Here is a 41,022-nt window from a genome sequence, read left to right as displayed (position 1 = left end):
AGATGGTTGGGTGGCTCCCCGAGGAATTTGGGGGAGAACACACCTAGAGGCCCGGGGCGTTCGTCCGCCGATCCCGCCGCCGAGCCCACAGGGGCCGGAGGACCCCGTCAGGACGCCGCCCGCACCAGCCCCCGCATCACCCGCGTGTCCTCGCCCATCTCCGGGTGCCACTGGACACCCACCACCCAGGCGGGGTCGGGCAGTTCGACCGCCTCGACCGTGCCGTCCTCCGCGCGGGCCGACACCACGAGCCCCGTGCCGAGGAGGTCGACCGCCTGGTGGTGGTACGTCGGCACGGAGGACTCCTCGGGCACGAGCGCGGCGTACCGCGTCCCCGGCACCGGCGTCACCGGGTGCCGCCCGAAGACGCCCACCTCTTTCGCATGGCCTTCCATGTGCTGGACGAGCGTCCCGCCCAGCGCCACGTTCAGCAGCTGCATCCCCCGGCAGATCCCGAGCAGTGGCGTCCCCGACGCCAGCGCCGCCTCGATCAGCGCGAGCTCCCACGTGTCCCGCTCCCGCGCGGGCGGCCCCGTGCGGGGGTCGGGCTCGGCGCCGTAGCGGACCGGCTCGACGTCCGGGCCGCCCGCGACGACGAGCCCGTCCAGCCGGGCCACGACGGACGCCGCGCGCCCCGGATCGTCCGGCGGGAGCATCGCCGCGATGCCCCCCGCCGACTGGACGAGCCGCGGATAGCCCTCCGGCAGCAGCGCGGCGGGCAGCTGCCACACGCCCCACGAGGCCTGCTCCAGGTACGTGCTGACGCCGATGAGCGGCTGGGTCACTGTTCTTCTCCGGTCAGTCGCGTGCGAGTTCGGCCTCGGCCGCGGCCAGCGCCGCGAACTCCTCCTCCGGCGCCCGCGCCACCAGCCGGTGCCGACTGTAGAAGGCGAAGTAGGCGAGGGCGACGCCGTAGACGGCGAGTGCGATGAACGCCGCGTCCTTGTCCACCAGGAAGGTGGCCACCAGGGCGGACAGGGCCAGGACGAAGGCCACCGAGGAGGTCAGGATGCCGCCCGGGGTGCGGTACGGCCGGGGGAGTTCCGGCTCGCGGCGCCGCAGCACGATGTGCGACAGCGCCATCAGTGCGTACGAGATCGTCGCGCCGAACACCGCGATGTTCAGCATCCGCGCCCCGTCGCCCGTGCCGGCGGCGAGCGCGAAGCCGACCGCGCCGGGGATCAGCAGGCCGAGGTACGGGGACTTGCGGCGGCTCGTCAGGGACAGGAAGCGGGGCAGGTACCCGGCCCGGGACAGGGCGAAGAGCTGGCGTGAGCCGGCGTAGATGAGGGAGAAGAACGAGGCCACCAGGCCCGCGAGGCCCGCGTAGTTGACGAAGCGGCTGAGCGCGGTGGGGTCGCCGTCGCCCTGGAGCGCCACCACCAGCGGGTTTCCGGCCTCCTGGATGGCGGCCGAGCCGCGCGCCCCGGTGGAGGCGAAGAACGTCAGCACGGCGAGCAGGACGAGGATGCCCATCGAGACGGCGAGGGCCCTCGGCATCGACCGCACCGGATCCTTGGCCTCCTCCGCGGCGAGCGGCACGCCCTCGACCCCGAGGAAGAACCACATGCCGAAGGGGAACGCCGCCCAGATGCCGAGCAGCCCGAACGGCAGCCAGGAACTGGCGCCGAGCGCCTCCTTGTCGACGGGGATGTCGTCGAGCCCGGCGGTCTGGAAGTCGGTGAACGCGCCGATGGCGAAGACCAGCAGTGCGGCGACCGCGATCGCCGTCACGACGAGGCTGAACCGCAGGGCCTCGCCGACGCCCCACAGATGGATCCCGATGAAGATCGCGAAGCAGGCGAGGTAGACCGGCCATCCCGAGGTGAGCCCGAACAGCCCGAGCGATTCGACGTAGTCGCCGATGAAGATGACGATCGCGGCGGGCGCGAGGATGTACTCGATGAGGATCGCCGTGCCGGTGAGGAAGCCGCCCCACGTGCCGAGCGCCCTGCGGGCGAAGCCGTAGCCGCCGCCCGCGGTCGGCAGGATCGCGGAAAGCTCGGCGAGCGCGAAGACGAGGCACGCGTACATCAGCCCCATCAGCACGGTGGCTGCGGCGAGCCCGCCGAAGCCGCCCTTGGACAGGCCGATGTTCCAGCCGGAGAAGTCCCCGGAGACGACATAGGCGACACCGAGCCCCGTCAGGAGCAGCCAGCCCGCGCTGCCGCGCCGCAGTGTGCGGCGCTCCAGATAGTCGTCCGGTGGTGGTGTGCTGCTCCCGGTGGTGTCTTCCAGTGTCATGGCAGAGCTCCCGCGTCGGGCCCAATGGAATGGAGCCATACCTTTGCGGTGGGCGTGGGGGAAGCGCAAGACCCGTGCGTTACTTTCGGGTTACGCCGCGGACTACGTGAGGAAGCCGCGCAGCAGTGCCGCCGTGCCCGCGCAGTGCTCCCGCATCACGTCGTGCGCCGCGTCGGTGTCCCCGTCCAGCACCGCTTCGACCAGCGCGGAGTGCTGCTGCTGGGAGTGCTCCAGGTTCCGCACGAGCAGCGGAATGCAGTCCAGCAGATCGTTCACCGTGGCCCGTACGGCCGCGTACTGGGCGGTCAGGCTGGGAGAGCCGGACAGTTCGGCGAGGGTGAGGTGGAACAGGGTGTCGCGGCGGCGGTAGTCGTCGAGGGGGGCGTCGTGGGTCGCCGCGAGCGCCGCGCGCAGCCGCTCGGCGCCCTCGTCGGTGAGGCCGTGGGCCGCGCACAGCGCCGCGGCGCCGGTCTCCAGCACCTCCCGGAAGCGGAGAGTGTCCTCCATGTCGACGGCGGCGATGCGCCGGCGCAGCTCCTCCCCGCCCATGGTCGGCGTCCGCTGCCGCACGAACGTTCCGCCGTACCGCCCGCGCCGGCTCTCGACCAGGCCCTGCTCCTGGAGGACCTTGAGCACCTCGCGGAGGGTGACACGGCTGATTCCCATGCGCTCGGCCAATTCGCGTTCGGCGGGCAGCCTTTCGCCGCCCGGCACCAGTCCGAGCCGTATGACCTGGAGGATCTGCTCCAGCGCCTCCTCGAAGCCGTTGCCCCCACGCACCGGCCGCAACACGGACGTGAGCCGGTCCGCCGGCTCGCTCTTCCTCACCTGGATGCACCTCGCGATCGCATTCCGTCCAGCCCTGCTGACGTGCTTTTCTGCCGGGGTCCCGGGGGTTGCCCCCCGGTGGGACACAGCGCCACGTCGCGGTTTCCCCTTCCCAAGCAAAGGTCTTCGGCAATACCTTATGGTCTTCCGGCGCTGACCGAAGGAGCGTAATCCCGTGGCAGACCGCACACCCCCACTGACCGTCGAGGAGCTCAGGGTCCTCGTCGCGAGCGGTGAGATCGACACCGTCGTCCTGGCCTTCCCCGATATGCAGGGCAGGCTCCAGGGAAAGCGGTTCGCCGCGCGCTTCTTCCTCGACGAGGTACTGGAGCACGGCACCGAGGGCTGCAACTACCTTCTCGCCGTCGACACCGAGATGAACACGGTGGACGGCTACGAGATGTCCTCGTGGGAGAAGGGATACGGCGACTTCGCCATGCACCCCGACCTCGCGACCTTGCGCCGAGTGCCGTGGAACGAGGGAACGGCGATGCTCGTCGCGGACCTCGCCTGGAACGACGGCACCCCCGTCGTCGCCGCCCCCCGCCAGGTCCTCCGCCACCAGCTGGAGCGCCTCGCCGAGCTCGGGTACACGGCGCAGGTCGGCACGGAGCTCGAGTTCATCGTCTTCAAGGACTCGTACGAGCAGGCCTGGGACGCCAACTACCGCGGACTCACCCCCGCCAACCAGTACAACATCGACTACTCCGTCCTCGGCACGGGCCGGATCGAGCCGCTGCTGCGCCGCATCCGCAACGAGATGGCCGCCGCCGGACTGACCGTCGAGTCCGCCAAGGGTGAGTGCAACCCCGGCCAGCACGAGATCGCCTTCCGCTACGACGAGGCCCTCGTCACCTGCGACCAGCACGCCATCTACAAGACGGGCGCCAAGGAGATCGCCGCCCAGGAGGGCGTCTCGCTCACGTTCATGGCGAAGTACAACGAGCGTGAGGGCAACTCCTGTCACATCCACCTGTCCCTGCAGGACGCCGACGGGCGCAATGTGATGGCAGGGGCGGGGAACGGCGAGGACCACGGCATGTCGCAGGTCATGCGGCACTTCCTCGCCGGGCAGCTCGCCGCGCTGCGGGACTTCTCGCTGCTGTACGCCCCGAACATCAACTCCTACAAGCGTTTCCAGCCGGGCTCGTTCGCCCCCACCGCCGTCGCCTGGGGCCACGACAACCGCACCTGCGCGCTGCGCGTCGTCGGCCACGGCCGCTCGATGCGCTTCGAGAACCGGCTCCCCGGCGGTGACGTCAACCCGCATCTCGCCGTCGCCGGACTCGTCGCTGCCGGTCTGTACGGCATCGAGCAGCAGCTGGAGCTCCCCCAGGTCTGCGCCGGCAACGCCTACACCGCCGACTACGCGCACGTCCCCACGACCCTGCGGGAAGCCGCCGAGCTCTGGGAGAACAGCCCCATCGCCAAGGCCGCCTTCGGCGACGAGGTCGTCGCCCACTACCGCAACATGGCGCGGGTCGAACTGGAAGCCTTCGACGCCGCGGTGACCGACTGGGAGCTCCGCCGCTCCTTCGAACGTATGTGAGGCACCACTTGTCGCAACCGTACGCACTCGATGTGGTGAACCCGGCCACCGAGGAAGTCATCGCCACCGTCCCCGGCGCCGTCGAAGCGGACGTCGACGCCGCCGTCGTCCGGGCCGCACACGCCCAGCGCGCCTGGGCGGCCGCGGCCCCCGCCGACCGCGCCCGGCTGCTGCGCCGCTTCGCGGGCGTCGTCGACGACCACATCGAGGAACTGGCACGGCTGGAGGTGCGCGAGGCCGGCCACACCATCGGCAACGCCCGCTGGGAGGCCGGGAACGTCCGCGACCTCCTCGACTACGCGGCCGGGGGAGTGGAGCGTCTCACCGGCCGCCAGATCCCGGTCCCCGGCGGACTCGACATCACGATCCTCGAACCCCTCGGCGTCATCGGCGTCATCGCGCCCTGGAACTTCCCCATGCCGATCGCCGCCTGGGGCTCCGCCCCGGCACTCGCGGCGGGGAACGCGGTCGTCCTCAAGCCCGCCGAGACCACACCGCTCACCGCGCTGCGCCTCGCCGAACTCGCCCTGGAGGCGGGCCTGCCGGAGGGGCTGTTCCAGGTGCTGCCCGGCCGTGGCGACATCGCGGGCGACGCGCTCGTACGCCATGACGGCGTCGCCAAGATCGTGTTCACGGGATCGACCCGGATCGGCAAGCAGATCATGTCGCTGTGCGCCGACCGCGTGAAGCGGGTGACCCTCGAACTCGGCGGCAAGAGCCCCAACATCGTCTTCGCCGACGCGGACATCGAGGCCGCGGCGACGAGCGCGCCCATGTCGTTCCTCGACAACAGCGGCCAGGACTGCTGCGCCCGCACCCGTATCCTCGTCCAGCGCTCCGTGTACGACCGGTTCCTCGAACTGCTCGCCCCGGCCGTCGAGTCGGTCGTCGTCGGTGACCCGTCGGACGAGAGCACCCAGATGGGTCCGCTGATCTCCAAGACCCAGCTGGAGCGGGTGCGTTCGTACGTCCCCGACGGCCTGCCCGGCATCCGCGGCACCGCCCCCACGGGCCCGGGCTTCTGGTTCCCGCCGACCGTCCTCACCGAACTGGCCCCCGACGCCCCCGCGGCCGTCGAGGAGGTCTTCGGCCCGGTTGCCGTCGTCCTCCCCTTCGACGACGAGGACGACGCCGTACGGCTGGCCAACGCCACCGAGTACGGACTCTCCGGCTCCATCTGGACCAGGGACGTCGGCCGTGCGCTGCGCGTGTCCGGGGCCGTCGCCGCGGGGAACCTGTCCGTCAACTCCCACTCCAGCGTCCGCTACTGGACCCCGTTCGGCGGCTACAAGCAGTCCGGCCTCGGCCGTGAACTCGGCCCCGACGCCCTCACCGCCTTCACCGAAACCAAGAACGTCTTCCTGAGCACGGAGGCCTGAACCACATGACCACCGAAACCCCTGTGTGCCGTCGCCTCGTCGGCCGTACCGCCGTCGTCACGGGCGCCGGCAGCGGCATCGGCCTGGCCACGGCGCGCCGCCTCGCCTCCGAGGGCGCCCACGTCGTCTGCGGCGACATCGACGAGACCGCCGGCAAGGCGGCGGCCGACGAGGTCGGCGGGACCTTCGTGAAGGTCGACGTCACCGACGCCGAGCAGGTCGAGGCGCTGTTCAGGACCGCCTTCGACACCTACGGCAGCGTGGACATCGCCTTCAACAACGCGGGGATCTCGCCACCCGACGACGACTCGATCCTGGAGACCGGACTCGACGCCTGGAGGCGGGTCCAGGAGGTCAACCTCACCTCCGTGTACCTGTGCTGCAAGGCCGCCATCCCCTACATGCGGCGGCAGGGCAAGGGCTCCATCATCAACACCGCGTCGTTCGTGGCCCGTATGGGCGCCGCGACCTCGCAGATCTCGTACACGGCTTCCAAGGGCGGCGTGCTCGCCATGTCCCGTGAGCTCGGGGTGCAGTTCGCCCGCGAGGGAATCCGGGTCAACGCCCTGTGCCCGGGACCGGTCAACACCCCGCTGCTGCAGGAGCTGTTCGCCAAGGACCCCGAGCGGGCCGCGCGGCGGCTCGTGCACATCCCGGTGGGGCGCTTCGCGGAAGCGGACGAGATCGCGGCGGCCGTGGCCTTCCTCGCCAGTGACGACTCGTCGTTCGTCAACGCGACGGACTTCCTCGTCGACGGAGGCATCTCCGGGGCGTACGTCACGCCTCTGTAGGGTGACCGGGTGAGCATGACGACCCCGCCCGGCTGGTACCCGGACCCAGGCATCCCGGCCACCGAACGCTGGTGGGACGGCACCGCCTGGACCGGGCACACCCGGCCCGTGGCCGCCCCGACGGCCGCGCTCGTGCCTGGGCCGGGCGGCGGTCCCGGCGCGGGCGGTCAGGGCGTGGGCAGGGGCGGGATCGTCGCTCTCGTCCTCGCCGGAGCGGTGCTCGTGGGCGCGATCGTCACCGGCGCCGTCGTGCTCGGCCGGGACGACGAGGGCACCGCCCCGCGGTCCCGGAGCACCTCCACCCCGCTGCCGTCGGCGAGCCCCGACGCGAAGAACACCACGCCCGCCGCCCCGGCCGACGACCCCGCCCTCCTCGTGGACCAGCTCAACGGCATCACACTGCCGGTCCCCGACGGCTGGGAGAAGCCCGAATCGACCCTCGACGACGCACCGACGATGGTCACCGAGGTCGCCTACCGATGCCCCGGCGACACCGGCCAGTTCTGCCACCACGGCACGGTGTCGTCCCGCACGGCGACCCGTACGGACGTCACCTCGCCCGAGAAGCTCGCCGCCCAGGACATCTCCGTCGCCGCCGACCGGGCCTACGGGGAGGACGCGCTCGGCAACCGTATCCACGGCGGCATCAAGAGCCATGAGCAGCTCGCGTCGAAGTCCGTCGTGGTGGCCGGACGGACCGGGCACCTCGTCCGCTGGCGCGTGACGACGGGCACAGGCCCCGGCGGCTGCGTCCAGTCGCTGGTCTTCCCCTCGGCGGTCGGCTCCGAGTCGCTGATCATCGTGCGGCTCGCGTTCGACGCGGGCCCCGACGGGCCGCCGCTCGCGGACATGGACCGCATCGTCGAGGGCATCCGCCCGATCGGCGACGTGAGCGGAGGCGTCGGGTCGACGGTCGGCCCGTAACGGCACTCGTCAGGGGCCACGAGTCAGGGTGCCGAGTCCGGGGCGTCCTGTCAGGGGTGCCTCAGAGGAACGTACGGCCCTCGCCCCGGTACGTCGGTGCGGACGCCACCACGCGGTCGCCCTCGATCAACTGCAGCTCCTCGAACCGCTCGCACAGCTCCCCGGCCTTCGCGTGCCGGAACCACACCTTGTCGCCGATGAGGAGATCGTCGGCCGGCGCGCCCAGCAGCGGGGTCTGCACCTCGCCCGGCCCCTCCTGCGGGTCGTAGCGCAGCCCCTCCGGGAGATACGGGACCGGCAGCCGGTCCCGTCCCGCGGCCCCGGACGCCGGGTAGCCGCCGCCGAGGACCGTCACCACGCCCACGCCCGGGCGGCGCACCACCGGCTGGGCGAACAGCGCCGCGGGCCGGCCGCTGAAGGACGTGTAGTTGTCGAACAGCCTCGGCACGTAGAGCCCCGAGCCCGCGGCGATCTCCGTGACCGCGTCCTCGGCCGCCGTGTGCTGCACGCTGCCCGTGCCCCCGCCGTTCACGAACTCCAGGTCCGGGGCCTCGGCCCGGACCGCGCGCACGACGGCCGCGCGGCGCTGTGCCAGCTCGCGGCGGGCCGCCGACTGCATCAGCCGGACCGCCCGCGACCGCAACGGGCTCCCCGACACCGCGTCACCGACGCCCGCGACATGCCCCTCGTACGCCATGAGGCCCACCAGCCGGAAGCCCGGGCGGCGGACGACGGCCCGGGCCAGCTCGGCCAGCTGGGCCGGCTCGCGCAGCGGCGAACGGCGTGCCCCGATCCGTACCCGCCCGCCGAGGAGATGCAGCGCGGTGTCGAGCTCCAGACAGACCCGGATCTCCTCCGTGCCGCCGTCCCGCGCCCGGTCGATCAGCTCCAGCTGCGCCGGGTCGTCGACCATCACGGTGACGGCGGCGGCGAGCTTGGCGTCCCCGGCCAGCTCGGCGAACGAGCCCCGGTCCGCGGACGGGTAGGCGAGGAGCACGTCGTCGAAGCCCGCCCTGGCCAGCCAGAGCGACTCGTCCAGCGTGAACGACATGATCCCGGCGAAGCCGTCCATGGCCAGCACACGCTCCAGCAGGGCACGGCACCGGACGGACTTGCTCGCCACCCGGACCGGCTTCCCGCCCGCGCGGCGGACCAGATCCGCCGCGTTCGCGTCGAACGCCTCGAGATCGACGACGGCGAGGGGCGCGTCGAGATGGGCGGTGGCCCGGTCGTACCGGGTCCGGTCTGCGGCACGGGGAGTCATGGGCCGAGCTTGCCAGACCCGATTACCGGAGGGTAGGGGGACGTTCTGGGCAGATGCCCCGGGCCTGCGGTCCCGTTCCCCCGGTCCCCGCATCAGCCCTTAGAGTGAGCACACGCGGTGACGAACGGGCGTGCCCCGAAAGGCGATCCGGCGGGCCACGACACGAGGGAAACGGGGGGCGGATGAGCACCGAGGCACCACGCTCGTCGCGCATCACCGACGCCCTCCTTCCTGCGGCACCTGCGGCCGAGCCCCCCGCCACCCCCGCCGAGACCACCACCCGCCTCCGCCCGATCACCGATTCGACGCCCCCACCGCGCGCCGCTGCAGGCGGTGCTGCCGCGGACGCGTCGTCCGGTGCCGTGCCCCCGCGCCCCTCCGGGCCGCCGCCCGGGAGCAGGCCCGGCGCCCCCGTCCCCTCGCACGCCCCCGTCCCGGCACAAGGTGACGGCTCGTCGGGGCCGGGCGGGCAGGGAGGAGCCGGGCCGCGGCAGTACGCCGAGCAGGCACGCACCGCAGGTCCGGCACGCCCGACGGGTCCGGCCCCCTCCGCGCCGGTGCCGGCAAGCAGCCCGGCCGTGCCCCCGCAGCCCTCGCGGCCGCCGTGGGCGCCCCCGGTCCGTCCGTACGCGAGCGCGCTCCCCGAGACACCCACGGAGATCACGACCCGGCTGCGGCCCATCCGGACCCGGCATCCCGCGCGGGCCGCCGGCGCGGTCGCCTGCCTGGTCCTCGGGCTCGGGCTGGTCGGCGGCGCCGTCACCGGGAGCTGGCTCGCCGGGAACTCGTCCGCGTCGCCCACCGCCCGGGGCGGCTACACCGAGGCACGCACGCTCTGGCACAGCGTCCCGGTCGACAGTCTCTTCCCGCGCACGCTCAACGGCGCCGGCGCGGGCCCCGGAGGCGCCGACCGGACGTGGACGCGGATCGGTGTCGCACCCGACGGCCCCTGCGCGGGAGCGCTCGACCCGCTGCTGGTGAAGGTGGTGCAGCCGGTCGGCTGCCTCCGCGTCCTGCGGGCGACCTACACCGACGCCACCGCCACCAGCGTCACCACCGTCGGCATGATCTTCACCGAGGCGGACCAGGACGCGATGGCCGCCCTGCGCACCCGCTTCTCCTCCGAGGGCCTCGACGAACGCGCGGACCTCATGCCCCGGACGTACGCCGCCCCCGGCACCGCCGCTGCGGGCTTCGGCGACAAGCAGCGGGCCAGCTGGACGGTCGGCGTCCTGCGGGACGCGCCGGTCGTCGTGTACGCCGTCTCGGGCTTCGCGGACGGCCGCACCGTCGCCGACCCCCAGCCCGCCGGCGAGGCGATGGCCGACGGCGCCACCTCCGCCCCCGCCCAGGCGGGCCTCGGCCACGAGGCCAAGGGCATCGCGGACCGTATCGAACGCGCCCTCCGCAAGACCGCAGCCCCGGCCACGGAGCGCCCCGAATGACCACGAAGCCCGCCGTCCGCACCGCCACGCCCGCGCGCCGCCTCAGCGGTGCCGTCGCCGCCGCCCTCGCCTTCGTCCTGGTGTCCGCCGCCCCCGCCCAGGCCGACGGCATCCGCGCCCGCCAGTGGGCCCTGGACGCCATGCACACCGACGAGGCGTGGCGGACCACCAAGGGCGAGGGAATCACTGTCGCCGTCCTCGACACCGGCGTCGACGACAGCCACCCCGACCTGGCGGGCCAGGTGCTCCCGACCAAGGACCTCATCGGCTTCGGGGCCGAGCGCGGTGACCCCGCCTGGGCCCAGCACGGGACCGCCATGGCCGGGATCATCGCGGGGCACGGCCACGGGCCCGGCCGCGAGGACGGGGTCCTCGGGATCGCCCCAGAAGCGAAGATCCAGCCGGTCCGCGTGATCCTCGAAGGCAAGGACCCCGCCCGCAAGAGGGCCCGCAGCACCCGCGGCTCCGCCCTCGCCGACGGCATCCGCTGGGCCGCAGACCACGGCGCGGACGTCATCAACCTCTCCCTCGGCGACGACAGCGAGTCCGCGCACCCGGAGAAGAGCGAGGACGCCGCCGTCCAGTACGCCCTCGCCAAGGGCGCCGTGGTGGTCGCGTCGGCCGGCAACGGCGGCGAGAAGGGCGACCACATCTCCTACCCCGCCGCCTACCCCGGCGTCATAGCCGTCGCCGCCGTCGACCGCTTCGGCACCCGCGCCTCCTTCTCCACCCGCCGCTGGTACGCCACCGTCAGCGCCCCCGGCGTCGATGTCGTCATCGCCCACCCCGACCGCCGCTACTACGAGGGCTGGGGCACCAGCGCCGCATCGGCGTTCGTCTCCGGAGCCGTCGCACTCGTACGCTCCGCCCACCCCGGCCTGACCCCGGCGCAGATCAAGAAACTCCTCGCCGACACCGCACGGAACGGCCCCAGGAACGGGCGCGACGACGCCAAGGGCTACGGAATCGTCGACCCGGCCGCGGCGCTCGAGGCGGCCGACAAGACGGCCCCGGCCGATGCCAGGGCCGCATCCACGTCCGGTTACGGCAAGCGCTACTTCGGCAGCGGCCCGGCCGCCCCGTCCGCCGCCGACGAGCCGGGCGGTCTGCTCGTCCCGGTCGCCGGAGGCATCGGAGCCCTGCTGCTCGCCGGCGCGGTCGTCCTGTGGCGCGGCGGCCGTCGGCGCAGCTGAAGCGCGGCGACCGGGACACCGTCACCCACCGTGGGAGGTTAGGCTCCTCGCGTGGCGCTCAAGAACATTCCCGACCCCGGTTTCTCCGACGACGACGGCACCGCCGACCCCGCCCTGACGGCGGCGCTCGCGGCCTGGGCCGAGGACAGGAGCGCCGAGCGGCCGGTCCTCGAAGCGCTCAAGGGCGCCCGGCTGCTCGTCCCGGTCGTGGCCGTGCTCGGTGAGGTCGAGGAGGACGAGAACGGACTGCGCCGCGAGAAGACGAGCGATATGGCCGTGCCCACGCTGACGGCGGGCGGCCGCCGGGCCCTGCCCGCCTTCACCTCGACCGCGTCGCTGGCCCGCTGGGACCCGGCGGCCCGGCCCGTCGCCGTACCCCTGCACCAGGCGCTGCAGGCCGCCGCGCACGAGAAGGCGGACACGCTCGTCCTGGATCTCGCGGGCCCGGTGCCGTACCAGCTCACCGGCCCCGCGCTGCTCGCCCTCGCCGAGGGGCGCACGAGCACCGATCCGCTGGCCGACCCCTCGGTGACGGCGGCGGTACGGGCGGCGGTCGCCGCCGAGCCCGCGGTGCTCCGCGCCCACCTCGGCCCCGGCAGCGCCGACGGCACCCTCGCGCTCGTCCTGGCACCGGACGCGGTCCCGGCCGATGCAGCCCGCCGTGTCGCCCGCGCGCTGGCGGCCGACGCGACGCTGCGGGCCCGCCTGGTGCGGGGACTCGACCTGGCGCTGCTCCCGGCGGAGGCATCGCCTCCGGGGGAGCCCCTCTACGTACGGCCCTGAGCGGCACCGCATATCGTGTGGCGCATGAGTGACGCGACCCCCAGCAATGCGACCCCCGGCAACGCGACCCCGGGTGAGGAGTCTCCCGACTTCGACGCCATGACCCGCGACATCGCGGAGGTCCCCGCGGTCGAGGTGATCGTCACGGTCGCGGTGAACCTGATGAGCGCGGCCGCGGTGAAGCTCGGGCTGACCGAGGACGGCGAGAAGCACAAGGACCTGGACGAGGCCCGCAAGCTGGTCCACGCGCTGGCCGGGCTGCTCGACGCCGGTGCGACGGAGATCAGCTCCTTCCACGCGGCGCCGCTGCGCGACGGCCTGAAGTCGCTCCAGCTGGCCTTCCGCGAGGCGTCGGTCGTGCCCGACGAGCCGGGCCAGGGCCCGGGCGAGAAGTACACGGGCCCGGTCTTCGGCTGAGCCCGTGAGGCGCGGGCGGCGACCTGCCGCCCGCCGGTTAGCCCCTTCCGCCCGGAGCTGCTAACCTTGTGTAACGACCGGTCGGACGCGCATGTGTCCGACCCACAAGTGGAGGCTCCGATCTCCCACCTGGCCACCCTCAAGGGCGGCGGGTCACCGGTCAGACGGCGACCATCGTTCCGTACGGACGATGGAGCCGTCCGAGTAGCGCCCCGCGGTTGACCGCGGCGGTGTTCCGGTAGTTCAAGGAGCCCCGCCTGTGTCCCGTCGGGGCATTTTTCATGAACCGGCGCGGTGGTCCAACGAAACAGACGTTGCGCGGCTGTCCGCCAGACTGCCGCGTGGTGCTACCGAGGAGGATCCATCAGCACCGAGCCCCGCATCAACGACCGAATTCGCGTTCCCGAGGTGCGACTTGTCGGTCCCAGCGGCGAGCAGGTCGGGATTGTTCCGCTTGCCAAGGCCCTGGAGCTTGCGCAGGAGTACGACCTGGACTTGGTCGAGGTCGCGGCTTCCGCGCGGCCGCCGGTCTGCAAGCTCATGGACTACGGCAAGTTCAAGTACGAGTCGGCCATGAAGGCCCGTGAGGCGCGCAAGAACCAGGCGCACACGGTCATCAAGGAAATGAAGCTCCGGCCGAAGATCGACCCGCACGACTATGACACCAAGAAGGGTCACGTCGTCCGGTTCCTCAAGCAGGGCGACAAGGTCAAGATCACGATCATGTTCCGTGGTCGCGAGCAGTCCCGGCCCGAACTCGGCTACCGGCTGCTGCAGCGACTCGCGGAGGACGTCCAGGACCTCGGCTTCGTGGAGTCGAACCCGAAGCAGGACGGCCGCAACATGATCATGGTTCTCGGTCCGCACAAGAAGAAGACCGAGGCGATGGCCGAGGCCCGCGAGGCCCAGGCCGCCCGCAAGGCGGAGCGCCAGGGGCAGTCCGCCCAGGCGTCGGACTCCGCCGAGGAGCCCGCCGAGGCCTGATTCCAGGACAACCGTCCCGGACATCAACCGATACATCTGACGCTTTCGCCTGCCGGTTTACGGACCGGCGACGAAAGCGCACTGACGAGGAGAGAACGGCGCTATGCCGAAGAACAAGACGCACAGCGGTGCCAAGAAGCGCTTCAAGATCACCGGCTCCGGCAAGGTGCTCCGTGAGCGCGCCGGCAAGCGCCACCTGCTCGAGCGCAAGTCGTCCAAGCTGACGCGTCGCCTCACCGGCAACGCCGAGATGGCCCCGGGTGACGCCGCCAAGATCAAGAAGATGCTGGGCATCTGACTGATTCCCTGCCCTCGGTGACGGGGGCTTCCGGGCAAAGACCGGGACCAATTCGTTTCCGGGTCGTGTGAGTCCAACCACGGCCCCGCTACAAGGAGTTAACAAGTGGCACGCGTCAAGCGGGCAGTCAACGCCCACAAGAAGCGCCGGGCGATCCTCGAGCAGGCCAGCGGTTACCGCGGTCAGCGTTCCCGCCTGTACCGCAAGGCGAAGGAGCAGGTCACCCACTCCCTCGTCTACAACTACAACGACCGCAAGAAGCGCAAGGGCGACTTCCGTCAGCTGTGGATCCAGCGCATCAACGCCGCTGCCCGCGCGAACGGCATCACCTACAACCGCTTCATCCAGGGTCTGAAGGCCGCCAACGTCGAGGTGGACCGCAAGATCCTTGCCGAGCTCGCGGTCAACGACGCCGGCGCGTTCGCCGCGCTCGTCGAGGTCGCCCAGAAGGCGCTCCCGGCGGACGTCAACGCCCCGAAGGCCGCGTCGGCGGCCTGACGCCGTCCTTTCGCGTCCCTCCGGACTGCCCCGGACCCGCAGGCCCCTGGCCTGCGGGTCCGCGTGCGTCGGGCCTGCGCCGGGCGTACTGCGGGCAAGCCCCGGAGCCCCCGGACCGCCTCCGGGGCTCAACCCGTACGGCGTTCGATGGCGGACACTCCGCGGCAATCCGCGGTGCGGGGTGGACATCGGGCCCGTCCGGCGTTCGAGGACGGCGGGCCAACGCCTCGGCACCGGCCACGAATGCGAGCCCGTCCGGCGTTCGAGGACGGCGGGCCGGCCACCTCGGTAATACGGGGCCACCCGAAGCCCTGTCCGGCGCTCGAGGACGGACACACCGCCGCACCCCTCGGCGCCGGCCACGTATCCCAGCCCGTCCGGGGGTCCCCCCACGCCGCAGGGCGTAGGGGGAGCTTGAGGACGGACACACCGGGACCCACCCGGTACCGGCACCCCCGGAGCCCGTTCGCAGGGCGCACCGGGCCCCGGGCCAGGGGCCCGGCCACGAAGGAGCACCCCCATGCGCACCCCCGAGCTGATCTCCCCCCGATCCCCGCGCGTCGTCGCCGCGCGACGCCTGGCCCGGCGGAACTTCCGGTCGAAGGACCGGCGGTTCATCGCCGAGGGGCCGCAGGCCGTGCGGGAGGCCGTGGAGCACCGGGGCGGGGACGGTGAGCCGACGCTGACCGAGCTGTTCACCACCGTCGAGGCGGCGGAGCGCTACGCGGACATTGTCGACGCCGCCCGCGCCGCCGGCGCCCGGATCCACTACGCCGCCGACACCGTGCTGGCCGAGGTCTCGCAGACCGTCACGCCGCAGGGGCTCGTCGGCGTCTGCCGCTTCCTCGACTCGCCGTTCGAGGAGATCCTCGCCGGCAAGCCCAGGCTCGTCGCCGTCCTCGCCCACGTACGCGACCCCGGGAACGCCGGTACGGTCCTGCGCTGCGCGGACGCCGCCGGCGCCGACGCCGTCGTGCTCACCGACGCATCCGTGGACCTGTACAACCCCAAGTCGGTGCGGGCGTCGGTCGGTTCGCTGTTCCATCTGCCCGTCGCCGTCGGCGTACCCGTCGAGCAGGCCGTCAGCGGGCTGCGGGGCGCCGGAGTGCGGATCCTCGCCGCAGACGGGGCCGGGGACGACGACCTGGACGACGAGCTCGACGCCGGCACCATGAGCGGGCCGACCGCGTGGATCTTCGGCAACGAGGCCTGGGGACTGCCCGAGGAGACCCGCGCGCTCGCGGACGCCGTCGTGCGCGTACCCATCCACGGCAAGGCCGAGAGCCTCAACCTCGCGACCGCCGCCGCGGTGTGCCTGTACGCCTCCGCCCGCGCCCAGCGCACTCCCGGCGGCTGCCGGGCACGATGACCGCGGTGCCCTCGCGACCCGCAGGGTGTCGCTCCGTCACCGGCGAATAGTAAGGTGACGAACTCGGGGGCCCACTGCACCGGTTCGAGAGGTGGGGTACGGGGATGGCTGTCGGCACGAGCGGCCCGTCGGAGGCGCATCTCGCCTTCGTGTGTCCCCCCACGGGCGCCGCAGGCCTGGAGATCGACCCCGACGACCTCCCCGACGGATGCGTCGTCGCCGACGAGACCGGCCGGGTGATCTGCTTCAACGCCGCGGCCGTACGGATCACCGCGACCCCCCGCGCCGAGGCGCTCGGCCGCCCGCTCGAGGAGGCCCTGCCCCTGGAGGACCTCAAGGGGCGCCGCTGGTGGACCCTGACCGACCCGTACGGCGGTCTCACCATCCGCGCCGGCCAGCCCGAGCGCAATCTCCTGCTGCCCGGCGGCCGCGAGGTCCTCGTCTCCGCGCGGTACGTGCGCGAGGCCCCCACCGGGCCGGTGCGCCGCGTCGTGGTCAGCCTGCGCGGCACCGAGGCCCGGCGCCGCACCGAGCGCAGCCACGCCGAGCTGATCGCCACCGTCGCCCACGAGCTGCGCTCGCCGCTGACCTCCGTCAAGGGCTTCACGGCCACCCTGCTCGCCAAGTGGGAGCGCTTCACCGACGACCAGAAGCGGCTGATGCTGGAGACCGTCGACGCCGACGCCAACCGCGTCACCCGGCTCATCGCCGAGCTCCTCGACATCTCCCGTATCGACTCCGGACGCCTCGAGGTGCGCCGCCAGCCCGTCGACATCGCCGCCGCCGTCGGCCGCCACATCCAGGCCCACACCGCGGCCGGCCAGTCACCGGACCGCTTCTTCGTCCGCATCCAGCGCAGGCTCCCCGACCTCTGGGCCGATCCCGACAAGATCGACCAGATCCTCGGCAACCTGCTGGAAAATGCGGTGCGCCACGGCGAGGGAACCGTCACCATCGAGGTGGCACCCGCGCCCGCAGTGCCCGGAAAGACCGACGAGAAGGGAACGGCCGTCACCGTGAGCGACGAAGGCCCCGGCATTCCCGAGGAGTCGATGGGCCGCGTCTTCACCCGCTTCTGGCGGGGGAGCAAGCGTGGCGGCACCGGACTCGGTCTGTACATCGTCAAGGGAATCGTCGAGGCGCACGGCGGCACGATCACCGTCGGCCGCGGACCCGGCGGCGGCGCCGAGTTCCGATTTATCCTGCCCGTCGGCGCCCCGGCGTACCTCAGCTGACACACGCGAGGTCTCGCCCTTCGGCCCACGGGCTCTTACGCACACCTCACCCCGTTAGACTCGACCTTTGGCACCTTTGCGTCCTCGGTCGTCGAGCGGGGGCCCCAGCCACCCCATCGGAAGTACGGGAAGACATGTCGGCACCCAATAAGTCGTACGACCCAGTCGAGGTCGAGGCACTGAAACCGGATGAGATCGAGCGCATGCGGGACGAGGCGCTCGCCGCCTTCGCCGCCGCCGGCGACCTCGACGCGCTGCACGAGGCGAAGATCGCGCACACCGGCCCCACGTCTCCGCTGGCGCTCGCCAACCGGGAGATCGGCGCCCTGCCGCCGCACGCGAAGGCCGACGCGGGCAAGCGCGTGGGCCAGGCCCGCGGTGCCGTGAACAAGGCCCTCGCCACCCGCCAGGCCGAGCTCGAGGCGGAGCGCGACGCCCGCGTGCTGGTCGAGGAGGCGGTGGACGTCACCCTGCCCTACGACCGCACTCCGGCCGGCGCCCGGCACCCGCTGACCACGCTCTCCGAGCGCATCGAGGACATCTTCGTGGCCATGGGCTACGAGGTCGCCGAGGGCCCCGAGGTCGAGTCCGAATGGCTCAACTTCGACGCGCTGAACATCGCCGCCGACCATCCGGCCCGCGGTGAGCACGACACCTTCTTCGTCGAGGGCCCGCGCGGCGCCCAGAGCTCGGGCGTCGTCCTGCGCACGCACACCTCGCCCGTGCAGGTCCGCTCGCTGCTGGACCGCGAGCCGCCGGTGTACGTGATCTGCCCCGGCCGCGTGTACCGCACCGACGACCTGGACGCCACCCACACCCCGGTCTTCCACCAGGTCGAACTCCTCGCCGTGGACGAGGGCCTGACCATGGCCGACCTCAAGGGCACGCTCGACCACATGGTGCGGGCGCTCTTCGGCGGTGAGGGCATGAAGACCCGGCTGCGGCCGAACTTCTTCCCGTTCACCGAGCCGTCCGCCGAGATGGACATGGTCTGTTACGTGTGCCGCGGCGAGTCCGTCGGCAACCCGGACCGGCCCTGCCGCACCTGCTCCAGCGAGGGCTGGATCGAGCTCGGCGGCTGCGGGATGGTCAACCCGAAGGTGCTCGTCGCCTGCGGTGTGGACCCGGAGAAGTACAGCGGATTCGCCTTCGGGTTCGGCATCGAGCGGATGCTGATGTTCCGCCACAACGTCGAGGACATGCGAGACATGGTCGAGGGTGACGTCCGGTTCACCCGGCCGTTCGGGATGGAGATCTGATGCGGGTCCCGCTTTCATGGCTGCGGGAGTACGTCGACCTGCCGGCGACGGAGACCGGCCGTGACGTACAGACCAAGCTCATCGCCGCCGGCCTCGAGGTCGAGACGGTCGAGCAGCTCGGCGCCGGGCTCAAGGGCCCGCTCGTCGTGGGTCAGGTGCTCACCATCGAGGAGCTGACCGAGTTCAAGAAGCCGATCCGCTTCTGCACCGTCGACGTCGGCCAGGCCAACGGCACGGGCGAACCACAGGAGATCATCTGCGGCGCCCGGAACTTCGCCGTCGGCGACAAGGTCGTCGTGGCCCTGCCCGGTGCGGTCCTGCCCGGCGACTTCCAGATCGCCGAGCGCAAGACGTACGGCCGGGTGTCCCGCGGCATGATCTGCTCCGGCGACGAGCTCGGCATGGGCGACGACGGCTCGCACGGCATCATCGTGCTGCCGCCGGAGCACGAGGCCGGCATCGACGCCACCGAGCTCCTGCAGCTGTTCGACGAGGTCCTCGACATCGCCGTCACGCCCGACCGCGGCTACTGCCTGTCGATGCGCGGCGTCGCCCGCGAGACCGCCATCGCGTACGGCCTGCCGCTGCGCGACCCGGCGCTGCTCGACGTCCCGGGCCCGAACTCGTTCGGCCACCCGGTGAAGATCGCCGACCCCATCGGCTGCGACCGCTTCGTCGCCCGTACCGTCGTCGGTCTCGACCCCGAGGCGCGCTCGCCGATCTGGATGCAGCGCCGCCTGCAGAAGGCCGGCATGCGCCCGGTCTCGCTCGCCGTGGACATCACCAACTACGTGATGCTCGAGCTCGGCCAGCCGCTGCACGCCTACGACCGGTCCCTCGTCGACGGACCGATCGGGGTGCGCCGCGCCGAGCCCGGCGAGAAGTTCACCACCCTCGACGGGGCCAAGCGCGTCCTGGACGCCGAGGACCTCGTCATCACCGACAACCGCGGGCCGATCGGCCTCGCGGGCGTCATGGGCGGAGCGAACACCGAGATCGCCGACTCGGTCCGCGACCCCGAGACCGGCGAGGTCACGGGCACCACCGAGGTCGTCATCGAGGCGGCGCACTTCGACGCCGTCTCGATCGCCCGCACCGCGCGCCGGCACAAGCTCTCCTCCGAGGCGTCCAGGCGCTTCGAGCGCGGCGTCGATCCGCAGGCCGCGGCCGCCGCCGCGCAGCGCACGGTCGACCTGCTGGTGCTGCTCGCGGGCGGCACCGCCGAGGCCGGCGTCACCGAGATCGTGGCGCCCTCCGCGCCGCGCACGGTCACGATGCGCGCCGACCACCCCGACCGCGTCGCGGGTGTCCACTACGGCCGCGAGACCGTCGTGCGCCGCCTCCAGCAGGTCGGCTGCGACGTCTACGGCCAGGACGAGCTCGTGGTCACCGTTCCGTCGTGGCGCCCCGACCTGCACGCGCCGAACGACCTGGCCGAGGAGGTCATCCGGCTGGAGGGCTACGAGAACCTGCCCTCCACGCTGCCCACGCCGCCGTCGGGCCGCGGGCTCACCGGCCGGCAGCGGCTGCACCGGCGCATCGGCCGCGCGCTGGCGGGCGCCGGATACGTCGAGGCGCTGAACTACCCGTTCGTCAGCGAGCAGATCTTCGACCAGCTCGGCCTGGACGCGGAGGACACCTGCCGCCGCGTGGTCAAGCTCGTCAACCCGATTTCCGACGAGGAGCCGGCGCTGCGTACGGCGCTGGTGCCGGGGCTGCTCGCCGCGCTGCGCCGCAACCACGGGCGGGGCAGCCACGACCTGGCCCTCTTCGAGACCGGGCTGGTCTTCCGGCCCGGTCTCGAGGCCGGGGTCGCGGCGACGCAGCTGCCCGTCGACCGGCGGCCCACCGACGAGCAGATCGCCGCACTGAACGCCGCGCTGCCCGCCCAGCCGCGGCACGTCGCGGTCGTCCTGGCCGGTGCCCGCGAGCAGGCCGGCTGGTGGGGCAAGGGCCGCCCGGCGGACTGGGCGGACGCGGTCGAGGCGGCGCGTGCCGTCGCCCGTGAGGCGGGCACGGAGCTGATCGTCCGCCCGGACCAGTACGGACCGTGGCACCCGGGCCGCTGCGCCGGCCTCTTCGTGGTGATCGACGGCGAGGAGCAGCCGGCCGGCTTCGCCGGTGAGCTGCACCCGCGCGTGCTCAACGCGCTGGGTCTGCCGGCGCGCACCTGCGCGATGGAGCTCGACCTGGACCGCGTGGAGCGGGCGTCCGCCGGTGTCGTACAGGCGCCGCGGATCTCCACCTTCCCGGTGGCCACGCAGGACGTCGCGCTGGTCGTCTCCTCCGACGTCCCGGCCGAAGAGGTCGGGCGGGTCCTGCGCGAGGGCGCGGGCGAACTGCTGGAGTCCATCCGGCTGTTCGACGTCTTCACCGGTGAGCAGATCGGCGAGGGCAAGAAGTCGCTGGCGTACGCGCTGCGCTTCCGCGCCCCCGACCGCACGCTGACCGTCGAGGAGGCCTCGGCCGCCCGTGACGCCGCGGTCGCGCTCGCCGCCGAGCGCGTGGGCGCGGTGCTGCGCGGCGCCTGACGTCCGACGCCCGGCAGAACTGCCTGGCAGAGCCGAGGGGCGTACCCGGATGTGTTCCGGGTACGCCCCTCGGCCTTTGCGGGCATGGGAGACCTACTCACTCAGTCGGGTGAGACGCCCGGGCGGCGTTCCCGCGCCCCCACCGGCGATCGACAGATTCGATCCGGCCGTACGGGCGGCCTGCGCGCCGGACTGGCCTACGAGGGGGCCAGCGGCATGCTGCGAATCAGGTCACGGGATCCCTTCCCCCAGGGCTCCACCGGCGTACGAGGCGATGGCTGCCGCCTCCGCCGCACGGGGCGCGGCGGCGCGGGCGGTCCGGCGGCACGGGGCGGCCGGTCCGGCCCGGCCAGAAGGGCGTTGCCGTTCCTGCTCCCCGGGGCGCGGGGGCCGCGGCCATGGCGTGGCGGCTCTGGTGCCCGCCGGCGGCTCAGGACGGCCTCGGGGCACGGATCAGCACCAGCGTCGTCTTCCTGACCGTATGGGGCGGGCTGCTGTGCTGGGTGCGGCGGGGCCCGCGGGAGCTCGAGCGGGTGCGGAAGATCGCGCACGCGGCACAGCAGGTGCTGCTGCGGCCCCTGCCACCGCGGATCGACGGTCTCGCCGTCGCCGCCGGACAGCTGTCCGCGTACCGGGGCGCGTCCGTCGGCGGGGACCTGTACGAGGCCGTGGCCACCCCGCACGGGGTGCGGGTCGTCATCGGGGACGTACGTGGGCACGGGCTCGCCGCCGTCGGGGCCGTCGCCGCGGTGCTCGGCAGCTTCCGGGAGGCGGCGCACGACGAGGCGGAACTCCCGGGCGTGCTGCGGAGACTGGACCGTGCGCTGGAACGCCATCCGCGGGAGCGGGCCGGGGACGAGCAGCCCGAGGAGTTCATCACCGTGCTGCTCATGGAGATCCGTGCCGATGGTGACGTCCACGCCGTGAACTGCGGCCATCCGTGGCCGTACCGTCTGCGGCACGGCGCCGTGCCGCTTGCCGCAGGCCCCCGCTGCCGCCGCTCGGGCCCTTCCCGCTGCCGGACCTCATTCCCGTCCACCGGTGTGCCCGACTCCTGCCCGGCGAGGCGCTGTTCCTGCACACGGACGGCGCGGAGGATGCGCGCGACGCCGCCGGGCGGTTCTTCCGGCTGGAGGAGGTGCTCGCCGGGACCAGCGCCGCCGGCCCGCCCGCGGCCCCCGCCGCGGTGATCCACCGGGTGCACTCGGCACTGCTGCGGCACACGGGCGGACGGCTCACCGACGACGTGGCGCTCCTGGTGCTCCGCAACGACCGCATGCGGGTCCCGGCGCAGTCCGCAGAACCAGGGCTGCGCCGTACCCGCCCGGAACCCTCCCATCGATAGAGAGCTGCTTTCGCGGCCGGCGCCGTCCGCCCTGCCGCGGAGTGTCGGGCAGATCGGCAGAACGGACGACGCGGGTGCGGGCCGCCGCACTGTACGAGGGGGAGCCGGCGGCCCGGCCGCCTCCATGAGAGGCAGCTCAGTCAACCGGCGCCCACGGCACGGCGGCAGAGCGCGCGCGGCATGGATATATGCACTTGTTTCACACCCCGTGCGAACCGCGCTCCACTACGCTGGGCCGCACCGAGCCAATGGAGGGGCCCATGCAGCCCAACACCCTGCTCGACGCCCTGCTCGACGAGGCGGGCATCTCCCATGCCGGCCTGGCCGCCCACGTCAACCAGGCGGGCCGGGCGAGAGGCCTCGCACTCCGGTACGAACACACGGCCGTGGCCCGCTGGTTGAAGGGCCAGCGGCCCCGTGGCCGGGTGCCCGACCTGATCTGCGAGGTGCTGGCGGCCCGGCTGCACCGCGCGGTCACGCTCGACGACATCGGTCTCGGCGTCCCCGGGGACTCCGCGACCCCGCACGGCTCACCGCTCTCCGGATTCGTCGAGCGTGCCACCGCCCTGTGGCGCTCCGACGAACAGCAACGCCCCCACATCATCGGCGCGGCGGCGGTCACGGGCACGCCCGCGGTGATGCCCGTCTGGGAGTGGGAGAACCCCCCGGAGGACGCCGACGTCTCCCGCAACGGCCGGACCCGGGTCAGCATGGCCGACATCAAGATGCTGCGCGCCGCCCGGGCACACTACGAGCTGATGTACCGGAAGGCCGGCGGCATCGCCACCCGCTCCCGGATCGTCGGGTTCCTCAACGCCGAGACCGCCCCGCTGCTCCGCGGCGCCTACAGCGACACCCTCGGCCGCCAACTGCACCGCGCCACCGGCGGACTGGTGGCCGTCGCGGGTATCTGCGCGTACGACTCCGACGCGCACGGACTCGCCCAGCGGTACTTCCACCAGGCGCTGCGCCTGGCGAAGGCGAGCGGTGACCGGGGCCTCGGTGCCTATGTCATCGCGCTCCTGGTCAACCAGTCGCTGTTCATGGGGGAGTTCCGGCAGGCGGTCGCCTTCGCGGAGGCCGCGCTGCGGGCGGCCGGGCGTCAGATCACTCCCGCGCTGGCGGCCGATCTGTACGCGATGCAGGCGAAGGCGTACGCACATCTCGGCGACGGCAGCAGCGCGCTCGGCTGCATCCGGCGCGCCGAGGCGGAGGCGGAGCGGATCCGTCCGGGCCATGAGCCGGACGAGACGGGCTATGTGCAGCCCGGGCTCGTGAACGTCCAGGTCGCGGAGGCCCTGCTGAGCCTGGGCGATCTGACCGCGGCCCGCGAGCACGCGGCGGCGGCCGCGGCGACCCCGGCGCACGACCGGGGCCGGGTCCACCGGCTGGCCATGCTCAGCCAGATCGAGCTCCGGCAGGGTGAGGCGGACCGGGCCGCGCGGACCGCGACCGAAATGGCGGAGCGGGCACGGGGGATGGAGTCCCAGCGGCTGAGGGACCGGCTGCGGGAGGTCCGCCGGCACCTCGTGGAGAACGGATCCCCGACCGCCGCCGAGGCGGCCGAACTCATCGACGGGGCCCTGCGCGTCCCTCTGTGACGGAGCGGGTTGCCGGGTGAGCGTTCCCCTGTGAGCGCACTCCTGCTGCGATGTTGCCATCTACTTGTCGGAAGGTGGCAGAGAAGTGCAGTGGACGAATTTAAGCGAACGCACTGTGTATGAGAACCGCTGGTTCCGGGTCAACCTCGCGGACGTGGAACTGCCCGACGGCAGGCACTTGGACCACTTCCTCATCCGCCTGCGCCCGGTCGCGGTCGCGACCGCCGTCAACGAGGCCAACGAAGTCCTCATGCTCTGGCGGCATCGCTTCATCACCGACAGCTGGGGCTGGGAACTCGCCGCGGGTGTCGTCGAGGACGGCGAGGACATCGAGGCCGCGGCGGCGCGGGAGATGGAGGAGGAGACCGGCTGGCGACCGGGGCCCCTCCAGCATCTGCTGACCGTCGAGCCGTCCAACGGCCTCACCGACGCCCGCCACCACCTCTACTGGTCGGACGCGGCGACGTACATCGGCCATCCCGAGGACGACTTCGAGTCCTCGCGCCGCGAGTGGATACCGCTGAAGCTGGTCCCCGACATGATCGCCCGTGGCGAGGTCCCGGCCGCCAACATGGCGGCCGGGCTGCTGATGCTGCACCATCTGCGGCTGGGCTGACCTCGCGGCCGGCAGGGCCGTCGCCCCTGCCGCCGTCGTGCGTGCGGCGGCTTCCGCTACGGTCCGAGCGCCTGCCAGACCGCCACCGCCAGCGCGCCCACCGCGGTGAGCGCGGCGACGGCGGGCAGCGGCCATTTCGTGTGCTCGAGTGCCACCACGCGCGTGGCCAGATCGGTGAGGTCCCGGTCGATCTGGTCATGGCGCTGGGCGAGCAGGGCGAGATGCCCGTCGATCCGGGCGAGGCCGACGTCGAGCGTGCGGCGCAGCTCCGCGAACTCCTCGACGGCCGCTAAGTGGTCGGGGTCGGTGGTCACCTGAGTGCTCCTCCTCGGAAAGTTGTCCCACGGGTCCCTCTGCTGAGCGGATCCGAGTCAACTCTGCCTGGTGGGAGCAGGGGAGCGTGTGCGCACGGCATATGCGGACACGCTCCACACACCCCGTGTGAAACACCTGTGCGAATTCATGCGCCTCGGAAGGTGCGAGCACTCAGGAGTGCGAGCCTCAGGAGTACGAGTAGAAGCCCGACCCCGTCTTACGGCCCAGCCGTCCCGCGTCCACCATGCGCTGCAGCAGCGGCGGGGCGGCGTACAGCGGCTCCTTGAACTCCGCGTACATCGAGTCGGCGACCGAGGCCACCGTGTCGAGGCCGATCAGGTCCGACAGCTTGAGCGGGCCCATGGGGTGGGCGCAGCCGAGCTCCATGCCGTTGTCGATGTCCTCACGGCTCGCGATGCCCGACTCGAACATCCGGATCGCGGAGAGCAGATACGGGATGAGGAGCGCGTTCACGACGAAGCCCGAGCGGTCCTGCGCACGGATCGCGTGCTTGCCCAGCGCCTGCTGGACCACGGCCTCGGAGCGCTTGATGGTCTCCTCGGAGGTGGTGAGCGCGGGGATCAGCTCGACGAGCTTCTGCACCGGCGCCGGGTTGAAGAAGTGGATGCCGATGACCTGGTCGGGACGGGAGGTCGCGACGGCGAGCTTCACCAGCGGGATGGAGGAGGTGTTCGACGCGAGGATCGCGTCCGGCCGGGTCACCACCTGGTCGAGCACCTGGAAGATCTCGGTCTTGACCTGCTCGTTCTCGACGACGGCCTCGATGACGAGATCGCGGTCCGCGAACTCTCCGAGATCGGTCGTGAAGCTGAGCCGGGCCAGCGTCGCGTCGCGCTCCTCCTCGGTGATCTTGCCGCGCTCGGCGGCCTTCGAGAGGGAGTTGTACAGACGCGTACGGCCGATCTCGAGGGCCTCGCCGGTGGTCTCGGCGACCTTGACCTCGAGTCCGCTGCGGGCGCACACCTCGGCGATACCGGCGCCCATCTGGCCACAGCCCACCACTCCGACGCGGGATACGTCGGCCACAGTCTCGGTCACATCGTGCCTTTCGCTGATCTTGCGTGGTCTTCAGTGCGGCAGGTCCCCCGTTTGGTTCCGGCGCCCGCCTCGACCCCACGACGTTACTCCGAGGGTGCGTGTGCTCCGAGGGCCGGGGCGGCATGCTTCGCCCTATGACGCAGATCACCAGAAGAGGATTCGTGACGGCGGCCGGCTCCCTCGCCGCGCTGGCCATGGCCGCGGACACCTCGGCGGGCGCGGCCGCCGCCCCGGCCCGCCGCCGGAGCGGGCGGGAGTTCCGCGGCATGTGGCTGGCCTGTGTGGCCAACCGCGACTGGCCGTCCGAGACCGGTCTGAGTGCGGACGAGCAGCGCGCGGAGCTGCTGGACCACCTCGACGCGGCAGTGGCACGCCGGCTCAACACCGTCGTCCTCCAGGTGCGGCCGACCGCCGACGCGCTGTGGCCGTCGCCGCACGAGCCGTGGTCCCAGTGGCTCACCGGCGTCCAGGGGCGGGACCCCGGCTGGGACCCGCTCGGCACCGCCGTGCGGGAGGCGCATGCGCGCGGGCTGGAGCTCCACGCCTGGTTCAACCCGTACCGGGTCGCCACGCACTCGGACCCGACGCGGCTTTCCGCGAGGCACCCCGCCCGGCTGAACCCGGGCTGGGTGGTTCCGTACGGCGGCAAGCTCTACTACAACCCGGGGCTCCCCGAGGTCAGGGCGTTCGTCCAGGACGCGATGTTCGACGCCGTGGCGCGCTACGACATCGATGCCGTGCACTGGGACGACTACTTCTACCCCTATCCGGTCGCCGGGCAGTACTTCGACGACGACGCGGCGTACGAGGAGCACGGTGCGGGCTTTCCGGGCAGGGCGGCCTGGCGGCGCAACAACATCGACCTGCTGGTGCGCGAGATGGCCGAGCGGATCAGGTCGACCCGTACGGGAGTGCGCTTCGGCATCAGCCCCTTCGGGGTCTGGCGGAACGCCGGGACCGACCCGCTCGGCTCCGACACCACGGCGGGCGTGGAGACGTACGACGACCTGTACGCCGACACCCGCACGTGGGTGCGCGAGGGCTGGATCGACTACGTCGTCCCTCAGCTGTACTGGCACATCGGCCATCCCGCCGCGGACTACGCCACCCTGGTGCCCTGGTGGGACGACGTGGCGCGGGGGAGCGGCGTCGACCTCTACATCGGTGAGGCCCTGTACAAGGCGGGAGATCCGGCTCAGCCAGACGCCTGGCAGGACCCGGCCGAGCTGTCACGGCATCTCACGCTCGCGGCCGACCGCCCGGAGGTGCGCGGCCACTGCTTCTTCTCGGCGAAGGAGGTCACGACGGACCGGATCGGAGCGATGGCCAGGGTCGTGGCCGATCACTATCCGACCCGGGTCCGGGCGCCGCGCTGAGTTCGGGGGCCCGATCCGGAGGACCGGCCCCGTGATGCCGAACTCCTGGTCAGGTCTGCTCGCGGTGGCGTACGACGGTGTCGGGACCTGGTGACATCAGGCACTCGTGGCCGTCGTCCTCGAAGCGGACGCGGTAGGGCGGAGTGCCGTGATCGCCCAGAACCTCCACGACTTCGGCGAACCGGTCGTGCTGGCCGACGACACGGCCGTGCACGAGCAGCTTGTCTCCCACACTCGCTTCCATCGGGCGTGACCTCCTTGAAGGGGGTGGTCGGTATTCCTGAGTCTACGTCCGGGGGTGTGACCCTTGTCACCCTCAGACGGTCTCAGACGTCCTCAGGAGTTCGCGCGCTGAGTGACGGCGATGCAGACGAGGACCGCGCCCGCCGCCAGCGGAGCGGCGGGGGAGAACTGCTCGGAAAGCAGCAGCACCGACCACACGAGAGTCAGCAGGGGCTGGGCGAGTTGCAGCTGGCTGGCCTTGGCGATGCCGATCGAGGCCATGCCGCGGTACCAGACGTACAGCCCGAAGAACGTCGATCCGGCGGCCACCCACAGCAGCCCGGCGATGCCGTGGGCGGTCGGCCGGACGGGTTCGGCCATCAGAGCGACGACCGCACCCGGCACGGCGAGCGGCAGGCACAGGATCAGCGCCCATCCGATCACCTGCCAGCCGGGCATCAGCCGCGCGAGCCGACCGCCCTCCGTGTAGCCCGCGGCACAGACCAGCAGCGCGCCGAACAGGTAGAGGTCGCCGGTGGAGACCGCGCCGCCGCTCTGCTGCAGCGTGAACGCGATCACGACGGCCGCACCGGCGAGGGCGGCGGCCCAGAAGGTGCGGGAGGGCCGCCGCCCGGTGCGTACGGCCGCGAAGACGGCGGTCGTGAGCGGGAGGAGCCCCACGACGACAGCGGCGTGTGACGTCGTCGAGGTCTGCAGGGCGAGGGTCGTCAGCAGCGGGAAGCCCACGACCACGCCGCCCGCGACGACGGCGAGCGGGCCGAGGAGCCGACGGTCGGGGACCGGGACGCGGAGCGCGAGGAGGAAGCCGCCCGCGATGACGGCGGCGAGGACGCTCCGTACGGCGACGAGGGACCAGGGGCCGAAGGACTCCATGCCCCAGACGGTGGAGGGGAAGGTGAGCGAGAAGGCGAGGACACCGAGCGAGGCGAGCACCGTGCCGCCGCGGCGCCCGCCGGCGGCCGTCGCTGCGGGAGCTGTTGTCGCGCGGGCCGTCGTCGTGCCGGGCGCCGATGTGCCGGCCGCCGCCGCCGTGGTCGTGCCGGACGGGACCGAACCGCTGACCGCTATCGAGGTGACGGGAGTAGCGCTATCCTGTGCTTCCATGCGAGAGCGTAGCAGTGTGGCCGAGCTGGCGAACTCCCTGAAGCGAGAGCTGAACCGCTACTCGGTCGGCGAGAAGCTGCCGTCGAGCCGTGCGATCGTCGAGCGCTACCGCGTATCCCCGGTGACCGTCTCCCGCGCCCTCGCGCAGCTCGCCGCCGAGGGACTCGTCGTCACCCGGCCCGGCGCGGGCGCCTTCCGGGCGCAGCCGCGTACGGCCACCCCCGACCCCGGGGACACCTCCTGGCAGGAGGTCGTTCTCAGCGCGGACGCCGCGACGGAGGTCGTGCCCCGGGCCGTCGACGCGTCGGGCGTGCTGGTGACGCTCGCGGCACCGCCGCCCGGGGTGGTCGAGTTCAACGGGGGCTATCTGCACCCCTCCCTCCAGCCCGAGCAGGCGATGGCCGCCGCGCTCGCGAGGGCGGGCAGGCGCCCGGGAGCCTGGGGCAGGCCGCCCACCGACGGGCTGCCGGAGCTGCGGGAATGGTTCGCCCGCGGTATCGGCCCCGGCGTCACCTCCGCCGAGGTGCTGGTCACCGCGGGTGGTCAGTCCGCCCTCGCCACCGCGCTGCGCGCCCTCGCCCCGCCCGGCGCCCCCGTACTCGTGGAATCGCCCGCCTATCCCGGCATGCTGGCCATCGCCCGCGCCGCCGGACTCCGCCCGGTGCCCGTGCCGGTCGACCCCCAGGGCGTGCGCCCCGAGCTCCTCGAAGCAGCCTTCCACGCCACCGGTGCACGGGTCTTCGTCTCCCAGCCGCTCTTCCAGAACCCCACCGGTGCCGTGCTCGCCCCCGGACGCCGCGCCGAAGTCCTGCGCACCGCCCGCGCCGCGGGCGCGTTCGTCGTCGAGGACGACTTCGCCCGCCGCCTCGTCCACGACGACGCGGGTCCCCTGCCCGCCCCGCTCGCCGCGGACGACCCCGACGGCGTCGTCGTCCACGTCTGCTCGCTCACGAAGGCCACGTCACCGAGCCTGCGCGTGGGCGCCCTCATCGCCCGTGGCCCCGTCCTCGAACGCCTGCGCGCCATCCACGTCGTCGACAACTTCTTCGTCGCCCGCCCCTTCCAGGAGGCGGCCCTCGAACTCGTCGGCTCCCCGGCCTGGAGCCGCCATCTCCGCGCCGTCGCAGCCGAGTTGAAAACCCGTCGCGACACCATGACCGCGGCCCTCGGCCTGCACCTCCCCGAGGTCGGCCTCCCGCACATCCCCTCCGGCGGCCACCACCTCTGGCTCCGCCTCCCCGACGGCACCGACGAGTCCGCCCTCGTCTCCACGGCCCTCCGCGCCGGCGTCGCCGTCGCACCCGGCCGCCCCTACTTCAGCGCCGAACCCCCGGCGGGCCACCTCCGCCTGAGCTTCGCGGGCGTGGCGGGTCCGGCGGAGATCGCGGAAGGCGTACGGCGGCTGCGCACCGCCTGTGACGAGATCCTGGGCTGACACAGGTGACGTACCGTCACCGGCCGGGTGGTCGACCACTGCCAGGGCCACGGAAGGCCGCGGCCTCACGGAAAGATCGTGGCGGCCGCCACTGACAATCGGCCCCCGGCCTGTGAGAGTGCGGTGATGAGCGACGACACGACGGTCACCTTCGGTGCCTACGAGATCTCGACCGACCCCGCCCGCCTCGACCCCGCCCGTGTCCACCACTGGCTCTCCACCGACGCGTACTGGGCCATCGGCCGGAGCCGTGAGAAGCAGGACCGGGCGATCGCCGGGTCGCTGAACTTCGGGGCGTACGAAACGGCATCCGGCGCGCTCGTCGCCTACGCCCGCGTCGTCACCGACCACGCCACCTTCGCCTGGCTCTGCGACGTGTACGTCGACCGCTCCGCGCGGGCCGAGGGGCTCGGCACCGCACTCGTCCAGGCGGCCCGCGACCACCTCGCACCGCTCGGGCTGCGCCGGATCCTGCTCGCCACCGAGGACGCCCACGGTGTGTACGAGAAGGTCGGATTCACACGGCTCGGTGACCCCGGGAAGTGGATGGCCCTCGGACTTCAGTGAGTTCCATTAACGGTCAGTAACCCCTCTTGACCTGGGCCGCGCGCGGCCTCACGATCCCGCCATGAGTGTTCGGATCACCCTCGTCGCCGCCGCGCGCTGCTCCACCCGGCTGGCCGAGCGCTTCGACGACGACCGGCCGCTCGACCAGGCCGGATGGCACGAGGTGCAGCTCGCCGCGCCTGTCCTCGTGCCGCTGGGCGCCGCCGAGCTGCGCTACTGCTCGCCGACCGCCCGCAGCCGGGCGACGGCCGACGCGCTCGGGTACGCACCGATCGCCCAGCCCGCGCTGAGCGACTGCGACATGGGGCGGTGGCGCGGGTTCACGCTGTCGGAGGTGGCGGCGAGGGAGCCGGACGCGGTCGACGCCTGGCTCGCCGATCCGCGGTCGGCGCCGCACGGCGGTGAGCCGCTGCTGGGATTCATCTCCCGCATAGGCGGCTGGCTGGACACCCGCCCCGCCGACGACGGCAGTTCCATGCTGGCCGTCGCCGAACCCGCCGTCGTACGGGCAGCGCTCGTGTACGCACTGAAGGCTCCGCCGTCGACGTACTGGAACGTCGACGTCCGCCCGCTCTCCACCGTCGTCCTGACCGGCAGGGCGGGCCGCTGGAACCTATGCCTGGAGGCCGGCGGCTGAGCGCGAGCGGGCCGCCCGCTCACCGGTCACCATGACCACGCTCCCGGGAGCGGCCGATTCCCGCATGCGCGTGAGCAGATGGCGTACGGCCCAGCCGACGGCGCCGGTCGCGAGACCGCCCCCGCCCCAGCCCGCGCTGCCCCTGCCGTTCCCCTTGCCCTTCCCTTTGCCGGCCCCGGTCAGGGTCACCGCCAGGGTCCCGGTTCCTTCGCCGTTCCCGTTCCCGGACCCGTTCTTCCCGTTCGCCGTCTGCGCGCGCAGCCACCGCAGCCCGTCCGCCGCCGCGTCCTCCGCCACAGGGATCACGAGGTCCAGCAGCTCCGGGCGGAACGCCGGTTCCGTGCGGGGCCGGCCGATGCCGGGGATCGGGGACGGCAGCCCGGTCGTGTAGTCCGCGCAGCCGCTCGCCCAGGCCGGGAAGTACGCGGAGTGCTCGGCGTCCACGCCCGCGACCCGGGTCCCGGGCCCGCACCGCCTGCGGGCGTACCGCCCGAGCGTCGCCGTGGTCGTCCCCGTCCCGAGTCCGGCCACCAGCCACGCCGGGTTCGCCGCCCCGGCCTCCGCCAGCTGCCCGTACAGCTCCTCGGCGAGATCGGGCAGCGGGCAGCGCGCGATCGCCCGCTCCGAGTCGGCGAAATGGTCAAGGAAGTGACCACCGATCTTGTCCGCGAGCCCGCTTGCCTCGTCCTGCATGTCGGCGGGCACCGACGCGATCCGCCACCGCCCGCCGTACCGCTCGACGGACTCCCGCACCGCCGGGGAAGTCGTGGCCGGTACGAGCGCGACGAACGGCAGTCCGGCGCGGCGCGCGCAGTACGCCCCGGCCACGGCCGCGGGGCCGCCCGACCCCATCACGACGGTCGTCCCCTCGCGCACCGCGCCGTCCAGGACCGCCTCGCACAGCAGCGCCCGGACGAGGCGGTGCTTGAGCGTCCCCGACGGGTGCGCGGACTCGTCCTTGACGTACAGCTCGCCGGGCGGCCCGACGAGCCGGACCAGCGGTGTCGGATCCGCGTCCGCGCACAGCTCACGTACGGCATCCGCGGCCCAACCGCCGCTCTCCGCATGCACCATGTGCCTATGATCCCCGCCGTGCCCGGCACGGACCGCACCATCACCTCCGTATGGCAGAGCCTCCGTCCGGCGGTGGTGTGGTCGCTACGACGGCTGGGGCAGCGCCTCGCCCGTCTCCAGCAGCGTCTTGAGGCCGGACAGGATGTGGGGCCAGCCCCCGCCCACGGCCTCCAGCACGGCGCTCCCGGGGGTGAAGCCGTCGTGGACGACGCTCAGCTTCACCAGCTCCCCGGCCGGCTCGATCTCGAACGTCACCTTCGACCGGGGCTCGTCGGCCATCCGGGCGAAGAGTTCCTCGCTCATCCCGAAGGCCTTCGCGAGCTCGGGCGTGAAGTTGTGCCAGGTGTAGGACAGCCGACGGTACGGCTCGGACTCGAGCACGACCTGGGCCGGGTCCGCGATCGTGACGCCCTCCTGCTCCCAGGTCATCCCCGCCCCCGCCGTCCAGTCCGCCGTGAACGTCACGCCCCAGTAGCGGCGGGTGAAGGCCGGGTCGGTCAGCGCCTGCCAGAGCCGCTCCGGCGTGGTGTTGATGTACGTCGTGTATACGAATGAGGGGTTGTCGTTCATGGGTTCTCGCTCCAATGCGGCCTTCAGGTCGGCGAGGGCGCGCACGCGCTCGCGGTCGTACCGGCTGATCCAGCGCTCGGCGATGGCGTTGATCGGCACGGCGTTGAGGTAGTGCAACTTCTCCCGGCCGCGCCGCACGGTGGTCACCAGATTGGCCGCCTCCAGCACCGCGAGGTGCTTGCTGACCGACTGCCGGGCCATGTCGAGCCCGGCGCACAGCTCGCGCAGGCTCTGCCCGTTCCGGGCATTCAGGCTGTCCAGCAGTCGGCGGCGGCTGGCGTCGGCCAGTGCCTTGAACACCTCGTCCATCGGATCTCTCGCCACTCCAAACATGCAGCCATTCAGCTGCATGAAAGATAGGCAGCCAAAGGGCTGCATGTCAAGGGCCGGTGCCCGGCGTCACCCGGCGTTGCCCCCGTCGTCGCGGTCGCGTACGGCGGCGTTGGCCGGGGCGGGCTCATGATGGTGATGTGGTTCGCGGGCGGGCTCGTTGCATAAACCTGCGGCGCTACGTATAGTCATGCCATCAATGACGGAGGGTCCCATGGTGGTACGTGCAGCAGTGGCGGGGGCGAGTGGATACGCGGGCGGAGAACTGCTCCGACTGCTCCTCGCGCACCCCGGAGTCGAGATCGGTGCCCTGACCGGCCACTCCAACGCCGGGCAGCGGCTCGGCTCACTCCAGCCGCATCTCCTGCCGCTCGCCGACCGCGTCCTCGAGCCCACCACGGCAGAGGTCCTCGCGGGCCACGACGTCGTCTTCCTCGCTCTGCCGCACGGTCAGTCCGCCGCCGTCGCCGAGCAGCTCGGCGAGGACGTCCTCGTCGTCGACATGGGCGCCGACTTCCGGCTGAAGAACTCCGCCGACTGGGAGAAGTTCTACGGCTCCGCGCACGCCGGGACCTGGCCCTACGGCCTGCCCGAACTGCCGGGTGCCCGCGTCGCGCTGGAGGGGTCCAAGCGCATCGCGGTGCCCGGCTGCTACCCGACCGCGGTCTCGCTCGCGCTCTACCCGGCGTACGCGGGCGGGCTCGCCGAGCCCGAGGCCGTGATCACCGCCGCCACCGGCACCTCCGGCGCGGGCAAGGCCCTCAAGCCGCATCTGCTCGGCTCCGAGGTCATGGGCTCCATGAGCCCGTACGGCGTCGGCGGCGGCCACCGGCACACGCCCGAGATGATCCAGAACCTCAGCGCGGTGGCGGGGGAGCCGGTCACCGTGTCGTTCACGCCCACCCTCGCCCCCATGTCCCGCGGCATCCTCGCCACCTGCAGCGCCAAGGCCAAGCCGGGCACGACCGCCGACGCCGTACGGAGCGCGTACGAGAAGGCGTACGCCGACGAGCCGTTCGTCCACCTCCTCCCCGAGGGGCAGTGGCCCGCCACGGCGTCCGTCTACGGTTCCAACGCCGTTCAGGTGCAGGTCGCCCACGACGAGGCCGCCGGCCGCATCATCGCGATCAGCGCCATCGACAACCTCACCAAGGGCACGGCGGGCGGCGCGGTCCAGAGCATGAACATCGCCCTCGGTCTCGACCAGACCACAGGACTTTCCACGATCGGAGTCGCGCCATGACGGTGACGGCAGCTAAGGGATTCACGGCCGCGGGAATCGCCGCCGGAATCAAGGAGAACGGCAACCCGGACCTGGCGCTCGTCGTCAACAACGGGCCACGCCACTCCGCCGCCGGAGTCTTCACCTCCAACCGCGTCAAGGCCGCACCCGTCCTCTGGTCCGAGCAGGTCCTCAAGGGCGGCGAGGTCTCCGCCGTCGTCCTCAACTCCGGCGGCGCCAACGCCTGCACCGGCCCCAAGGGCTTCCAGGACACGCACGCCACCGCCGAGAAGGCCGCCGAGGTCCTGGAGGGCCACAGCGCCGGCGAGATCGCCGTCGCGTCCACCGGGCTCATCGGCGTCCTCCTGCCCATGGACAAGCTGCTGCCCGGCATCGAGAAGGCGGCCGCCGAGCTCAGCGCGCACGGCGGCGAGAAGGCCGCCATCGCCATCAAGACCACGGACACCGTCCACAAGACGGCCGTCCACCAGGGCGACGGCTGGACCGTGGGCGGCATGGCCAAGGGCGCCGGCATGCTCGCCCCCGGCCTCGCCACCATGCTCGTCGTCCTCACCACCGACGCCGACCTGGACAGCGCCACCCTCGACAAGGCGCTGCGCGACGCCACCCGCGTCACGTTCGACCGGGTCGACTCCGACGGCTGCATGTCCACCAACGACACCGTGCTGCTCCTCGCGTCCGGTGCCGCCGGGGTCACCCCGGAGTACGACGCGTTCGCCGAGGCCGTACGGGCCGTCTGCGACGATCTCGCCCGCCGGCTCATCGGCGACGCCGAGGGCGCGTCCAAGGACATCCGCATCGAGGTGGTCAACGCGGCGAGCGAGGACGACGCCGTCGAGGTGGGCCGCTCGATCGCCCGCAACAACCTCCTCAAGTGCGCCATCCACGGCGAGGACCCCAACTGGGGCCGGGTGCTGTCGGCGATCGGCACGACGAAGGCCGCCTTCGAACCCGACAGGCTCAACGTGGCCATCAACGACGTCTGGGTCTGCAGGAACGGTTCCGTCGGCGAGGACCGCGACCTGGTCGACATGCGCTACCGAGAGGTGAGGATCACCGCGGACCTCGCCGCGGGCAGCGAATCGGCCGTCATCTGGGCCAATGACCTCACCGCCGACTACGTCCACGAGAACAGCGCCTACTCCTCCTGAGGATCCAGGGACAAGGGACACATGAGCACGCGTAAGCACACCGCACTCCCCAAGGCGCAGACCTTGATCGAGGCACTGCCGTGGCTCACCCGGCATCACGGCAAGACGGTCGTCATCAAGTTCGGCGGGAACGCCATGGTCGACGAGGAACTGAAGGCGGCCTTCGCCCAGGACGTCGTCTTCCTGCGGCACGCCGGCATCAAGCCCGTCGTCGTGCACGGCGGCGGCCCCCAGATCAGCGCACAGCTCGACAAGCACGGGCTGGTCAGCGAATTCAAGGCCGGACTGCGCGTGACGACGCCCGAAGCGATGGACGTCGTACGGATGGTGCTGGCCGGACAGGTCCAGCGCGAGCTGGTCGGGCTGCTCAACCAGCACGGCCCGCTGGCCATAGGCCTCACCGGCGAGGACGCGCACACCATCACCGCCACCAAGCACCGCCCGACCATCGACGGCGAGCTCGTCGACATCGGCCGGGTCGGCGAGATCACCGAGATCGACACCGGAGCGATCCGGGCACTGCTGAACGACGGCCGCATCCCGGTCATCTCGTCGATCGCCCGCAGCGCCGACGACGGTCACGTCTACAACGTCAACGCCGACACCGCGGCGGCGGCGCTCGCCGCCGCCCTGGGTGCCGAGACCCTGATGGTCCTCACCGACGTCGAGGGCCTCTACGAGGACTGGCCGAACAGCGACGAGGTCATCAGCCGCCTCACCGCCACCGAGCTGGAGAAGCTGCTGCCCGAGCTCTCCAGCGGAATGGTCCCCAAGATGGAGGGCTGCCTGTACGCCGTGCGCAACGGCGTCAACACCGCACGCGTCATCGACGGCCGGGTGCACCACTCCATCCTCCTGGAGATCTTCACCGACGAGGGCATCGGCACGATGGTCGTGCCCGACGGAACCGAAGGGGGAACCCCGTGAGCGACACGGCCAATCAGCGGCTGTCGCAGCGCTGGCAGGGCTCGATGATGGACAACTACGGCACCCCGCAGCTGTCCCTCGTCCGCGGCGAGGGCGCGAAGGTCTGGGACGCCGACGGCACCGAGTACCTCGACTTCGTCGGCGGCATCGCCGTCAACGCGCTCGGCCACGCCCACCCCGCGATCGTCGAGGCCGTCTCCCGGCAGATCGCCTCGCTCGGCCATGTCTCCAACCTGTACGTCGCCGAGCCGCCCGTCGCCCTCGCCGAGCGGCTGCTCCAGCTCTTCGGCCGGCCCGGACGTGTCCTGTTCTGCAACTCGGGCGCCGAGGCCAACGAAGCCGCCTTCAAGCTGGGCCGGCTGACCGGGCGCACACACATGGTCGCCACGGCCGGAGGGTTCCACGGCCGGACCATGGGCGCCCTCGCGCTCACCGGCCAGCCCGCGAAGCAGCAGCCGTTCCTCCCGCTGCCCGGAGACGTCACCCACGTTCCGTACGGCGACGCCGAGGCGCTGCGGGCCGCCGTCACCACCGACACTGCCATCGTGGTCATCGAGCCGATCCAGGGCGAGGCGGGCGTGGTCGTCCCGCCCGCGGGCTATCTCAAGGCCGCCCGCGAGATCACCAGTGCCACCGGCACCCTGCTCGTCCTCGACGAGGTCCAGACCGGCGTCGGACGGACCGGGCACTGGTTCGAGCACCAGGCCCACGGCGTAGAGCCGGACATCGTCACCCTCGCCAAGGGCCTCGGCGGCGGCCTGCCGCTCGGCGCGGTCGTCGCGTTCGGCGAGGCGGCCGACCTCTTCCGGCCGGGGCAGCACGGCACGACCTTCGGCGGCAACCCGGTCGCCTGTGCGGCCGGACTCGCCGTACTCAGGACCCTCGACGGCACACTCGACGAGGTGAAGCGGACCGGCGAGCGGCTCCGGGACGGAATCGAGTCCCTGGCCCATCCTCTGGTCTCGCATGTCCGCGGCGCGGGCCTGCTGCTGGGTATCGTGCTCAACGAGCCCCTCGCACCCCAGGTGCAGAAGGCGGCTCAGGGTGCCGGCCTCCTGGTCAACGCGCCCGCCCCCGATGTCGTAAGGATCATGCCGCCGCTGATCATCGGCGACGCGGAGGTGGACGCATTCCTCCAGGCGTTCCCCGGCATCCTCGACGCAGCACAGCACGGGGACGGAAGATCCGGAGAATGAGACGACGATGACCGAGGCGACGCAGGACACCGTGACCGGCGGCCAGTCGGTGCCGCAGACCCGCACGGCACGCCACCGCCGGATCGTGGACATCCTCAACCGGCAGCCGGTGCGCTCGCAGAGCCAGCTGGCGAAGCTCCTCGCCGACGACGGGCTGAGCGTCACCCAGGCGACGCTCTCCAGGGATCTCGACGAACTCGGCGCGGTGAAGATCCGCAACACCGGGGGCGAGCTGATCTACGCGGTGCCCAGCGAGGGCGGATTCCGCACCCCGCAGGCGCCGCTCGGCGAGTCCGCGAAGGAGGAGCGGATGCGCCGCCTCTCCGGTGAGCTGCTGATCTCCGCGGAGGCCTCGGCGAACCTGGTGGTCCTGCGCACGCCGCCGGGCGCGGCCCAGTTCCTCGCCTCGGCCATCGACCAGGCCGAACTGCACGCGATCCTCGGCACGATCGCGGGGGACGACACCCTGCTGCTCATCTCCCGCGACCCGGCGGGCGGCAAGGCGCTGGCGGACCATCTGCTGCGGCTGGCGCAGAACGACCGCTGACAGGCCTCAGCGCACCGCCGGTGCCTGCTCGGCGAGCGGCAGCCCGAAGGCAGGGAAGAGCGACGGGGCCTGGAAGGAGACGACCCGGGCGATCCCGGACGCCGTGACGGTGTGCACCTCGACGGAGAACGCACGCAGGACGCCGTCCTCGCCGCACTCGTACAGCGCGAGCGCCGGCTGGCCGTTGGCCGCCGTGGGGACGAGACGGCTGCCCGGAATGCCGAACACCGGGCAGTGCGTCGAGATCAGTCGCCCGGCGGCCTCACGGCCGGTGAACCAGGTCGGGACCGGCGGCATCTCGAAGACGATGTCGTCCGTCAGCAGCCGCATCAGGCCGTTGATGTCGGCGTTCTGGAAGGCCTTCGCGTAGCGCTCCACCAGCTCCCGCTGCTCGGCATCGGCGGGACGCGCCACCGCGTCCGCCTCGGGAGCGGCCCGGGACAGCTGGGCGCGGGCGCGCTGAAGGGCGCTGTTCACGGCCGTCTCCGTGGTCTCGATCAGTTCGGCGACCTCGCAGGCGCGCCACCGCAGCACATCGCGCAGGATCAGGATCGCCCGCTGCCGGGGCGGAAGCAGCTGAAGCGCGGCGACGAACGCCAGCCGGACACTCTCGCGCGAGGCGACGACGGCGGCCGGGTCGGCCCCTTCGGCGCGGTCCGCCGCGAGCAGCCCGTCCGGCAGCGGCTGCAGCCAGGGCACCTCCGGCTGCCCGGGAGCCAGCGGCCCGCCCGGGTCGTCGCCGGGCGCGCCGAGCCCCGACGGCAGCGGGCGGTGGCTGCCCTGCTCCAGGGCGGTCAGACAGGCGTTGGTCGCGATGCGGTAGAGCCACGTGCGCAGCGAGGAGCGGCCCTCGAAGCCGTCGTACGCGCGCCAGGCGCGCAGATACGTCTCCTGGACGAGGTCCTCGGCGTCGTGCACGGAGCCGAGCATCCGGTAGCAGTGGGCGAGCAGCTCGCGACGGTACGGCTCGGTGAGGCTCGCGAAGTCCGTGTCGCTCGCCATGACGGTCACTCCCTCCGCCCCTTCGCACGTACGTGGCCCACTTGAACAGACTCGGAGACCGGCCGGAACTCATCGCCCGCCACCCGGTGGAAGGGCGACGACTTTTCCGCAACCGCCCCGTCAGTACGGGTATGGACGATTCAGAACCCCGGACACAGCATCGGCCCGATGCGGAGCAGCAGCCGGATCCGCGCCGCTGGAGGGCGCTGGCACTGCTCTGCGCCGCCGACTTCATGGTCATTCTCGACGCGCAGATCGTCATTCTCGCCCTCCCGTCGATCCAGCGCGATCTGGGCTTCCCCGGAGGCGGCGAACAGTGGGTCATGAGCGCCTATCTGCTGGCCTTCGGCGGTCTGCTGCTGCTCGGCGGTCGCTCGGCCGACCTGCTCGGCCGGCGCCGCATGTTCATGGCGGGCACCGCCCTGTTCCTCGTCTCCTCGCTGCTGTGCGGATTCGCCTGGACGGGCGGCGTGCTGATCGTGGCCCGGGTCCTGCAGGGCATCTCCGCGGCGATCATGGCGCCCACCGCGCTCTCCATCCTGATGACGACCTTCGCCGAGGGCTCCGAGCGCAACAAGGCGCTCGGCATCTGGTCGGCGGTCGGCGGCATCGGTGCCACGGCCGCGCTGCTGATCGGCGGCCCGCTGACGTCATGGCTCGGCTGGGAGTGGATCTTCTTCATCAATGTGCCCGTCGCCCTCGCGCTGTTCGGGCTGAGCCCCGTACTGCTGCGCGAGAGCCGGGCCCTGACGCGCGAGCGCCACTTCGACCTCGCGGGTGCCGTGACGGTCACCGCGGCGCTCGCCCTGCTCGTGTACGCCGTGGTCGAGGCACCGCACATCGGCTGGAGCCACGGCCGGACCGTCGGGCTGCTCTGCCTGTCGGCACTGCTGATCGCGGTCTTCGCCCTCGTCGAGTCGCGCTCCGCCGCCCCGCTTGCGCCGCTGCGGATCTTCCGCTCGCGAGCGCTGGTGGGCGGGAACCTCGTGCTGATCCTCCTCGGCATGGCCGCCTGGGGCATGTCGCTCACGGTGTCCCAGTACGCCCAGCAGGTGCTGGGCTACTCCGCCTTGCTGTTCGGACTCAGCACCGCCGTGATGCCGGTCATGGCGGCCGTGGGCTCGGTGGCCGGCCAGGCCGTCGTCACCCGCACCGGGCCGCGCTCCGTCGCCGTGGTCGGCATGGCCCTGACGGGCATCGGCTGCCTTCTGCTCACCCAGGTCGCGACGGACGGCAGCTACTTCGGTGACATTTTCCTCGGGTTGCTGGTGTTCGGGCCGGGGCTCGGTGCCGCCTTCGTCGCGGCATCGGTCGCGTCGCTCGCCGGAGTCGCCGAACAGGAGTCCGGACTGGCCTCCGGACTGAACACCGCGTCGTTCCAGATCGGCGGCGCGTTCGGTGTGGCCGTCCTCTCCACGGTCGCCGTGCCCCGTACCGGCGCGGCCGACCCCCTCGCCGCCCTCACCGAAGGCTTCCGCACGGACTTCGCCGCCTCGATCGGCTTCTCGGCGGCCGGGTTGCTGGTCGCCCTGCTGCTCCTCGGCCGCGCGCGCCGCTGAGAGACCCCAGGCCGCCGCCCCGGCGCTCGCTCGGCGGCCCCGGGGTCAGTAATCCGGTCGCCTGACGGCGACACCCTGCGTGCGTGAAAATCGGTGTGTGGTCGTCCGGCGGACGTCGTGTCGCCGCACCGGCC

Annotated in this window: 38 protein-coding genes and 1 pseudogene; 28 read left to right on the top strand and 11 right to left on the bottom strand. The window is 72.3% G+C overall.

What is annotated here, in order from left to right:
• Positions 1 to 107: 107 nt before the first annotated feature.
• From ACFV9O_RS27600 to ACFV9O_RS27590, 3 genes are all read right to left on the bottom strand, one after another.
• The gene (locus ACFV9O_RS27600; RefSeq protein WP_385422371.1) at positions 108 to 785 is read right to left on the bottom strand and encodes a gamma-glutamyl-gamma-aminobutyrate hydrolase family protein; all 678 of its coding nucleotides are present in this window, start codon (positions 783 to 785) and stop codon (positions 108 to 110) included.
• A 13-nt stretch (positions 786 to 798) separates the two neighbouring features.
• Positions 799 to 2,244, bottom strand: coding sequence for an ethanolamine permease (gene eat / locus ACFV9O_RS27595; RefSeq protein ID WP_385422369.1), 1,446 nt, complete (start codon positions 2,242 to 2,244; stop codon positions 799 to 801).
• Positions 2,245 to 2,346: 102 nt separating this feature from the next.
• Positions 2,347 to 3,072, bottom strand: coding sequence for a FadR/GntR family transcriptional regulator (locus ACFV9O_RS27590; protein WP_385422368.1), 726 nt, complete (start codon positions 3,070 to 3,072; stop codon positions 2,347 to 2,349).
• A gap of 175 nt (positions 3,073 to 3,247) precedes the next feature.
• Between ACFV9O_RS27590 and ACFV9O_RS27585 the strand changes: the two genes are divergently transcribed.
• Genes ACFV9O_RS27585 through ACFV9O_RS27570 form a run of 4 tightly spaced genes read left to right on the top strand, consistent with a single transcriptional unit; the run spans position 3,248 to position 7,715 of the window.
• Positions 3,248 to 4,621 carry a glutamine synthetase family protein gene (locus ACFV9O_RS27585; protein ID WP_385422366.1) on the top strand — a complete coding sequence of 458 codons (1,374 nt, stop codon included), beginning with the start codon at positions 3,248 to 3,250 and terminating at the stop codon, positions 4,619 to 4,621.
• 8 nt (positions 4,622 to 4,629) lie between these two features.
• Positions 4,630 to 6,000: an aldehyde dehydrogenase family protein gene (locus ACFV9O_RS27580; protein WP_385422364.1), complete on the top strand. Its 1,371-nt coding sequence runs from the start codon at positions 4,630 to 4,632 to the stop codon at positions 5,998 to 6,000.
• A 5-nt stretch (positions 6,001 to 6,005) separates the two neighbouring features.
• Positions 6,006 to 6,791 (top strand): 3-oxoacyl-ACP reductase, encoded by a 786-nt coding sequence (locus ACFV9O_RS27575; protein ID WP_385422362.1) that lies wholly within the window; start codon positions 6,006 to 6,008, stop codon positions 6,789 to 6,791.
• Between the two features lie 9 nt (positions 6,792 to 6,800).
• Positions 6,801 to 7,715, top strand: a complete 915-nt coding sequence (locus tag ACFV9O_RS27570) for a DUF2510 domain-containing protein (RefSeq protein WP_385422360.1) — start codon at positions 6,801 to 6,803, stop codon at positions 7,713 to 7,715.
• A 61-nt stretch (positions 7,716 to 7,776) separates the two neighbouring features.
• On the opposite strand, the gene ACFV9O_RS27565 is transcribed toward ACFV9O_RS27570, so the two are convergent.
• Positions 7,777 to 8,979, bottom strand: a complete 1,203-nt coding sequence (locus ACFV9O_RS27565; RefSeq protein ID WP_385422358.1) for an amino acid deaminase/aldolase — start codon at positions 8,977 to 8,979, stop codon at positions 7,777 to 7,779.
• Between the two features lie 578 nt (positions 8,980 to 9,557).
• Between ACFV9O_RS27565 and ACFV9O_RS27560 the strand changes: the two genes are divergently transcribed.
• The 14 genes and pseudogenes from ACFV9O_RS27560 (at position 9,558) to ACFV9O_RS27495 (ending at position 24,553) form a co-directional block, all read left to right on the top strand.
• Positions 9,558 to 10,424 carry a hypothetical protein gene (locus ACFV9O_RS27560; protein WP_385422397.1) on the top strand — a complete coding sequence of 289 codons (867 nt, stop codon included), beginning with the start codon at positions 9,558 to 9,560 and terminating at the stop codon, positions 10,422 to 10,424.
• Positions 10,421 to 11,617, top strand: coding sequence for a type VII secretion-associated serine protease mycosin (mycP, locus tag ACFV9O_RS27555; RefSeq protein WP_385422356.1), 1,197 nt, complete (start codon positions 10,421 to 10,423; stop codon positions 11,615 to 11,617). Before ACFV9O_RS27560 ends, mycP begins: the two co-directional genes overlap by 4 nt.
• 51 nt (positions 11,618 to 11,668) lie before the next feature.
• On the top strand, positions 11,669 to 12,400 hold the full coding sequence (locus ACFV9O_RS27550) for an SseB family protein (protein ID WP_385422354.1): 732 nt from the start codon (positions 11,669 to 11,671) through the stop codon (positions 12,398 to 12,400).
• 24 nt (positions 12,401 to 12,424) lie between these two features.
• Positions 12,425 to 12,817 carry a DUF1844 domain-containing protein gene (locus ACFV9O_RS27545; RefSeq protein ID WP_385422352.1) on the top strand — a complete coding sequence of 131 codons (393 nt, stop codon included), beginning with the start codon at positions 12,425 to 12,427 and terminating at the stop codon, positions 12,815 to 12,817.
• A 294-nt stretch (positions 12,818 to 13,111) separates the two neighbouring features.
• Complete coding sequence (gene infC, locus ACFV9O_RS27540) at positions 13,112 to 13,801, top strand: translation initiation factor IF-3 (protein WP_385422350.1); 690 nt, start codon at positions 13,112 to 13,114, stop codon at positions 13,799 to 13,801.
• A gap of 103 nt (positions 13,802 to 13,904) precedes the next feature.
• On the top strand, positions 13,905 to 14,099 hold the full coding sequence (rpmI, locus tag ACFV9O_RS27535; protein WP_017945471.1) for a 50S ribosomal protein L35: 195 nt from the start codon (positions 13,905 to 13,907) through the stop codon (positions 14,097 to 14,099).
• Positions 14,100 to 14,204: 105 nt separating this feature from the next.
• The gene (rplT, locus tag ACFV9O_RS27530) at positions 14,205 to 14,597 is read left to right on the top strand and encodes a 50S ribosomal protein L20 (protein ID WP_242333133.1); all 393 of its coding nucleotides are present in this window, start codon (positions 14,205 to 14,207) and stop codon (positions 14,595 to 14,597) included.
• Between the two features lie 520 nt (positions 14,598 to 15,117).
• Positions 15,118 to 15,966 carry a TrmH family RNA methyltransferase gene (locus ACFV9O_RS27525; protein WP_385422347.1) on the top strand — a complete coding sequence of 283 codons (849 nt, stop codon included), beginning with the start codon at positions 15,118 to 15,120 and terminating at the stop codon, positions 15,964 to 15,966.
• A 104-nt stretch (positions 15,967 to 16,070) separates the two neighbouring features.
• A complete protein-coding gene (locus tag ACFV9O_RS27520) occupies positions 16,071 to 17,201 on the top strand; it encodes an ATP-binding protein (RefSeq protein WP_385422345.1) in 1,131 nt (376 codons plus the stop codon).
• A 134-nt stretch (positions 17,202 to 17,335) separates the two neighbouring features.
• Positions 17,336 to 18,460, top strand: coding sequence for a phenylalanine--tRNA ligase subunit alpha (gene pheS, locus ACFV9O_RS27515; protein WP_385422343.1), 1,125 nt, complete (start codon positions 17,336 to 17,338; stop codon positions 18,458 to 18,460).
• Positions 18,460 to 20,991, top strand: a complete 2,532-nt coding sequence (gene pheT / locus ACFV9O_RS27510; protein ID WP_385422341.1) for a phenylalanine--tRNA ligase subunit beta — start codon at positions 18,460 to 18,462, stop codon at positions 20,989 to 20,991. Before pheS ends, pheT begins: the two co-directional genes overlap by 1 nt.
• A 398-nt stretch (positions 20,992 to 21,389) precedes the next feature.
• Positions 21,390 to 22,336 (top strand): annotated as a pseudogene (locus tag ACFV9O_RS27505) (PP2C family protein-serine/threonine phosphatase).
• Positions 22,337 to 22,596: 260 nt separating this feature from the next.
• A complete protein-coding gene (locus tag ACFV9O_RS27500) occupies positions 22,597 to 23,937 on the top strand; it encodes a transcriptional regulator (protein ID WP_385422339.1) in 1,341 nt (446 codons plus the stop codon).
• Between the two features lie 85 nt (positions 23,938 to 24,022).
• On the top strand, positions 24,023 to 24,553 hold the full coding sequence (locus tag ACFV9O_RS27495; RefSeq protein ID WP_385422337.1) for an NUDIX domain-containing protein: 531 nt from the start codon (positions 24,023 to 24,025) through the stop codon (positions 24,551 to 24,553).
• Positions 24,554 to 24,609: 56 nt separating this feature from the next.
• On the opposite strand, the gene ACFV9O_RS27490 is transcribed toward ACFV9O_RS27495, so the two are convergent.
• Both ACFV9O_RS27490 and ACFV9O_RS27485 read right to left on the bottom strand, forming a co-directional pair.
• Complete coding sequence (locus ACFV9O_RS27490) at positions 24,610 to 24,867, bottom strand: hypothetical protein (protein WP_385422335.1); 258 nt, start codon at positions 24,865 to 24,867, stop codon at positions 24,610 to 24,612.
• Between the two features lie 187 nt (positions 24,868 to 25,054).
• Positions 25,055 to 25,915, bottom strand: a complete 861-nt coding sequence (locus ACFV9O_RS27485) for a 3-hydroxybutyryl-CoA dehydrogenase (RefSeq protein ID WP_385422395.1) — start codon at positions 25,913 to 25,915, stop codon at positions 25,055 to 25,057.
• A 146-nt stretch (positions 25,916 to 26,061) separates the two neighbouring features.
• Here ACFV9O_RS27485 and ACFV9O_RS27480 point away from each other — a divergent pair, with 146 nt between their 5' ends.
• Entirely contained in the window at positions 26,062 to 27,303 is a 1,242-nt protein-coding gene (locus ACFV9O_RS27480) for a glycoside hydrolase family 10 protein (RefSeq protein WP_385422333.1), read from the top strand.
• A 49-nt stretch (positions 27,304 to 27,352) separates the two neighbouring features.
• Here ACFV9O_RS27480 and ACFV9O_RS27475 read toward each other — a convergent pair whose 3' ends face one another.
• Entirely contained in the window at positions 27,353 to 27,547 is a 195-nt protein-coding gene (locus ACFV9O_RS27475) for a DUF1918 domain-containing protein (protein WP_385422331.1), read from the bottom strand.
• 92 nt (positions 27,548 to 27,639) lie between these two features.
• Positions 27,640 to 28,650, bottom strand: a complete 1,011-nt coding sequence (locus ACFV9O_RS27470) for a DMT family transporter (protein ID WP_385422329.1) — start codon at positions 28,648 to 28,650, stop codon at positions 27,640 to 27,642.
• On the opposite strand from ACFV9O_RS27470, the gene ACFV9O_RS27465 reads away from it, so the two are divergent.
• The 3 genes from ACFV9O_RS27465 to ACFV9O_RS27455 all read left to right on the top strand — a co-directional run bounded on the left by ACFV9O_RS27465 (position 28,649) and on the right by ACFV9O_RS27455 (position 31,289).
• Positions 28,649 to 30,085 carry a PLP-dependent aminotransferase family protein gene (locus ACFV9O_RS27465; RefSeq protein WP_385422327.1) on the top strand — a complete coding sequence of 479 codons (1,437 nt, stop codon included), beginning with the start codon at positions 28,649 to 28,651 and terminating at the stop codon, positions 30,083 to 30,085. The genes ACFV9O_RS27470 and ACFV9O_RS27465 overlap by 2 nt on opposite strands.
• 126 nt (positions 30,086 to 30,211) lie before the next feature.
• On the top strand, positions 30,212 to 30,652 hold the full coding sequence (locus ACFV9O_RS27460) for a GNAT family N-acetyltransferase (RefSeq protein ID WP_385422325.1): 441 nt from the start codon (positions 30,212 to 30,214) through the stop codon (positions 30,650 to 30,652).
• 61 nt (positions 30,653 to 30,713) lie between these two features.
• The gene (locus ACFV9O_RS27455; protein ID WP_385422323.1) at positions 30,714 to 31,289 is read left to right on the top strand and encodes a histidine phosphatase family protein; all 576 of its coding nucleotides are present in this window, start codon (positions 30,714 to 30,716) and stop codon (positions 31,287 to 31,289) included.
• Here ACFV9O_RS27455 and ACFV9O_RS27450 read toward each other — a convergent pair.
• Together ACFV9O_RS27450 and ACFV9O_RS27445 are read right to left on the bottom strand one after the other, a co-directional pair.
• A complete protein-coding gene (locus ACFV9O_RS27450; RefSeq protein WP_385422321.1) occupies positions 31,266 to 32,363 on the bottom strand; it encodes a pyridoxal-phosphate dependent enzyme in 1,098 nt (365 codons plus the stop codon). The two genes, ACFV9O_RS27455 and ACFV9O_RS27450, sit on opposite strands and share 24 nt — an antisense overlap.
• Positions 32,364 to 32,447: 84 nt before the next feature.
• Positions 32,448 to 33,242: an ArsR/SmtB family transcription factor gene (locus tag ACFV9O_RS27445; protein WP_385422319.1), complete on the bottom strand. Its 795-nt coding sequence runs from the start codon at positions 33,240 to 33,242 to the stop codon at positions 32,448 to 32,450.
• A gap of 235 nt (positions 33,243 to 33,477) precedes the next feature.
• On the opposite strand from ACFV9O_RS27445, the gene argC reads away from it, so the two are divergent.
• Genes argC through ACFV9O_RS27420 form a run of 5 tightly spaced genes read left to right on the top strand, consistent with a single transcriptional unit; the run spans position 33,478 to position 38,327 of the window.
• Complete coding sequence (gene argC / locus ACFV9O_RS27440) at positions 33,478 to 34,506, top strand: N-acetyl-gamma-glutamyl-phosphate reductase (RefSeq protein ID WP_385422317.1); 1,029 nt, start codon at positions 33,478 to 33,480, stop codon at positions 34,504 to 34,506.
• Positions 34,503 to 35,657 carry a bifunctional glutamate N-acetyltransferase/amino-acid acetyltransferase ArgJ gene (argJ, locus tag ACFV9O_RS27435; protein ID WP_385422315.1) on the top strand — a complete coding sequence of 385 codons (1,155 nt, stop codon included), beginning with the start codon at positions 34,503 to 34,505 and terminating at the stop codon, positions 35,655 to 35,657. Before argC ends, argJ begins: the two co-directional genes overlap by 4 nt.
• Before the next feature lie 21 nt (positions 35,658 to 35,678).
• Positions 35,679 to 36,584, top strand: coding sequence for an acetylglutamate kinase (gene argB / locus ACFV9O_RS27430; protein ID WP_385422313.1), 906 nt, complete (start codon positions 35,679 to 35,681; stop codon positions 36,582 to 36,584).
• Positions 36,581 to 37,780, top strand: coding sequence for an acetylornithine transaminase (locus ACFV9O_RS27425; RefSeq protein WP_385422311.1), 1,200 nt, complete (start codon positions 36,581 to 36,583; stop codon positions 37,778 to 37,780). Before argB ends, ACFV9O_RS27425 begins: the two co-directional genes overlap by 4 nt.
• Before the next feature lie 7 nt (positions 37,781 to 37,787).
• Complete coding sequence (locus tag ACFV9O_RS27420; RefSeq protein WP_385422309.1) at positions 37,788 to 38,327, top strand: arginine repressor; 540 nt, start codon at positions 37,788 to 37,790, stop codon at positions 38,325 to 38,327.
• Positions 38,328 to 38,333: 6 nt separating this feature from the next.
• Here the strand turns inward: ACFV9O_RS27420 and ACFV9O_RS27415 are convergent, their stop codons facing one another.
• Positions 38,334 to 39,329 carry a sigma-70 family RNA polymerase sigma factor gene (locus ACFV9O_RS27415; protein WP_385422307.1) on the bottom strand — a complete coding sequence of 332 codons (996 nt, stop codon included), beginning with the start codon at positions 39,327 to 39,329 and terminating at the stop codon, positions 38,334 to 38,336.
• 131 nt (positions 39,330 to 39,460) lie between these two features.
• Here ACFV9O_RS27415 and ACFV9O_RS27410 point away from each other — a divergent pair, with 131 nt between their 5' ends.
• Positions 39,461 to 40,888: an MFS transporter gene (locus tag ACFV9O_RS27410; protein ID WP_385422305.1), complete on the top strand. Its 1,428-nt coding sequence runs from the start codon at positions 39,461 to 39,463 to the stop codon at positions 40,886 to 40,888.
• Positions 40,889 to 41,022: the final 134 nt, after the last annotated feature.

It is taken from the genome of Streptomyces sp. NPDC059909 (assembly GCF_042730885.1).
Lineage (GTDB): Bacteria > Actinomycetota > Actinomycetes > Streptomycetales > Streptomycetaceae > Streptomyces.
The sequence above is the reverse complement of the archived record's forward strand: the minus strand, read 5'-3'. Positions and strand labels throughout refer to the sequence as shown.

Coding starts and splice junctions, on each gene's coding strand:
- eat (WP_385422369.1), bottom strand. CDS start 2,244: ATGACACTGGAAGACACCACCGGGAGCAGCACACCACCACCGGACGAC.
- ACFV9O_RS27575 (WP_385422362.1), top strand. CDS start 6,006: ATGACCACCGAAACCCCTGTGTGCCGTCGCCTCGTCGGCCGTACCGCC.
- ACFV9O_RS27565 (WP_385422358.1), bottom strand. CDS start 8,979: ATGACTCCCCGTGCCGCAGACCGGACCCGGTACGACCGGGCCACCGCC.
- mycP (WP_385422356.1), top strand. CDS start 10,421: ATGACCACGAAGCCCGCCGTCCGCACCGCCACGCCCGCGCGCCGCCTC.
- ACFV9O_RS27545 (WP_385422352.1), top strand. CDS start 12,425: ATGAGTGACGCGACCCCCAGCAATGCGACCCCCGGCAACGCGACCCCG.
- rpmI (WP_017945471.1), top strand. CDS start 13,905: ATGCCGAAGAACAAGACGCACAGCGGTGCCAAGAAGCGCTTCAAGATC.
- ACFV9O_RS27525 (WP_385422347.1), top strand. CDS start 15,118: ATGCGCACCCCCGAGCTGATCTCCCCCCGATCCCCGCGCGTCGTCGCC.
- ACFV9O_RS27520 (WP_385422345.1), top strand. CDS start 16,071: ATGGCTGTCGGCACGAGCGGCCCGTCGGAGGCGCATCTCGCCTTCGTG.
- pheS (WP_385422343.1), top strand. CDS start 17,336: ATGTCGGCACCCAATAAGTCGTACGACCCAGTCGAGGTCGAGGCACTG.
- pheT (WP_385422341.1), top strand. CDS start 18,460: ATGCGGGTCCCGCTTTCATGGCTGCGGGAGTACGTCGACCTGCCGGCG.
- ACFV9O_RS27500 (WP_385422339.1), top strand. CDS start 22,597: ATGCAGCCCAACACCCTGCTCGACGCCCTGCTCGACGAGGCGGGCATC.
- ACFV9O_RS27480 (WP_385422333.1), top strand. CDS start 26,062: ATGACGCAGATCACCAGAAGAGGATTCGTGACGGCGGCCGGCTCCCTC.
- ACFV9O_RS27475 (WP_385422331.1), bottom strand. CDS start 27,547: ATGGAAGCGAGTGTGGGAGACAAGCTGCTCGTGCACGGCCGTGTCGTC.
- ACFV9O_RS27465 (WP_385422327.1), top strand. CDS start 28,649: ATGCGAGAGCGTAGCAGTGTGGCCGAGCTGGCGAACTCCCTGAAGCGA.
- ACFV9O_RS27470 (WP_385422329.1), bottom strand. CDS start 28,650: ATGGAAGCACAGGATAGCGCTACTCCCGTCACCTCGATAGCGGTCAGC.
- ACFV9O_RS27460 (WP_385422325.1), top strand. CDS start 30,212: ATGAGCGACGACACGACGGTCACCTTCGGTGCCTACGAGATCTCGACC.
- ACFV9O_RS27455 (WP_385422323.1), top strand. CDS start 30,714: ATGAGTGTTCGGATCACCCTCGTCGCCGCCGCGCGCTGCTCCACCCGG.
- ACFV9O_RS27450 (WP_385422321.1), bottom strand. CDS start 32,363: ATGGTGCATGCGGAGAGCGGCGGTTGGGCCGCGGATGCCGTACGTGAG.
- ACFV9O_RS27445 (WP_385422319.1), bottom strand. CDS start 33,242: ATGGACGAGGTGTTCAAGGCACTGGCCGACGCCAGCCGCCGCCGACTG.
- argC (WP_385422317.1), top strand. CDS start 33,478: ATGGTGGTACGTGCAGCAGTGGCGGGGGCGAGTGGATACGCGGGCGGA.
- argJ (WP_385422315.1), top strand. CDS start 34,503: ATGACGGTGACGGCAGCTAAGGGATTCACGGCCGCGGGAATCGCCGCC.
- argB (WP_385422313.1), top strand. CDS start 35,679: ATGAGCACGCGTAAGCACACCGCACTCCCCAAGGCGCAGACCTTGATC.
- ACFV9O_RS27420 (WP_385422309.1), top strand. CDS start 37,788: ATGACCGAGGCGACGCAGGACACCGTGACCGGCGGCCAGTCGGTGCCG.
- ACFV9O_RS27415 (WP_385422307.1), bottom strand. CDS start 39,329: ATGGCGAGCGACACGGACTTCGCGAGCCTCACCGAGCCGTACCGTCGC.
- ACFV9O_RS27410 (WP_385422305.1), top strand. CDS start 39,461: ATGGACGATTCAGAACCCCGGACACAGCATCGGCCCGATGCGGAGCAG.